The organism is Streptomyces sp. AK02-01A, assembly GCF_033795305.1.
Classification (GTDB): domain Bacteria; phylum Actinomycetota; class Actinomycetes; order Streptomycetales; family Streptomycetaceae; genus Streptomyces.
This window is the reverse complement of record NZ_JARBAE010000034.1, coordinates 1-57038: the sequence shown is the minus strand read 5'-3', so window position 1 is coordinate 57038 and position 57038 is coordinate 1. Positions and strand designations below refer to the sequence as shown.

Annotated in this window: 53 protein-coding genes, 3 tRNA genes and 2 pseudogenes (1 of these 58 running past the window's edge); 35 read left to right on the top strand and 23 right to left on the bottom strand. The window is 69.0% G+C overall.

Annotated elements, in window-relative coordinates; all coding sequences use genetic code 11:
- Both PV679_RS26540 and PV679_RS26535 read left to right on the top strand, forming a co-directional pair.
- Positions 1-455, top strand: partial view of a hypothetical protein gene (locus PV679_RS26540; RefSeq protein WP_319682918.1) — the end only. Its footprint begins 658 nt before the window's first position; only the last 455 of its 1113 coding nucleotides appear in the window; its start codon lies off the left edge, out of view; its stop codon occupies positions 453-455.
- A 172-nt stretch (positions 456-627) separates the two neighbouring features.
- On the top strand, positions 628-966 hold the full coding sequence (locus PV679_RS26535) for a hypothetical protein (protein WP_319682917.1): 339 nt from the start codon (positions 628-630) through the stop codon (positions 964-966).
- Between the two features lie 103 nt (positions 967-1069).
- Here PV679_RS26535 and PV679_RS26530 read toward each other — a convergent pair whose 3' ends face one another.
- A complete protein-coding gene (locus PV679_RS26530; protein ID WP_319682937.1) occupies positions 1070-2491 on the bottom strand; it encodes an oxygenase MpaB family protein in 1422 nt (473 codons plus the stop codon).
- A 122-nt stretch (positions 2492-2613) separates the two neighbouring features.
- Positions 2614-3279 (bottom strand): polyprenyl diphosphate synthase, encoded by a 666-nt coding sequence (gene uppS / locus PV679_RS26525; RefSeq protein ID WP_416069806.1) that lies wholly within the window; start codon positions 3277-3279, stop codon positions 2614-2616.
- 558 nt (positions 3280-3837) lie between these two features.
- Here uppS and PV679_RS26520 point away from each other — a divergent pair.
- From PV679_RS26520 to PV679_RS26480, 9 genes are all read left to right on the top strand, one after another.
- Complete coding sequence (locus PV679_RS26520; RefSeq protein WP_319682915.1) at positions 3838-5106, top strand: hypothetical protein; 1269 nt, start codon at positions 3838-3840, stop codon at positions 5104-5106.
- A 157-nt stretch (positions 5107-5263) separates the two neighbouring features.
- Positions 5264-5932 (top strand): TNT domain-containing protein, encoded by a 669-nt coding sequence (locus PV679_RS26515; RefSeq protein WP_319682914.1) that lies wholly within the window; start codon positions 5264-5266, stop codon positions 5930-5932.
- A gap of 21 nt (positions 5933-5953) precedes the next feature.
- Entirely contained in the window at positions 5954-6184 is a 231-nt protein-coding gene (locus PV679_RS26510; protein WP_319682913.1) for a hypothetical protein, read from the top strand.
- 665 nt (positions 6185-6849) lie between these two features.
- Complete coding sequence (locus PV679_RS26505) at positions 6850-9681, top strand: ABC transporter substrate-binding protein (RefSeq protein ID WP_319682912.1); 2832 nt, start codon at positions 6850-6852, stop codon at positions 9679-9681.
- Positions 9682-10053: 372 nt separating this feature from the next.
- Positions 10054-11154 carry a mechanosensitive ion channel family protein gene (locus PV679_RS26500; RefSeq protein WP_319682911.1) on the top strand — a complete coding sequence of 367 codons (1101 nt, stop codon included), beginning with the start codon at positions 10054-10056 and terminating at the stop codon, positions 11152-11154.
- Between the two features lie 267 nt (positions 11155-11421).
- Positions 11422-12285: an isocitrate lyase/PEP mutase family protein gene (locus PV679_RS26495; protein ID WP_319682910.1), complete on the top strand. Its 864-nt coding sequence runs from the start codon at positions 11422-11424 to the stop codon at positions 12283-12285.
- Positions 12286-12367: 82 nt separating this feature from the next.
- On the top strand, positions 12368-12739 hold the full coding sequence (locus PV679_RS26490) for a hypothetical protein (protein WP_319682909.1): 372 nt from the start codon (positions 12368-12370) through the stop codon (positions 12737-12739).
- Between the two features lies 1 nt (position 12740).
- A complete protein-coding gene (locus PV679_RS26485; RefSeq protein WP_319682908.1) occupies positions 12741-13817 on the top strand; it encodes a bile acid:sodium symporter family protein in 1077 nt (358 codons plus the stop codon).
- A 368-nt stretch (positions 13818-14185) separates the two neighbouring features.
- The gene (locus PV679_RS26480; RefSeq protein ID WP_319682907.1) at positions 14186-14311 is read left to right on the top strand and encodes a hypothetical protein; all 126 of its coding nucleotides are present in this window, start codon (positions 14186-14188) and stop codon (positions 14309-14311) included.
- Between the two features lie 427 nt (positions 14312-14738).
- Here the strand turns inward: PV679_RS26480 and PV679_RS26475 are convergent, their stop codons facing one another.
- The 3 genes and pseudogenes from PV679_RS26475 to PV679_RS26465 all read right to left on the bottom strand — a co-directional run bounded on the left by PV679_RS26475 (position 14739) and on the right by PV679_RS26465 (position 18369).
- Positions 14739-15734, bottom strand: a complete 996-nt coding sequence (locus PV679_RS26475; protein WP_319682936.1) for an MASE1 domain-containing protein — start codon at positions 15732-15734, stop codon at positions 14739-14741.
- Positions 15735-15799: 65 nt separating this feature from the next.
- Positions 15800-16651 (bottom strand): PP2C family protein-serine/threonine phosphatase, encoded by an 852-nt coding sequence (locus PV679_RS26470; RefSeq protein ID WP_319682906.1) that lies wholly within the window; start codon positions 16649-16651, stop codon positions 15800-15802.
- Positions 16652-16903: 252 nt separating this feature from the next.
- Positions 16904-18369 (bottom strand): annotated as a pseudogene (locus tag PV679_RS26465) (MFS transporter).
- A gap of 125 nt (positions 18370-18494) precedes the next feature.
- On the opposite strand from PV679_RS26465, the gene PV679_RS26460 reads away from it, so the two are divergent.
- The gene (locus PV679_RS26460) at positions 18495-19049 is read left to right on the top strand and encodes a MarR family winged helix-turn-helix transcriptional regulator (RefSeq protein WP_319682905.1); all 555 of its coding nucleotides are present in this window, start codon (positions 18495-18497) and stop codon (positions 19047-19049) included.
- Between the two features lie 151 nt (positions 19050-19200).
- On the opposite strand, the gene PV679_RS26455 is transcribed toward PV679_RS26460, so the two are convergent.
- The 5 genes from PV679_RS26455 to PV679_RS36245 all read right to left on the bottom strand — a co-directional run bounded on the left by PV679_RS26455 (position 19201) and on the right by PV679_RS36245 (position 23860).
- A complete protein-coding gene (locus PV679_RS26455) occupies positions 19201-20355 on the bottom strand; it encodes an LLM class flavin-dependent oxidoreductase (protein WP_319682904.1) in 1155 nt (384 codons plus the stop codon).
- Between the two features lie 57 nt (positions 20356-20412).
- Positions 20413-21621, bottom strand: coding sequence for an SfnB family sulfur acquisition oxidoreductase (locus PV679_RS26450; protein ID WP_319682903.1), 1209 nt, complete (start codon positions 21619-21621; stop codon positions 20413-20415).
- A gap of 96 nt (positions 21622-21717) precedes the next feature.
- Complete coding sequence (ssuE, locus tag PV679_RS26445) at positions 21718-22272, bottom strand: NADPH-dependent FMN reductase (RefSeq protein ID WP_319682902.1); 555 nt, start codon at positions 22270-22272, stop codon at positions 21718-21720.
- A 90-nt stretch (positions 22273-22362) separates the two neighbouring features.
- Positions 22363-23490: a dimethylsulfone monooxygenase SfnG gene (gene sfnG / locus PV679_RS26440; RefSeq protein ID WP_319682901.1), complete on the bottom strand. Its 1128-nt coding sequence runs from the start codon at positions 23488-23490 to the stop codon at positions 22363-22365.
- A gap of 286 nt (positions 23491-23776) precedes the next feature.
- Positions 23777-23860, bottom strand: a complete 84-nt coding sequence (locus PV679_RS36245; RefSeq protein ID WP_360172550.1) for a putative leader peptide — start codon at positions 23858-23860, stop codon at positions 23777-23779.
- A gap of 139 nt (positions 23861-23999) precedes the next feature.
- On the opposite strand from PV679_RS36245, the gene PV679_RS26435 reads away from it, so the two are divergent.
- Positions 24000-24935 (top strand): LysR family transcriptional regulator, encoded by a 936-nt coding sequence (locus PV679_RS26435; RefSeq protein WP_319682900.1) that lies wholly within the window; start codon positions 24000-24002, stop codon positions 24933-24935.
- A gap of 90 nt (positions 24936-25025) precedes the next feature.
- Here PV679_RS26435 and PV679_RS26430 read toward each other — a convergent pair whose 3' ends face one another.
- Entirely contained in the window at positions 25026-27269 is a 2244-nt protein-coding gene (locus tag PV679_RS26430) for a family 2 encapsulin nanocompartment cargo protein terpene cyclase (protein WP_319682899.1), read from the bottom strand.
- Between the two features lie 222 nt (positions 27270-27491).
- Here PV679_RS26430 and PV679_RS26425 point away from each other — a divergent pair, with 222 nt between their 5' ends.
- The 4 genes from PV679_RS26425 (at position 27492) to PV679_RS26410 (ending at position 31259) form a co-directional block, all read left to right on the top strand.
- Complete coding sequence (locus PV679_RS26425; protein WP_319682898.1) at positions 27492-28097, top strand: HhH-GPD-type base excision DNA repair protein; 606 nt, start codon at positions 27492-27494, stop codon at positions 28095-28097.
- Between the two features lie 117 nt (positions 28098-28214).
- The gene (locus PV679_RS26420; RefSeq protein ID WP_319682897.1) at positions 28215-29756 is read left to right on the top strand and encodes a M28 family metallopeptidase; all 1542 of its coding nucleotides are present in this window, start codon (positions 28215-28217) and stop codon (positions 29754-29756) included.
- A gap of 407 nt (positions 29757-30163) precedes the next feature.
- Positions 30164-30466 carry a type II toxin-antitoxin system VapB family antitoxin gene (locus tag PV679_RS26415; protein ID WP_023540426.1) on the top strand — a complete coding sequence of 101 codons (303 nt, stop codon included), beginning with the start codon at positions 30164-30166 and terminating at the stop codon, positions 30464-30466.
- A gap of 112 nt (positions 30467-30578) precedes the next feature.
- Positions 30579-31259 (top strand): LytR C-terminal domain-containing protein, encoded by a 681-nt coding sequence (locus PV679_RS26410; protein WP_319682896.1) that lies wholly within the window; start codon positions 30579-30581, stop codon positions 31257-31259.
- Between the two features lie 132 nt (positions 31260-31391).
- On the opposite strand, the gene PV679_RS26405 is transcribed toward PV679_RS26410, so the two are convergent.
- The gene (locus PV679_RS26405) at positions 31392-31523 is read right to left on the bottom strand and encodes a hypothetical protein (protein ID WP_319682895.1); all 132 of its coding nucleotides are present in this window, start codon (positions 31521-31523) and stop codon (positions 31392-31394) included.
- Between the two features lie 184 nt (positions 31524-31707).
- On the opposite strand from PV679_RS26405, the gene PV679_RS26400 reads away from it, so the two are divergent.
- Entirely contained in the window at positions 31708-32493 is a 786-nt protein-coding gene (locus tag PV679_RS26400; protein ID WP_319682894.1) for an SDR family NAD(P)-dependent oxidoreductase, read from the top strand.
- A gap of 33 nt (positions 32494-32526) precedes the next feature.
- On the opposite strand, the gene upp is transcribed toward PV679_RS26400, so the two are convergent.
- Entirely contained in the window at positions 32527-33162 is a 636-nt protein-coding gene (gene upp, locus PV679_RS26395) for a uracil phosphoribosyltransferase (RefSeq protein ID WP_319682893.1), read from the bottom strand.
- A 144-nt stretch (positions 33163-33306) separates the two neighbouring features.
- On the opposite strand from upp, the gene PV679_RS26390 reads away from it, so the two are divergent.
- From PV679_RS26390 to PV679_RS26350, 9 genes are all read left to right on the top strand, one after another.
- Complete coding sequence (locus tag PV679_RS26390; protein ID WP_319682892.1) at positions 33307-33522, top strand: hypothetical protein; 216 nt, start codon at positions 33307-33309, stop codon at positions 33520-33522.
- A gap of 285 nt (positions 33523-33807) precedes the next feature.
- Positions 33808-34344 (top strand): hypothetical protein, encoded by a 537-nt coding sequence (locus PV679_RS26385; RefSeq protein WP_319682891.1) that lies wholly within the window; start codon positions 33808-33810, stop codon positions 34342-34344.
- Between the two features lie 121 nt (positions 34345-34465).
- The gene (gene tadA / locus PV679_RS26380; protein WP_319682890.1) at positions 34466-34894 is read left to right on the top strand and encodes a tRNA adenosine(34) deaminase TadA; all 429 of its coding nucleotides are present in this window, start codon (positions 34466-34468) and stop codon (positions 34892-34894) included.
- Positions 34895-35060: 166 nt separating this feature from the next.
- Positions 35061-35145, top strand: a tRNA-Ser gene (locus PV679_RS26375).
- 772 nt (positions 35146-35917) lie between these two features.
- Positions 35918-36166 carry a hypothetical protein gene (locus PV679_RS26370; RefSeq protein ID WP_319682889.1) on the top strand — a complete coding sequence of 83 codons (249 nt, stop codon included), beginning with the start codon at positions 35918-35920 and terminating at the stop codon, positions 36164-36166.
- Between the two features lie 313 nt (positions 36167-36479).
- A complete protein-coding gene (locus PV679_RS26365; RefSeq protein ID WP_319682888.1) occupies positions 36480-36644 on the top strand; it encodes a hypothetical protein in 165 nt (54 codons plus the stop codon).
- A gap of 44 nt (positions 36645-36688) precedes the next feature.
- Positions 36689-36982, top strand: a complete 294-nt coding sequence (locus PV679_RS26360; RefSeq protein ID WP_319682887.1) for a Dabb family protein — start codon at positions 36689-36691, stop codon at positions 36980-36982.
- Between the two features lie 177 nt (positions 36983-37159).
- Positions 37160-37990, top strand: coding sequence for an RNA polymerase sigma factor SigF (locus tag PV679_RS26355; RefSeq protein WP_319682886.1), 831 nt, complete (start codon positions 37160-37162; stop codon positions 37988-37990).
- Between the two features lie 235 nt (positions 37991-38225).
- Positions 38226-39101, top strand: a complete 876-nt coding sequence (locus PV679_RS26350) for an RNA polymerase sigma factor SigF (protein ID WP_319682885.1) — start codon at positions 38226-38228, stop codon at positions 39099-39101.
- 125 nt (positions 39102-39226) lie between these two features.
- Here PV679_RS26350 and PV679_RS26345 read toward each other — a convergent pair whose 3' ends face one another.
- Positions 39227-39433 carry a hypothetical protein gene (locus PV679_RS26345; protein WP_319682884.1) on the bottom strand — a complete coding sequence of 69 codons (207 nt, stop codon included), beginning with the start codon at positions 39431-39433 and terminating at the stop codon, positions 39227-39229.
- A 323-nt stretch (positions 39434-39756) separates the two neighbouring features.
- Between PV679_RS26345 and PV679_RS26340 the strand changes: the two genes are divergently transcribed.
- The 4 genes from PV679_RS26340 (at position 39757) to PV679_RS26325 (ending at position 44267) form a co-directional block, all read left to right on the top strand.
- Positions 39757-40239 (top strand): MarR family winged helix-turn-helix transcriptional regulator, encoded by a 483-nt coding sequence (locus tag PV679_RS26340; protein ID WP_319682883.1) that lies wholly within the window; start codon positions 39757-39759, stop codon positions 40237-40239.
- Positions 40240-40252: 13 nt separating this feature from the next.
- Positions 40253-42736, top strand: coding sequence for an MFS transporter (locus tag PV679_RS26335; RefSeq protein ID WP_319682882.1), 2484 nt, complete (start codon positions 40253-40255; stop codon positions 42734-42736).
- 134 nt (positions 42737-42870) lie between these two features.
- Positions 42871-43704, top strand: coding sequence for a YceI family protein (locus PV679_RS26330; RefSeq protein WP_319682881.1), 834 nt, complete (start codon positions 42871-42873; stop codon positions 43702-43704).
- Positions 43705-43796: 92 nt separating this feature from the next.
- A complete protein-coding gene (locus tag PV679_RS26325) occupies positions 43797-44267 on the top strand; it encodes a PPOX class F420-dependent oxidoreductase (protein WP_319682880.1) in 471 nt (156 codons plus the stop codon).
- 58 nt (positions 44268-44325) lie between these two features.
- On the opposite strand, the gene PV679_RS26320 is transcribed toward PV679_RS26325, so the two are convergent.
- From PV679_RS26320 to PV679_RS26300, 5 genes are all read right to left on the bottom strand, one after another.
- A complete protein-coding gene (locus tag PV679_RS26320; RefSeq protein WP_319682879.1) occupies positions 44326-45117 on the bottom strand; it encodes a TetR/AcrR family transcriptional regulator in 792 nt (263 codons plus the stop codon).
- Between the two features lie 471 nt (positions 45118-45588).
- Positions 45589-46344: a response regulator transcription factor gene (locus tag PV679_RS26315; protein ID WP_319682878.1), complete on the bottom strand. Its 756-nt coding sequence runs from the start codon at positions 46342-46344 to the stop codon at positions 45589-45591.
- A gap of 134 nt (positions 46345-46478) precedes the next feature.
- A complete protein-coding gene (locus PV679_RS26310) occupies positions 46479-47396 on the bottom strand; it encodes an amidohydrolase family protein (RefSeq protein WP_319682935.1) in 918 nt (305 codons plus the stop codon).
- Between the two features lie 94 nt (positions 47397-47490).
- Positions 47491-48369, bottom strand: a complete 879-nt coding sequence (locus tag PV679_RS26305) for a DUF2797 domain-containing protein (protein WP_319682877.1) — start codon at positions 48367-48369, stop codon at positions 47491-47493.
- A 48-nt stretch (positions 48370-48417) separates the two neighbouring features.
- Positions 48418-48843: a hypothetical protein gene (locus PV679_RS26300; RefSeq protein ID WP_319682876.1), complete on the bottom strand. Its 426-nt coding sequence runs from the start codon at positions 48841-48843 to the stop codon at positions 48418-48420.
- Between the two features lie 607 nt (positions 48844-49450).
- On the opposite strand from PV679_RS26300, the gene PV679_RS26295 reads away from it, so the two are divergent.
- Positions 49451-50122, top strand: coding sequence for a hypothetical protein (locus tag PV679_RS26295; protein WP_319682875.1), 672 nt, complete (start codon positions 49451-49453; stop codon positions 50120-50122).
- Positions 50123-50846: 724 nt separating this feature from the next.
- Here PV679_RS26295 and PV679_RS26290 read toward each other — a convergent pair.
- Both PV679_RS26290 and PV679_RS26285 read right to left on the bottom strand, forming a co-directional pair.
- Positions 50847-51317: an NUDIX domain-containing protein gene (locus PV679_RS26290; protein ID WP_319682874.1), complete on the bottom strand. Its 471-nt coding sequence runs from the start codon at positions 51315-51317 to the stop codon at positions 50847-50849.
- Between the two features lie 2 nt (positions 51318-51319).
- Positions 51320-52063: pseudogene (locus PV679_RS26285) on the bottom strand (XRE family transcriptional regulator).
- Positions 52064-52260: 197 nt separating this feature from the next.
- Between PV679_RS26285 and PV679_RS26280 the strand changes: the two are divergent.
- The gene (locus PV679_RS26280; protein WP_319682934.1) at positions 52261-53025 is read left to right on the top strand and encodes a protein kinase domain-containing protein; all 765 of its coding nucleotides are present in this window, start codon (positions 52261-52263) and stop codon (positions 53023-53025) included.
- 179 nt (positions 53026-53204) lie between these two features.
- On the opposite strand, the gene PV679_RS26275 is transcribed toward PV679_RS26280, so the two are convergent.
- A tRNA-Arg gene (locus tag PV679_RS26275) sits at positions 53205-53277 on the bottom strand.
- 174 nt (positions 53278-53451) lie between these two features.
- Positions 53452-53542 (bottom strand) — tRNA-Ser (locus tag PV679_RS26270).
- Positions 53543-53734: 192 nt separating this feature from the next.
- On the opposite strand from PV679_RS26270, the gene PV679_RS26265 reads away from it, so the two are divergent.
- Together PV679_RS26265 and PV679_RS26260 are read left to right on the top strand one after the other, a co-directional pair.
- Positions 53735-54223, top strand: a complete 489-nt coding sequence (locus PV679_RS26265; RefSeq protein WP_319682873.1) for an SSI family serine proteinase inhibitor — start codon at positions 53735-53737, stop codon at positions 54221-54223.
- A 225-nt stretch (positions 54224-54448) separates the two neighbouring features.
- On the top strand, positions 54449-57038 hold a 2590-nt coding region (locus PV679_RS26260), incomplete at its 3' end, for a PAS domain-containing protein (protein ID WP_319682872.1).

Sequence of the window (57038 nt, the reverse complement as noted above, 5' to 3'; positions counted from 1 at the left end):
CGTACCACTACGAGGCACACTTCAGCGCGCTCCAGTACTGGTGTGCCAAATGGCGTGGTTCGGAGCAACTGGCCCATGACTTCGCGGAGCGGGCGGCGGCCGGTGCGCCGCTCGGCAGCCTCCTCACCGCCCTCCCGCTCATCGCCTGGTTCGAGCACCACGACGACGACGCGACGGAGGAGGACTACCGCACCCCCGGACTGATCGCTCTGGTCGACGCCGCCCTCGCGGACACGGCGGCCGCGCCCGCCGATCACCCTCGGCTGGTGGAGGTGCGCCATCTCCTCGCGTATTTCCTGACCATGCAGGACAGGGACGAGGCATCGGTGGAGCAGTTCCTCCTGGTGGACGGCTATATAGGCGGCATGCCGTGGAGCCACCACGGGAGTCCCGCGAAGCGGTACTGCTGGCTGCGTGACCTCACAGTCAAGAACGCGGCGGCGCTGACCGGCTGAGAATCGACAGGACAGGACCGCCGGGGCGCGTACGGCTGGTATCAAGCAGCCACGGCCGGCCTCATCGCCACCTGCCCGATCAGCGAGCTGGAGTGCTCGCCCGCCATTCGCTTCGATATCAGCGACAGCGACCTCGGGCACACGGGATCATGAGCGGATGGATCTCATAGGCATGAGCGAGCGCGAGTACTGGGCCAACGTGGCGAAGCGACCCGGCATGTTTCTCGGTCAGGTCACGCTCGCACGCCTGGAAGCATATGTGGACGGGTACGCCGCCCACGCTCAGCGTCATGGCGGCCCAGGGCTCGATGACTGGCGTCAGTGGCTGGTGGCCCGACGAGGCCGCGAGTGCAGTCACGCATGGCACATCCAGGTCCGCCACCTGGCTCTCCCCGAAGGATCGGACTTCTGGGACCTGTCGGCCGACCAGGAGCAGCACATCATCAAGGTGCTCTTCGCACTACTCGACGAGTTCCTCGCCGAACGGGCAACGGGAGCCCCCACGGTTTGACTTCTCCATGGGAAGCTTCTCGGCCCGCCCTGAGTGCTCCGTCCGGACCGGAGCAAGGAGTACCTGTCCTCGTGGCGGCCCCGGTCGAGCAGTCCTGGCCCTTCTACGCCTCGGCGAGCAGCGGGTCGTACGCGCTTGAGCGCCGGCGGCCCGACATGAACGACAGGAAGTCCTTTACGAACGCGCTGCGTGAGTACCGTTCGTCGGTGCCTGCCACGGTGCGCCGGAACCCGGTCCGGAACAGCGCTCGGTACTCGTCCGCGTCGATGAACTGGTTGCCGTCCGCGTCGGTGACCTCGAAGAGCACCTCGGCGACCCTGATCAGCGCGGGCCCGGCCAACGACGGAACAGCGGCGGCGTATTCCTCCTTGCTGATCCGGCCGTCGCCGTCGGTGTCGAGGGCCGACTGGAGCTCCCTCCACCACTCGGCGTACGCGTGGTAGAGCCTGGTCTCCTCCGGTTCGTCCATATCCAGGCGGGAGGACAACTCCCGTGCCATGGCGGCAAGATCGGGCCAGTCCAGGTAACCGTTCCCGGTCTGGTCCAGCACCGCGTCGAAGAACTCCTCGGCGCTCCGCCGCGGCCCGGTTCCCTCGGCGGGACCAGGCTCCGGATCAGGCCCTACGGGAAAGGGCGTGACCAGCCTGAGCAGCGCGCCGGCTCGCTTCATCCGGCCGCGCAGCGCTGTGATCGTCGCGGCTCGTGGGTCATCGCTGTCGGGAGACAGGTAGAGCAGGCTGGTGAGGCTCTCCGCCTGGATCCAGCCGTCGGGCAGGAAGCGCGCCAGGCCGGTGGCCACGTAGACACTTTGCATCAGCGTCTGAGCACCGGGGATTTCGGGCAGACCCGCCCGCCGACGGAAAGGTTCCGGAAGAGACGCCACGGTGATCGTGCCGATGACCGGGCCGGCAAGCGCGCGGCCGGCCGCCCACACGGTCGGCAGACCGTCCAGCAGAGGCGGCGCCGGGAGATGGTCGAAGAGTTTGTAGAGGATGATGCTCAGCGCCTGCGTGTTCTCCAACTCCGACTGGACCATGTGGTCGTAGTACTGCCAGAACTCCTGGAGCGTGGGCGGCAGGTGGCCGGCTTGATCTCCCAGGACCGCGAGGAATGCCTGGAATTCGGCGTACAGCTCTTCCATCGCGCTCTGCTCAAGCGGCTGTCCGCTCAGTCGGCACATGGTGACGGCGCTCTCGAACAGCGTCGCGACCACCCAGGCACGGACGTGCGGGTCCATCGCGTCATAGGGCCGATTCCGTGCGTCGCTGCCGTTCAGCCGCGCGTGCAGGCGATTGAGCCGCGCCGCCTCCCTCTGCCGCACGTCGTCGTCGGCGCCGAACATGCGCTGCATGCTCAGGAAGGTATTGCGCAGCCGCCGCCAGGGATGTGCCACAAACGTCGAGTTGTCGATCAGGGCCGCGCCGATCTGTGGGTGAGCGGCCTCCAGTACGGTGGCCCGGACCATGGCCAGTGCCCAGCGCGGGTCGTTGAAGAACCGGTGGAACTGCGAGTTCGGGCCGAACAGAGATCCGGGCCGCGCTTCGGGAGTTGGCTGTGCGGCGGCGTCGTCGCGATCAGTGGCACTGGAGGCGGTGCGCCTGGAGTGGCTGCTGCCGGTGTCGGTCACTGGTGAGGTTCTCCGTTCGCCTACGGCGTCACGCCGCCGAAGCGGCGATCGCGTTGCTGGTACGTGTGCAGGCACTCCAGGAAGTGCGGCGCGCGGAAGTCGGGCCAGAGCACCGGTGGGAAAGTCCATTCGGCGTAGGCCACTTGCCAGAGCATGAAGTTGGAGATGCGCTGTTCGCCGGAGGTCCGGATGACGAGATCCACATCGGGTGTGTCGGGAAAGGGCAGATGAGCGGCGAAGTGCCGCTCATCGACGGCATCGGCCGACACACCGCTGCGGATGAGGGACCGGGCCGCCTCGACGATGTCCCTGCGTCCGCCGTGATCGAACGCCACGGTCAGCGTCATGCCTCGGTTCATGCCGGTCAGCGTCATCAGGTCGGCGAAGTCCCGGGCCAGCGCCGCGGGGATCCTCGGGTCGGCCACGCCGAGAAACCGGCAGCGGATGCCGCGTGCGAGCAGCAGCGGTGCGTGTTTGCGTACGACGCGGCGCACCAGTCGCATGAGGAAGTCCACCTCGTTGCCCGGCCGCCGCCAGTTCTCGGTGGAGAACGCGTACAGGCTGAGCCATTCCACGCCCGCCGTCCGCGCCGCCTCGATGACATCGATCACCGTTGCCTCCGCCGCCCGGTGACCCGACGTACGCGGTAACGACCGCCGTGCCGCCCACCGGCCGTTCCCGTCCATCACGCAGGCGACGTGACGCGGCACGCTCCTCTGCCGGCCCTCGGCGGCCTGGCGACGCGCACGCGTATGGGCCTCCGACGAGGCGGAAGCGCCGATAACTCGTTCAACCGTCACACGTGCCCCCCGGCTGTCACCAACAGTCCCCCTCCGCCTCGCGCCCACCGCTCGACCTGGCCCCGCGCCCGCCGGACACCGCCGCGGCGAACCCGGTCGGAAAGCTGTCGAGCCTGCCGGCGAGTGCCGTCCCGCGAACGACGGACCGGCCCGCGTCGCGGCGGATCCGTGCCTCGCCGGCCGCCACGCGGAGGGCCCCTCAGCAGAGTGCCGGTACTTCTTTCCGGGCGCATCGCGATCTCCGCACATTCACCCGCAGTACGTCCGTCCGATTTCACGACCTGGCGCCGCACGGCTTGAGGTCGGGCCATACCGGAGAGATGGAAGGAAAGTGTCCTGTGAGTGAATTCCCGTACAACCGTTCAGCGCTCGCGCAGGTCTTCTCCCACGCGACCGCTCAGTTTCGGGCGAGCGGTTCGTACGCGCACTTCCTGGAGGGGCACCATGAGATCTGCATCAACGGCCCGCCCGCTGCGGCTCGCGGCCGTCGCGGCGTCCGTCGCCGGGCTGTCCTGGGCGCTGGCGGCGGCTCCCGCCGTCGCCGTCGGCCAGGCGGAGCCGGGTCCTGAGCTGGTGTTCGGACAGACCGCTCCGATCGGCGGAGTGCGGCCCGGTGACACGGCCAAGGTGTCGTTCTCGGTCAAGAACAACGGCGCCGGGCCCGCCTCCGGGGTCGCGCTGTTCCTCGACGGTTCGCAGGGGCTGTCCTTCGCCGAGAAGTACTCGAACTGCGTGTACGAGGAGACGCCGGCCCAGGACGAAGGACCCGCGCAGGTCAACGCCGTCTGCGACATCGAGCAGACCCTGGAGCCCGGCGTCGTCTACACGCCCGAGAAGCCTCTGGGCGTCACCCTCCTGGACCGTGCGCTGTACGAACACTTCAGTCTGACCGTCCAGCCGGACGCGCCGACCTTTCCCGACGGCACCCAGCACGGTGGCGGGACGGATCCGGTGCTGCGGCTCGTCCCACAGGACCCGCCGGCCGATCCCGGCGCCGTCTACGGCTACGAGCGGCTCGACGTCGGCATCACCGCGCGGAACACCGCGGACTTCGCGCTCTCCGGAGCGGACGTCCAAGGCAAGGCCGGCGACACCGTCAGCGCGGAGGTGACCTTCGCCAACAAGGGACCGGCCTGGGTCGCCAATGATGTCGGCTCGCCCATCGGTGTCTTCGATGTCGGGATCCCGGCCGGCACCACGGTCACCGCGGCCCCGGAATTCTGCCTTCCGGTCGGTTCCGACGGCAAGACCCTCCAGAAGGCGGCCGGCGCCTCCGTCTATCGCTGCACGACGCCGTACACCTACGCCGACGAGGACAGCCGGCGCTCCTATCCCTTCCGGCTGCGGATCGACAAGGCCGTCGCGAACGCCACCGGCAAGGTGGCGTTCGTCAAGGGCGATCACCGTTGGGGAACGCTGCCGTTCGACAAGAATCCGGCGAACAACACGGCGGCCATAGTCGTCAACGCGTCCGGCGAAGGTCCCGGCACGGACGGTGGTACGGAGTCTCCCGGCGGCGGCCCGGCCGGCGGCGCACAAGGCGGCACACAGAGCCCCGGTCCCGAGCGCCCCGGCACTCAGGACGGCGCGCTGGCCGACACCGGGACCGACAGCACGCTGCTCGTCGGAGGAACGGCCGCCGCGGCCCTCCTGGCGGCCGGCGCGGCCCTCCTCATGTCGCCGCGACGGCCGAGGCGGTCTTCGGCGCGCTGATCAACCGGCGCGCTGATCAACCGGCTCACGGGACACGCCGGCCCGCCGCACGACCCGGCGCGCGCTCACCGGCCACACCATCGGCACGGCGCGTGACTGAGCAACTACCCTGCGTCAGATATCCTGCTGGATCATCAGCACGTGAAGGGACAGCTCAGTGAAGCGAATTCGCATCATCCTCGCCGCGCTCGGTCTCACCGTCGGCTTGGCGACGGCCCCCACCGCGAACGCCGCCGCGCGGCAGGAGGAACGGCCGGCGGCGGCCCGGCACGCGCCCTGTACCGGGGAGTTCGACGGCGACGCGCGGCTCGGGCCCCAGTGGCTGCCGAGAGAGCGGCTGGCCCCGGTGGGTCCGCTGCTGAAGGGATACCAGCGGACCGGAAAGCTGTCGCCGGCCGCCTTCCTGAAGAAGTACTGGGAAGGACCAGCCGACTCGGGCGGCTGGAAGTACCCGCCCAATGACGGGTTCGGCGAGGTCAACGGCTCGGTGGACAAGGAGCCGACAAAGCTGCGCACCGGCGAGCGGCTGGACCGCTTCGGCTCCGAGTACGGCGGATATCTGGCTCCGGCCGGCGACGCGTACGCAGAGCGGGCGCTGCCGCCGCAGAATCTCAACACCCGTGACACGGCGACGCCTTGCGACTATCACGTCTATCAGGTGACCAAGCCGTTCTGGGTGTGGCAGGGCGGCATCGCTCCCTGGTTCGAGCAGCCCGGCAAAGGACGGCAGATCAAACTCGACCCGGTCTTCCTGGAGCCCGGCCAGGGGCAGCGGCTGAACGTGAAGTGGCTGCTGGAGCACGACTACCTCAAGTCCGTCGCGTAACGGCCGTCGCTCAGAGCACCCATGGACCGCCTCGAACTGCGTGCCGCGCTGATCGCGGCGGGAGTGGCCGACGGCTACTACCGCATCCAGGACGTCCACGAACCGGTCCCCACACCACCCGACTTCCTGTTTCTGCGAAGGACCCGGGGGGCGTGGGAGACCGGAGCGTACGAACGCGGCCTGTACCAGGTCATCGCCCGGCACACGAGCGAGTCCGCGGCCTGCGCGCATCTGCTGCGGCTGCTCACCTGAGGTCCACCGCCGCCTCGCGTCCGCTTCGTGGTGCGGCGACGGCGGCAGGATCAGCGCACGGTCACATCCGCAACCACCGGCCTCGACGCCGTGCGCGACGGCGTCTCCGGTGAGCGGTGCGGACGCCGTACGCAGCGGCTCCTCGATGCGGGCCGCGAGCCGCTCCGCCGGGACGGGACGGTGTCCGTGCACGGGATCGGGAATTCACCGTCTCCCGGGCCCTGTTCAGGCTGTCCACCGTCTCCGGAATGGAATCCGGTAATCGGAGTCGCCGGAAACGCGAGGCATTTCTTCGGCGATTCTCGAAAGGCCCCTCGCACTGCGGCTCGTGAGTGGTGAGGCACATGTCCCGGGCAGTTCCGGAACGGACGCTCGCGGTGGGACGAAGGCCGGAGACAACGGGAGGCCGGGCTTCCACTCGTACCCGCGGCGCCGGGGCTCGGACCGCAACTCCCCCGGCGCCGCGTGAAGTTCCTGGATCACGGAGACCGGAAGGCGTACGGCATATCCCGGCACGGTCACGGTTCCGCGAACATCTTCTGCACCACGGGGCGGTGCGGCAGACTCGGTATCACGTTCTCAGTGCGGAACTCAGGCCGGGGGAGGCTCACTTGGTGACGCGCGCGGATTTCGGAAGACGACGGCACCATGCGACCACACCGCACTTGATCGAAATGCTGGACGCGCTCTTCCAGGGATTCCGCAGACGAAATCCGATGGCGCTGCCCGAGTTCGTGCTGCACGCCGAGTCCGGCACGGTGACCGCGGACGACGATGTCGAAGGCATCCTCTTCGAGCTGGGCGAAGAGCTCAGAACACGAGGCGTGCCGTTCGCACTGGTGAAGTCCACACCTCAGGACAGCGATCTCAGACCCCGGGTCCGGGCTCTGCACATGGTGCAGGAACTCGGCGGCAAGAGGCCCGAGAACGGACGGGAACCGTGTATCGAAGCCGACCCGTGGAAGGGCGGCGGCCGCCAGTACGGCCACTACACGTTTCCGCGCAGCAAACTCCTCTCGACCATCGAGGATGTGGTCAAGGAGCAGAACGGCCAGGCCGATCCGGCGGAATCGCTGAGAGAGCTGAACAGCAGAGGCTGGCGTCCCACCGGCACCCACTGGGCCTCGCGTCTGCGCGACGCCGCCAAGGACGCGTCCAAGACACTGCCCGCGCTGCTGATCGCCGTCGTCGCCGTGCTGATCGCGGACCGGCCCTGGTACGTGACGCTCGGCGTGGTGGCGGCCGTGCTGGCCGCGGTGGTCACACTGAGCGTCCTGCCCGGCAAGGCACCGGTCTTCCTCGGTCTGCGCCGTGAGATCCGCTGGTTCCTCGGCACCACCTATCTCAACCAGGGCCCGAGGGCGGAACGGAGCGAAGGCCGTACCTGGCGGCTGCTCCATCTCTGGCCGCCCGGCTCAATCCGCCAGCGGCTCGGCGCCGTCATGCCCGACATCCGGGACAGCGGCCTGCTGGACAACGCGGAGCCGACCGCGGCGAACGAAGACGCCCAGCGCAGGCACCTTCAGCTCCGTGTGCACGCGCTGCGGGAGGATCTGCGCGACGCCCACTCCGCCTGGGCACCGGATCTGCGCGGCCGTAAACGCCCGACGCCGCCGGTGCTGATGCTGCCGGGAGCCGACACGGACAACGGCCGTGTCGAACTGATCAAGGCGATCAGCGACATACGGAGCATCCGCAGCGAACTCGATCCGTTGCTGGTGATCGCCGCGGTCCGGCAGGCGAATATCGGCGATCTCCATCGCAGCGTCACCGCCCGGCGATCAGCCGGTTCCTTTCCCCGGTCGGTCGCGGAGCTTCCCGACTGGTACGCCGACTGGAACCGGAGCCGGCGAGTGAACCAGTCGCCGAGCCTGGAGGGCAGCACTCTGCCCTGGGTACTGAGAGTGCCGCTGCCCGACGCGTTGCTGCGCCAACCGGACCTCGGAGTGGGCAGCCTGCGCCGGACGACACTCTCGCCGGGCAGACCGCGGTGGACCTGGCTCTGGTCCCTGCCGGCCCTGGTCCTGCTGCTCGTCGCCGCCGGGCTGGGCGCCGGGCTGCGTGACGCCGAACTGGGCAAGGAATACTGCGTGGGCGGCCTCGGCGGGACGAACCGCGACTCCGAGCGCGTGCCCGTCGGGGACAGCGCGGACACGGAGTGCGTGGGCGTCGCGACCGGCACGGTCACCTTCCCGGTGGCGCGGGAGGTCCAGGGACTCATCCGGCAGGCCAACGAGGCCATTGGCGACGCCGATTACGTGACGATCGTCTACGCGGGGCCGCTGTCCGGCCCGACCGGAGAACTCGTCAAAGGTGTCGAGGAATTGCGTGGCGCCTATCTCGCACAGGTCGCACGCAACGAGGAATCTCCGGTCAAGCTGCGGATACTGGTGGCCAACGGCGGCGCGGACATGTACAGCCAGCGCATCATGGCCCGGCATGTCGTCGACCTCGCGGGCAGGGACACGTCGATTGTCGGCGTGGTCGGACTGGGCCGGGACATGACCGACAGCGACAAGGTCCAGGAGATGTTCCGGGAGGCCGAACTTCCCGTGGTTTCCAGCACCAATTCCGGCACGTTCCTCGCCCAGTACCCCAATTTCTTCGGCCTGGCCGCGACCGACAAATGGCAGAATGATCAACTCGCGCTTGTCGCGCGGCAGTTGTCGGCGAAGCCGAGCGAGGAACGGGCCGTCGTCCTGGCCCGTGATCCCGGGAAGAGCCACGATCGCTACACCCGGGAGCAGAAGAAGTTCGGCCGGCGGATGCTGGAGGCCGCCCGCTACCAGGTGGAGGTTCTGCCGGACTACGACCTTGAGAACGGCAAACCCGTTCTCGACTCTCAGATCGCGGACATCTGCCGCGGCGGAGACGCACCGCTGGCCGTCTATTTCGCGGGCCGGTCCGAGGACGTCACACCGCTGATGAACGGCATCACCGCCACTCCCGGCTGCGACGACCAGCCGATCGCGGTGCTGGCCGGCGACGACCTGTCCAAAGCGGGCTTCGCCACCAAGCAGAGCCGTGTCGCGGGAAATGTCACGCTCTACCACCTCACCCTGACCGCGCTGAAACAGTCCGCGAATGGCTCGGTCTTCTACGACCGGCTGGCCAACGTCCCGGCGGAGGCGATCAAGGACTTCGGTCTGAGCCCCGACGAGACACATGAGTCCGAGAGGCTGGCCGACGGCCAGACGGCGCTCACGCACGACGCGGTGGAGGTGCTGTACCGGGCGGCCACGCTCGACGGAAAGCCGCGCGGCCGGGCGGAGGCATGGGCCAACCTCCGGCGGACGGACGTGACCGGGCTCGCCACCGGGCGGATCAACTTCACCGTGGCACACCTCGACGGGACCCGCGACGGCTACGCGGTCTCGCTGGTGAAGGTCGCGAATCCGGGCTCGGGAGACTACGAACGGACGGTGCTCTGCTCCCGGGCGTCGGGCGACACCAGGCGACTGACCGTGCGGGAGTGCCCCGTTGAGCCCATCGGCTGAGCGGTCGGGCCGCCTCCGCTGAGCTGTTCGCAACCGCCGCCGTCCTGGTCCGGGCGGCGGCCGGCCGATCCGGCGCCCACGCGGCGCGGCGCGCGCTCCGGCGGTTGGAACGCGCGCCGGAGCGAAGATCACATGTGCGGCAAGATGTCAGCGCACACCGGTCCACGACATGGCGGCGAACTCCTCCCTCTTCCGTTCCCGCTGGTGTGCCCGCACATCCCAGGAACGAACAGGTGATGAAGTGACGACCCAGCAGGCCCGCTTCCGGGCGCCGATCTACGCCTCCGGCGGACCGGAAGCCCACCGGCCGGAGCGCGCGACCCGGTCCGGCGCACCCTCCTCGGCGTGGACCCGTACGTGTGGAGACAGCCGGTGAACCGGGCACTCACCCTGCACGACCTGCTCATCGCCGGCGCCGCGGTGCTGGTCGGTCTCGCGGGCGGGCTGGTACTGAGAATCGCACTGCGGTGGCTGGGAGAACGCGCCACCCAGACGCGGTGGAGCGGCGACGACATCATCGTCACGGCCCTGCGCACGCTGGTCCCCTGGGCGGCGCTGGCCATCGGCGTCTCGGCGGCGGCCGCGGCACTGCCGCTGACCTCGACGGTCGGGCACAACGTCAATCAGGTCCTGATCGCGCTTCTCATACTCTCCGCCACCTTCTCCGCGGCCCGTACGGTCGCCGAGCTTGTGCGGTCCGTGACACTGTCCCGGGCGGCGGTGGCCGGATCGGCGACCATCTTCGTCAACATCACCCGTGTCACCGTGCTGGCGATCGGCATCCTGGTCCTCTTGCAGACCCTGGGCATATCGGTCGCCCCGCTGCTCACCGCACTGGGTGTGGGCGGACTGGCCGTCGCTCTGGCCCTGCAGGACACGCTGGCCAACCTGTTCGCCGGTGTGCACATCCTGGTGTCGAAGACCGTGCAGCCCGGCGACTACATACGGCTCAGCAGCGGCGAGGACGGCTATGTCGTCGACATCAACTGGCGCAACACCGTGGTGCGCCAGCTTTCCGACAATCTGGTGATCATCCCGAACTCCAAGCTCGCGAGCACCATCATGACCAACTACCACCGTCCGGAACAGCAGATGTCGCTGCTGATCCAGGTCTCGGTGGCCTACAGCAGCGACCTCGACCAGGTGGAGCGGGTGACGGCCGAGGTCGCGCAAAAGGTCATGGCCGAGGTGGAGGGCGGCGTGCCCGACCATGTACCGGCCGTCCGCTTCCACACATTCACGGAGTCCGGCGTCGGCTTCACGGTGATCCTGCGCGTGCTGGAGTTCGGCGACCAGTACCTGATCAAGCACAACTTCATCAAGCGCCTGCACGAGCGTTACCGGACCGAGGGAATCGAGATTCCCGTACCGGGACGGACCGTTGTCGTACGTCACCAGGACGAGGCACCGCTGCCGCGGCAGCGTACGGAGACGGCCGATCGCGCGCCCAGGCTGAGCGCGAAGATCGACTAAGGGCTGTCCGGTGTCGCGAGGGGCGGTGCGCGCACCGTCCCTCGCGGCGTTCGCGGCCTCGGCTCGACGCACGGCGGTCCGGAATTCGGTGGCATTAGTCGTACGATACGAATGTCACGCATATTGGCATGACCTCTAAACATTCCGCGCCAGGACCAGGACGCGGTGTGTTCGTTTTACTCATTCTTGGTTTTCTGTAAATGTGTTCCCGTCAACGCATCGCGTCTGGACTCGCGATCGGTGCGAGTTCTGCATTGAGGGAGAACCATGCACTACGGCAACGCCTTGCGAGAAGCGATTGAATCTCCTCGCACAACACCTCTCATCGGCATCTACGACATGTACTCGGCATCCATCGCGGCCCAGCACTACAACGGATTCTTCGTCTCCGGATTCGGCTTCGCCGCATCACATTACGGACTTCCCGACATCGGCTTCATCGCCTGGCCGGACATGGTCGCCTTTGCGGAGCGGCTGCGCCTCGCCTTCCCTCGGCATCACATGCTCGTGGACATCGACGACGGCTATGTGGATCCGGAGGTCGCGTGCCATGTCGTACAGCGGCTGGAGCGCGCCGGAGCCTCAGGCGTGATCCTGGAGGACCAGAAGCGACCGCGCCGCTGCGGTCATGCGGACGGCAAGCTGATCCTGCCGCTCGACGAGTACCTGGAGAAGCTCAACCTGGTGCTGAGCAGCAGGCGGGACATGGTCGTGGTGGCGCGTACGGACGCCACCGAGGAGGCGGAGATCGTACGGCGGGCCGCCGCACTGGCACAGACCGACGCGGATGTCGTCCTCGTCGACGGCGTGCGAAGCGTGGAATGGATTCGCAAGATCCGTTCGGTCATCGGCGACAAGCCGCTGCTGTTCAATCAGATCGCGGGCGGAAAGTCACCGAGACTTTCACTCTCCGAGCTCTCGGAGCTGGAAGTCGATATCGCCATCTACAGCACACCGTGCCTTTTCGCCGCACACGGAGCGATCGACGGCGCGCTGGCCGATCTGAAATTGGCCGACGGCCGGCTGCCGGATACGCGGCAGACCGGAGCCATTGGCGTAAAGGGATCGACGGAACTGCTGGAGAAAAACATCAGCAGACACCACCAAAGCCACCGGCCGGTCTCGGTGTGACCACGATTTCCCTATCGTGTCATCTCATCTCTTTCGGTCCGGAATGGGCCGGCATCGCCAGGTGAAAAAGGGATCCCGTTTTATGCGGGCGCCCACGACGGGCGTCGTCGTCGCGGCGGCGGGTCTGCTGTGCGGCGCGGGCGTCGCACAGGCCGCCGCGACGGCCACGTCCAGGAGCTCCCAGGACGACGAACCGGAGTCGTCGAAATCCACGGCCGGTCCGCATGTCGGCCTGCTGGTGATCGACAACTCCTCCGCCGACTCCTGGCTGGAAGTCGACCGCACGCTCAACACACTGGTCGGCGGCAAGGGCACGGCGGGCAGCGACCACGACGGAGGCGGCGGCGCCGTCGACGTACGGACCGGCGATGTCTCCGGTTCCGGGCCGGACGCCGCCGGCGGCTGGATCGGGCAGCTCGGCCACCCGCCGGAGCGGGCCGGAAACGGTGATTGACATGACGTCAGTGTCCTGGCCGACCTCCTGGCCGGGCCGCCTGAGGAGAGCGGTCGATCCCTATGTCGCCGCTCTCCTCGGCACGGTCGCGCTCGCGGCGCTCCTGCCCGCGACCGGCCGGGCGGCCGTGACCGTCGACAGCGCCGCCGACATCGCCATCGGTCTGCTCTTCTTCCTCTACGGAGCGCGGCTCTCCACCCGTGAGGCGGTGGACGGCCTGCGGCAGTGGAAACTCCACCTCGTGGTGGCGGCGAGTACCTTCGCGCTCTTCCCGCTGCTGGGCCTGGCGGCGGGCGGACTTGTGCCGTTCCTGCTCACCGACCAGCTCTACACCGGTCTTCTCTTTCTCTGTGTCGTCCCGTCCACCGTCCAGTCGTCGATCGCCCTCACCTCCACCGCCCGGGGCAATGTCCCGGCCGCCATCTGCGCCGGGACGTACTCCAGCCTGTTCGGTATGGTCGCGACTCCGCTGCTCGCGGCCTGGCTGATCGGCTCCACCGTCAGCTTCTCGACCGACGGAGTACTGGCCGTCGCAGGCCAGTTGCTACTTCCGTTCTTCGCCGGGCAGTCGCTGCGCCGCTGGATCGCGGGCCTCATCGGCCGGCACCGGAAGGCGGTCGGCGTCCTGGACCGGTTCTCCATCCTTCTCGTCGTCTACACGGCCTTCAGCGGAGGCATGACGGAAGGCGTCTGGCGGCAGGTCACTCCGGCACGGCTGCTCGCCCTGCTGGTCCTGGCCGGAGCGCTGCTGGCGCTGGCTCTCGGGACGACCTCGTTCGCGGCCCGGCGGCTCGGGTTCAGCCGTGCGGACCGCGTGGCCATCGTCTTCTGCGGCTCGAACAAGAGCCTCGCGACAGGGCTGCCCATGGCCGCGGTGCTGTTCGGCGAATCGGCCGGCCCGGTGATCCTTCCGCTGATGCTCTTCCATCAGACGCAGTTGATGGTGTGCGCGGTGATCGCGGCCCGGTGGGCCCGTGAGCCGCGGGAGGCCGCGCCCGCTCCCGGGCCACGCCTCCGGCGGCGCACAGAAGGCGAGTTGATCGCACGCGCCTCGCGTTCGGGTCCGGAGGTGTCGTAGAGCCCGCCGGGGCCCGCCCGCGTCAGCGCCGTACCCGATCCGCCGTCTCGGCGGCCGCTTCTCCGCAGGTCAGAAGGTCCGGACCGGTCGACGGTCCGGACCTTCACGCTCTCTCCGGGAGCGTCTCGCGCCGGGAATGCGCGGGTACGGGCGCCATCGCGCCTTCCAGACGAACGACTGTGCGATGTGCCGCAGGTGGCACACCATCTGGCGGTCCCTGGCGAACCCTGGCGAATGGTCCGACGCGGGCCGACGGCTCCCTGACGCGCGATAAGTTGCCAGGAAATCGGCTCCGTCCTGCCTGAGCGCCCTGCTCCCACAGCAGGGCCCCGACCCAGTCGGGTACGACAAGAGACAGGAGTCGACCAATGGTGCGACCGAAGGAACGAGGGCGACGTCGCCGGCGCCGCCCGCGACGGGACTGGGTGCAGTTGGCGGCCCTCGTCCTGCCTCTGGTCACCGCCATCGCGGGGTGTGTCCAGAAGCTGATCTGACGCACTGACGGCGAACCGGACGGCCTGGCCGGGCATGAGTGAGCCCGGCCGCCTGATAGTCGGCCGGGCTCACGCCGCCCCGCGCCCGAGCCCGGCTCCGGCCACCACCGGAGCCGGGCTTCGCGTGCTGCGCGGGCAGATCAGATGTGGCGCCCCGTCCACGTGACACGCGCGCTCCGCACGCCTCGATGGACGACACTCACTGTACTCATCACCTGTCCGGAGGACCCCTTGACCGCAGGTCAGAGAGGTAGCGCGGGACACTGGCGAACCATGGCGAGAGGTGGGCGATACGCCGCTGCGGCGCGCTTCCGCGCCGGTCAGAGCCCGGTGGGGGTGGCGAACGCTGGCGAATTCACACCATCCAGGTGACGCATGGACACCGCCTCCGCGATACCGCTCCGAGCAGGCCGCGGAGCGCCCGCGCTCAGCCCTCGGCCTGGCGCTTTCCTCCCTCGGGCGGCCAGCGGTTCACCGACACCTCGGGCGCGAGCTGGTCCACCACGCTCGCCAGCTCCTCGCACGCCTCCTCGACCTTTCTGCGGATGTTCTTCTGCTCGGTGACGACCGCGGCCAGCAGCAGCCCGGTCAGCGCCGAGCATCCGTTGAGCGCCTGGAGGCTGAACATGACCTCGAAGAGGCTGTGCTCGGCGAACGGCCCCACGCGATCGGTCGCCGCCACGATGGCCAGTACGGACACCAGCAGCACACACGGCGCGCTCCCCGCGAACTCGAAGCGCAGTGCGGCCCAGATGATCAGCGGGAAGACAAGGAACAGCAGCGAGACGGAACTCCTGGTCGCCACCAGGGTGATGGCGACGGACGAGACCGCCAGAGCCGCCGCCTCTCCCCAGCGGTGCAGGTCCCGTGGCAGCCGCGCCCGGCGCAGGACGAGCAGCAGCGGTGTGACCACGAGTACACCCATGGCGTCGCCCGTCCACCACGCCGCCCAGACCGGCCAGAATCCCTCCAGCCGCAACCGTCCGCTGACCACCATCATCCAGGTCCCGAGGGTCGAGCTGATCAGCATCCCGGCCAGGGCGCCGAGGAACACCAGCGCCAGACCGTCCCGCAGGCGGGCCAGGTCGGGCCGGAAGCCGACGCGGCGGAGCAGCCAGAGGGAGCACAGCGGAGCGAGGGTGTTTCCCGCGAGGATGCCGAGGTCGCCGAGGCGCAGCGGGCCGACCGTCGCGATGCTGAGGAGCGTGCCGAGGGTGATGCCCGGCCAGACGCCGACACCGAGCCACAGCAGGCAGCTCAGCGCGACACCCGTGGACGGCCACAGCGGTGTGACGACCGCACCCTCCAGCACGACTTCCCTGATCAGGCCGATCTGTCCGGTCGCGTAGTAGGCGACGGTGACAGCGAGGATCCGCAGAACGGCTACGGAGAGATGTCGTATTTTTTCCTCGGTGCGCACCACAGCAGCCATGAGACAACGTCATCCGGCCCGCGCGGGCCATGACACGCACTGCCGCCGCCGGTGCGTCACCCGTTCCCGTCCGGCAGGGCCGGCGCCGCCGCATGACACAGGACGAGCACGGCCGCGTCGTCCGAGTGTCCGGTCAGCTCGGCCACCTTCATCACCTCGGTGGCCAGCTCGCCCGGCCCGGTACCGGCGACGGCTCCGGCGCGGATCAGCCGCGCCACCCGCGCCAGTCCCTCCTCGATCGGGAAGGACGGCCCTTCGACCACACCGTCCGTGAGCAGGACGAACACTCCCGCCGTCGTCAGCCGGCGCCGGGTCACCGGATACGCCTCTCCCGGCAGGATGCCCAGCGGCAGGCCGCCGGGGACCTCGGCGATGCCGTACTGGCCGTCGGCCGTGGCCCAGACCGCGGCGACATGGCCGGCGCGGGCGATCTGCAGCTCCCAGGAGACCGGGTCGAAGCGGAGAAACGTACAGGTCGCGAAGAGCACGGAGTCCACCGACAGCAGCAGGTCATTGGCCCGGCCCAGCACCTCGCCCGGGTCGGCGGCGGGACTGGCCACCGCCCGCATGCCGATACGGATCTGTCCCATGAACGCGGCCGCCTCGGCGTCGTGCCCCTGCACATCACCTATGGAGAACCCGAGAGCGCCGTCGGGCAGCGGGAACCCGTCGTACCAGTCGCCGCCGATGGCCAGGCCGTGCTGCGCGGGAGAGTACCGGGCGGCGGCCCGCAGTCCCGGCACCGTCGGGAGCGCGGCGGGAAGCATCTCGCGCTGCAGCGCCACAGCCAGCTCCACCCGGGCCTGCTGCAGCTCGGCACCTTCCCGCGCTCGTGCGGTGAGCTGCCCGAGCGTACTCAGCAGATCGTCGGCACTCGCCGACTGTGCGGGACGACGACGTCGGGTCATGGACCACTCCGAAGTACGTCCATTCACGGACCACCGCGAGGGCGTCCTCGCGGCAGCATCGGTCGGGCGGTCCACCACACGCCACTGACCTGGCCGGAATCCCTTGTCGACCGGCTTCTCCGGCCCCGGCCGGTACGTGTTGGCGGACTGCCCGCCCATCCTATTTGCGGGTCAGGACTTCCGCTGGGTGAGAAGGAAGCCTGTCCTCCGGCCGGACCGGTGAACAGGCTTCCGGTCAGAGCGCCCCGGTGATCAGTGGGATTCCGATCCGCTCACGGCCGCTTCTCCCACGCGCGGCTCGGCCGGGATCCGTGCGGACGGGCCGGACTTCGTCCGGGCGCCCGGGATGGCGAGCACCACCAGCGCGGCCAGCAGCGCCACGCCGGAGCCGATCATGAAGGTGGTACGGAAACCGGCCTCGGACGGGATCGTGACCGGGCCCAGGTCGGTGGTCATGTGCGCCAGCACCACACCCATGACCGCGCTCGCGGTGGAGGTGCCGATGGCGCGCATCAGGCTGTTGAGGCCATTGGCCGCCGCGCCTTCGGAGGCGGGAACCGCGCTCATGATCAGAGCCGGCATGGCGGCGTAGGCGAAGCCGACACCCGCGCTGATCACCGCCGCGAAGGCGAGCACTCCCCAGGCGCTGCCCATCAGGGCGAGCGCGACGCCGTAACCGACGGCGATGATCAGCGCGCCGACCAGCAGGGAAATCTTGGGACCGCGGGCCGCCGAGAGCTTGGCCGCGAAGGGCGAGACGGCCATCATCACCAGTCCGGCGGGAGCCATCCACAGGCCCGCCGAGAGCATGGACTGGCCGAGGCCGTATCCCGTGGCACTCGGCAGTTGCAGAAGCTGCGGAGCGACCAGCGACATCGCGTACATCGCGAAACCGATCACGACGGACGCGAGGTTGGTCATCAGGATGGGCCGCCGGGCGCTGGTGCGCAGGTCGACGAGCGGGGCCGGATGCCGTAGTTCCCAGCCGCCCCACAGCAGCAGGATCACGGCCGACACGGCGAACAGGCCCAGCGTGGTCCCGCTCGTCCAGCCCCAGTCGCTGCCCTTGGAGACGGGCAGCAGCAGCGAGATCAGTCCGGCGGAGAGAGCGAGCGCGCCGATCACATCGAAGCGGCCACCGGCGCTGACGTTGGATTCGGGCACGAATCGCATGATCAGCAGACCGACCACGAGTCCCAGCCCCGCCGAGCCCCAGAACAGCACATGCCAGTCGGCGCCCTGCGCCACGGCGGCCGATACGGGCAGGCCGAGCGCGCCGCCCACACCGAGCGAGGAACTCATGACGGCCATGGCCGAGCCGAGCCGCTCCGGCGGAAGGACGTCACGCATGATGCTGATACCGAGCGGGATCACTCCCATGCCGAAGCCCTGGAGGGCCCGGCCGGTCACCACGGGCGCCAGCGAGTCGGCGGGTGCGCACACCAGTGAGCCGATGACCAGCAGTGCGGTGCTGATCAGCAGCATGCGGCGCTTGCCGTAGAGATCGCCGAGCCGGCCGACGACCGGAGTGGCGACGGCGCCGCCCAGGAGGCATTGGACGCCGAGGTGTGCAGGAGCTGCGGCAGGTCCGGGATCAGCGGGACGACCAGCGTCTGCATCACGGAGACCGTGATGCCCGCGGCGGCCAGCACCGCGACGATGACACCGCTGACATTGCTGACACCGCTGCGTGACCCGGGAGAAGCGGCGGTGCTCATGTGGTCTCCAGTCGGCCTATGAGGTTATGCATCATGCACACAGTATGCATGGGGCACGAAATGTGCACCATGCATATCTGCCAGGTAGAATGTCAACGCGCCATATCGAAGAGGAGGCAGCGGTCATGGAGCGGGAAATCGCCGCGATCGAGCGCGAGCTGAGACTGGTGGGCCGCCACGCCACCATGGGTACCGACCACTTCCCTCCCGGGGACCGGCTGGAGCGCAGCGCACATCTGCTGCTCAGCCGGATCGAGATTGACGGGCCTCTGTCGATCGGACAGCTCGCCGACGCCTTCGGCCTCGACACCTCGACCGTCAACCGGCAGACCGCCGCGGTGCTGCGCGCGGACCTGGCCGAGCGGATCCCGGATCCGGACGGCGGAATGGCCAGAAAGATCCGCATCACCAAGGAGGGTCTGCGCCGGCTCCACGCCAACCGCGTCTGGGCCGTCAACGGCCTCGGCACCGTGCTGGCCGACTGGACGGCGGACGAGATCGCCACGCTCGCGCACGCGCTGCTGCGGTACAACACCACCATCGAGGCGATGGAGGGCCGGCCCTGGCCACGGCCCGGCGACGCCCTGGCTCCGCCCGAGGGCCCGGCTCCGCCCGAAGACCTGTGCGCACCGGAGCTGCACGGCGCACCGGAGCTGCACGAAGAGGAGCGCGGCCGGTAGCGCGAAAGCCCGGCTGTCCGTCCTCCAGGCCGAGCATGGCGGGCAGGTCGCGCACGGCGGGCGCGCGTCAGCTCGACGCGGACCGCGAGGAGGCAGGCGGCGAGGAGGCGCCACTCAGCGCTCAGCCCGAGCGTGCCTCCTCGCCCGTAGGTCAGCGGCGTACCTCCGCCGCGAACGGCACGGAGACCGGCGCGCTCGCCGCCGTGGCCGCCGGATGGGTCCACAGTCCCGCCTCGGACAACAGAGGCAGTACGCCCTCGCCGAACCAGTAGGCCTCCTCCACATGAGGATGACCGGACATGATGAACTCGTCGATCCCGAGCTGGTGGTATTCGGCTATACGTTCCGCCACTTCGGTATGGCTGCCCACCAGGGCAGTGCCCGCGCCTCCACGGACCAGACCGATACCGGCCCACAGATTCGGAGAGATCTCCAGGCCGTCGGTGGATCCGCCGTGCAGGGCCAGCATCCGCCGCTGTCCCTCGGACTCGCTGCGGGCCAGGCCCGTCTGTACGGCCCGGATCGCCTCCTCGGAGAAGCCGTCCAGCAGCCGGCGCGCCTCGGCCCACGCCTGGTCGGCGGTGTCTCGGGCGATCACATGCAGCCGGATGCCGAACCGTACGGTCCTGCCCTCCTTGGCCGCCAGCTCACGGATCCACTTGATCTTCTCGGCGACCTGGGCCGGAGGTTCGCCCCAGGTCAGATACACATCGCTGTACCGGGCGGCGACCTCGCCGGCGGCCGGCGAGGAGCCGCCGAAATACACCGGCGGCACCGGATCCGGGACCCTGGCCAGCCGCGCGTCCTCCACCCGCAGATGCTCGCCGTCCAGCGTCACCGACTCGCCACGCCACAGGTCACGGACGATGGAGAGGAACTCTCCGGTCCGCGCGTAGCGGGCGTCCTTGTCCAGGAAGTCGCCGTACGCGCGCTGCTCATGGCTCTCGCCGCCGGTGACCACATTGAGCAGCAGGCGCCCGGGTGCGTGGCGCTGGAAGGTGGCGGCCATCTGGGCCGCCAGCGTCGGCGACACGAAACCGGGCCGGAAGGCGACCAGGAACTTCAACCGCTCGGTCTCGCGCGCCAGCATGGCGGTGGTCAGCCAGGCGTCCTCGCACCAGGCGCCGGTGGGCGTGAGCGCGCCCTCGAAACCCAGTTGTTCGGCCGCGCGGCCGATCTGGGTGAGATAGCCGAGGTCGGCGGGACGCTGCCCACCGGCGGCACCGGCCGGCAGGCCATGACCGCCGCCGACGACATGGCGGCTGTCACCATAAGTAGGAAGGAACCAATGGAAGGTGAGGCTCACTGAACTCTCCAGGGGATGTGGCACAGGAGTGGCGGAAGTGGCTGGTGGGAGTGGCGGTCAGAGCAGACCGTGGCGCGGCGGGCGCGTACCGGTCAGCACATAGCGGCCGATGTGCTGCACCTTCCAGCGGACCGGGTCGTGCAGCGTGTGCGTCCGCGCGTCCCGCCAGTACCGGTGCAGATTGAGGCTGTCCAGGGCCGCGCGCGTACCCGCCACCTCGAACAGCGCACTGCTCGTCTCCACCGCCGCCGTCGCCGCCTGCACCTTCGCGGCGGCCACGGCGATCGAGGCTTCGGCGGCGGTGTCGTCGGTCAGTTCCGCCGCGGCCGTGTCCACGGCACGCGCGGCCGCGGCGAGCAGCGCGTCCGCCGCCCTGACCGCCAGCGAGAGCTCACCGAACCGCTGGATGAGCAGCGGATCCTCGGCCGCGGTGTCATAGCCGCTCTCGAACCAGGGACGGCTCTTCGTACGGACGAATTCGGCCGCCTCCGTGAGCGCCGCGGACGCGATCCCGGCGTCGATGGCCGCGTGCAGCAACTGGGCCAGCGCGCCGTGCAGTTGAGGTCCTTCGAAGGTGAGGTGGTGCGGTACGACACGGTCGGCGGGCACCTCGACATCGTCCAGCCGCACGGTCCCGCTGGCGGTGGTGCGCTGTCCCATGCCGTCCCAGTCGTCCACCACCGTCACGCCCGGCGCGTCCCTCGGTATGTACGCGACATGCAGCGCGTCCTCGGCGGCCCGGGCCAGGACGGGAATCCAGTCGGCGAACAGCGCTCCGGTGGAGTAGTGCTTCTCGCCGGTCAGCCGGTACGCGCCTGCCGGCGTCGGGCTCAGCCTGGTGCGGATGTCCTGTACATGCTTGGTGCCCTTCTCCGACTGCGCGTTTCCGAAGCGCCGCCCGGCCAGCACCTCGGCAAAGAAGAACTTCTGCTGCGCCGGTGTGCCCTGCCCGCGCAGCACATTCATATAGACGAAGTGGCTCTGCGGAATCTGGGCGAGGCTGGCGTCACCGGTGGCCAGCAGCCGGAAGACCTCGGCGAGCACCCGGGCCGGGACATCGGCGCCGCCATGGGCGCGGGGCACGGTGATACCGAGCAGGCCGGTGGCCGAGAGCCGGTCCAGTTCGGTACGCGGCAGGGCGCGCTCCGCGTCCCGCCGCGCGGCGCCCGCCCGGAAGACCTCGGCCAGTTCGGCGGCCACGGCGAGCGCTTCGGCCTCGTCGGCGATCACATGGGCCGGCGAAGCGGCGGATTCGGGTGCGGTCACGGTAGGGCCTCCGGGCAGGGAATCAACGGGAAGGAAAGGAATCAACAGCGGCCGGCGCCCGTCCGGCGCATGGCGCGTCAGACGGAGCGGAGAAGGTCAGGCGGCCACACTCGGCGCGTGGACCGGCAGCAGCGCCAGCGAAAACTGGTCGACCACATGATCGAGCGCCTCCTGTGAACCGGGTTCCACGGTCACTCCTCCCTCTTCCAGCACGGTGATGTGCCGGTCGAGGACAAACCAGCCCTGGACAATATGCGCCGCGCCCATGGAGGACAGCACCGGCCGTAGCGCGTAGTCGATCGCCAGCACATGTGCGGTGCTCCCACCGGTGGCCAGCGGCAGTACGGTCTTGCCTGCCAGGGCGTACTGCGGCAGCAGATCCAGCAGGGACTTCAGCAGACCGGAGTACGCGGCCTTGTAGACCGGAGTGCCGATGACGACGCCGTCGGCCTGCTCGAACAGCCGCCTGGCCTCGACGATCGCGGGATCGGCGAAATCGGCGCCGAGCAGGGCCTCGGCGGGCAGCGTCCGTACATCGAGAGGAATCACCCGATGGCCCTGGGCGGTGAGCCGGCCGTCAAGATGCCGGAGCAGCCGTGCCGTACGGGAGACAGGGGACGGGCTGCCGGAGACGGAAAGGATCGTGGCCATGCGGAATCACCTCGGGATCCGTTGGTACGAGTACGGGAGGACGAGCGACGGGAAGGCGAGCGGAAGAGACGGGAAGCACGACACCGGCGGTCAGGCCCGGGCCGCGGTCGCCTCGCTCTCCTGCGGAAGCCGCGCCTCCAGCTCGCGGACCAGCGGCAGCACCCGCTTGCCGAAGTACTCGACCTCCTCCAGGTAGTGCAGGAAACCGAGGAGGAACAGATCCACACCGAGCCGCTTGTACGCCACGATCCGCTCGGCGATCTGTTCCGGCGTACCGATCAGACCGGTCCGGAAGCCGTCGTTGTACTGGACGAGATCCTCGAACGACGAGTCCTGCCACATGCCCTTGCCGTCGGCCGCCGACCTGCCGGCCTGCCGCACCGCCGAGCCGAATCCGTGCACCGCCTCGGTGTCCGCCTTCGCCACGATCTCGCGCAGCACCTCGCGCGCCTCGGCCTCCGTGTCCCGGGCGATCAGAAAGCCGTTGAGTCCGAAGCGGACCCGCCGGCCGGCGTCGGCCGCGGCGGCCCGGACGTCTCCGATCTGCTCCGTCACACCGTCGAAGTCCTTGCCATTGCTGAAGTACCAGTCCGAGACCCGGCCGGCCATCGCACGGGCCGCGGTGGAATTGCCGCCCTGGAAGATCTCCGGATGCGGGCGTTCCGGCGTGTTGAGCGGCTTGGGCTTCAGCGAGAAATCCCTGATCCGGTAGAAGTCTCCGGCCAGTTCGGCGTGGTCCTCGGTCCAGATCGAGCGCAGTGCCCGGATGAACTCCTCCGAGCGCCGGTACCTCTCGTCGTGCTCCAGCCAGGGCTCGCCCAGCGCCGTGAACTCGGCCTTGAACCAGCCGCTCACGACGTTCACCGCGAACCGGCCCTTCGACAGCCGGTCGGCGGTGGCGCCCAGTTTGGCCAGCACGCCGGGGTGCCACAGCCCGGGATGGACGGCGGCGATGACCTTGAGCCGCTCGGTGGCGAGCAGCAGGGCCAGGCTGAAACTGGTCGACTCGTGCTGGTACTCGGCGCCGTAGCTCGCCATGTAGCGGACCTGGCTGAGCGCGTACTCGAAGCCGTTGTTCTCGGCGAGCACCGCCAGTTCACGGTTGTAGTCGTACTCCCAGTCGGTGCGCTGTTCGATCGTGCTGGTGACCAGGCCACCGCTGACGTTGGGGACCCAATAAGCGAAACGGAGCGGCTCCACGCGGAACGGGACGGACATCGGGAACTCCCGGTGGGTGAAAGGATGCGGGACCGTTGACACTGACGTCCGGCGTGCACGGCACGATAAACATGAAGAACTCGTTAAATCCGTGACGGCGGACGGAACAGAAATCAGAGGAGAGGAATCCCCGCGGAAGGCCCTGGATCATTCGATTCCACCGCTTCGCACAATGCCCGCGAAGCGGTCACCAACACGGTGAGCGCGGGCGCGGCGCGGTGCGATACGGATGGACGCCGCTGGTCAGAGGCGGTTCGGCGCGGCAGACGGCGGGGAATCGCGGTACTCAGCCCGAACGCCGACAGAGCGCGCTGGAGACGCGTACGAGATCGACATGACGGCGGCGGGTCAGCTCCCGAAGATCCTTCATCAGCACGTCACCACCTCGTCGCGTATTCGACAGCCCTATGGATCACGAGCGTACCGGCGGGCCCCCGTACCGGTCGATTCGGTATCCACGACGTGGTGATAGGGTTTCCCTTTCAGCATGGCCGAAAGGCGATATCGCCGTGCGAATAGAGCAGCTCGAATACATAGCGGCCGTCACGCGGCTCGGCTCCCTGCGCCGCGCGGCCGAGGCCCTGCATGTCTCCCAGCCAGCCCTGAGCGAGACCGTCCGCAATCTGGAGCGGGAGCTGGGCGTGGACATCCTGGACCGCCGTCGGTCCGGCGCCAAGATCAGCGCGGCGGGCCGCGAACTCCTGCCTCACATCATCGGTGTGCTCGACGCGGTCGACACACTGCGCCGAGCGGCCGACGACCAGCACCACACCAGCCGCATGATCCGGCTGGGCACGGTCAACGCGGCCACCGTGCCGCTGCTCGTCCCGACCATCCGCGAGTTCCGGGCGGCCCACCCGGAGACTCAGGTCGAGGTGATCGGAGCCCAGCAGGCCGACATCCAGCGCGAGTTGCTGGAGGGCGGCCTCGATCTGGGCCTGATCAACTACCTCCAGGGCGACGACAAACCGACCGGCTTCCACACCACCGAGCTGCTGCGGGGCCGCCCGGTGGTCTGTGTACGCTCCGACAGCCCTCTCGCGGCCCGGCGCACGGTGTCGGTCGCCGACCTCCTCGCCCAGCCGCTCATCGTGATGCGCTCCGGCTATGTGATGCACCGCTATGTGCACCGGCTCCTCGAAGGCCGGAGCCCGACCTTCTCGTACTCCACGGACGGCGCGGAGATGGGCAAACTGATGGTCGCCGAGGGCCTCGGCGCCACCGTCCTGCCGGACTTCAGCGTCCGCGGCGACCCTCTGGAACGCTCGGGACTGATCACCTACCGTCCTCTCGAAGCCGACAGCACCGCCGTCCTCTTGGTGATCCAGCGCCCGCTCTCCACCTCGGTCCCCACGGCGGCGGGCGCGCTCCACGCGATGTTCGTGAACAGCGCGGAGACCTACGCCCGCGACGCCGCCGCCCGGGATGCGCTCGGGGAGGCTTGACGAGGCTCAGCGGTCGCGTGGCGCACGAGCGCCGACCGGACAACGGCGGTCCGTGGCTGCCGGGCGCCACCGCGAATCGCGTCGTGGCCGTTACCGCGCCATATGGGGTACGGCGCCGACTCCCGGCAGCAGCAGTCGCGCCGCCGAGGTGCCGAGCCCGTGCGGAACGGGAGGCAGCCAGCGGGCGGCCTGGCTGTCCAGGAGCAGGTCGGACTCCTTGTAGCGATGGCAGCCCTGGTGCCAGTTCAGAATGCCGGAGAGCCAGTTCTCCAGCTCCTTCACATAGCCCTCCAGCACCCGGCGCGCCTCTTCGCCCAGGTCGAAGTCGTCGTACAGCACGGGCAGTTCATTCGCGACGACATGCTGGAACTGGCGCATGCGCGAATTCATCAGATCGTCGATGATCGCGAGTCCGGTCGGGTAGTCGCAGTTGAAGAAGTTCTGCACGACGAGCACACCGTTGTGGATCTCGCCCTCGAACTCGATCTCCTTCTGGTACGAGAAGACGTCGTTCAGCAGACAGGCGTAGTCCTGTGCCGCGTTCTCCAGGGACTTCATCGGGCCGCTGTGGTAGATCTCCGGCGGCACCTCGCGGCCGTGACTCAGCCGGGACAGACTCATGGTCATGTCCGAGCCGAAGGTCTGCCGGCGCATCTCGATGTAGTCGACGGGATCGGGAACGCGGTTCTGCGCCTGGTTGGCCAGCTCCCACAGCCAGCTCGCCGTCATGTCCTCGACGGCCTTGCGGAAGGTGCGGCGGGCGGGCGGCTCCATCGGGCCGGCCGTACGGACCCACAGATCGGCCAGGCCGCGTTCCAGCGCGTTGACCGGCACCGGCGTCTCGGAGATCTCGACCGGCATGAACAGCGAGAGCCGTTCGTTGCACGCCTTCGCGCCGGCCAGATCGCGGGCGTTGCCGTAGACGACCGGGAAATAGTCGTCGCCGTACGTCCCCCATGTCAGCCAGTCCGATGTCAGATCGAGCGCCTCCGGAGTGGCGTCCGGATGGATACCGGCGGAGCAGAGCGGGAGGTCGATGCGCCTGAGCCGGTCCTCGTCCCAGACGTCGGAGTGCGGCACACCCGGCTGCGCCTGGAGGATGCCCATGCGGTGGGCCCACTCGACGACATGCTCCCGCGAGGACTCCAGATGCGGACTCAGCTCCAGCTCGAACGGCATCCTGAACTCCGGCAGCAGTGAGGGCCCGACCCGCTGGAACGGGACATGGCCATGGCGCCGGGCCCGCGCGGGAGCGCCGGCGCCGATCGTCCTCGCGATGTCGGCGGCGGCCGTGCCGAGGCCGACGGGCGTCATGGAGAAGGACGCGGCCTCGGAATCACCACCACCGCCGTTCATATAGCGGCTGGAGCGCATGTGCCATTCATGGCCGCCGGACTGCCAGTCCTGGAGCCCCTTCACATAGGCGAGGGTGTCGGCGCAGGACCGCGGATCCAGGCCCTTCTCGGCGAAGAGCGGGCCCAGTTCGGTCAGAGCGGTGTTCTCGAACTGCTGGATGCGCGAGGTCAGCAGGTCGTTCACGGCGTCCGCCGCCTCCTGCGTGGAGCAGCCGAGGAAGTTCTCCAGGACGAGCACACCATTGCTCAGCTCGCCCTCCTCCTCGATCTCCCGCTGGTACGAGAACAGGTCGTTGCGCAGATGGACACCGTCGGAGAAGGCGTCCTTGAGGACCCGCAGCGGACGGGAACCGGCGATCGCCTCGGGGATCTCGGCGCCGGCGGCGTATTCGACGAGACCGGCCGACCATGGCGCGCCGCCGACCTTGCGGCGCATTTCGATGTACTCGACCGGGTTGGCGATCCGCTCCGCGTTGATGTTCGCGAGCTCCCAGTCGGACTCGTTGAGCAGATTCTCGGTGCTCTCCGCGAACCGCTCCCGCCAGGCCATGGACATGCTCGGGACCGTGCGCGCCCAGAGATCGGCGAGGCCCGCCTCGACCGGATTGGTGGGCTCCGGGAAACCCGCCGAGAGGTCCATCGGCATAAAGGCGGCCAGCCGGTCGAGATAGGCCTTGCCGCCCTCCCGGTCCTGAGGCCGCTTGAAGACCTCCAGGAAGTGGTCGTCGAAGAAGAAGACCCACACATACCAGTCGGTGACCAGTGACAGCGCCGGACCGTCACAGTCCGGATGGGTGTACGAGCAGAGCAGGGCGTAGTCGTGGGAATCGAGGTCGTGCTCCTCCCAGACCCCGGATCCCTCCAGCATTCCCATGTCCCTGGCCCACTTCTTGGAGTGCTCCCTGGCCTCCTCCAGGTGCGGATTGAGCCGGGCCGGATAGGCCATGTAGAAATCCGGCAGTTCAAAGGGCTGTGTCACTGGCGCGCGGCCTTTCCCGAAGGTCCCGGAAGATTTCTCCTGCGCCGGAATGCGCGGATCAGGAATGCCGACATCACGTACTGCCCCCCTGCCGTGTCACCCGGTCGGCTCAGCTCTACCCCTCGCCCCGGGCCGCCATCCACGCCACTTAACAGTCATATGAGCTTACGAATAGCGCGTGGTCTGCGTGCGATACGGCGAGGCCCGGGTGAACATCGTGGAATGAGCATCACCATCCGGCTCGCACAACAGCCCGAGGCCGACGAACTGCTCGGCCGCAGCCCGCTGGCCGCGCTGCTCGGCATGCTGCTGGACCAGCGAATTCCCATGGAGTGGGCGTTCTCGGGGCCGTACACCATCGCCGTACGCATGGGCGGTGACGATCTCGACGCACGGGAGATCGCCGCCTACGATCCCGAGGCATTCGTGGCACTGCTTTCGGCCAAGCCCGCCGTGCACCGTTATCCGGGCTCGATGGCCAAGCGGGTGCAACAGCTCTGCCAGTACCTGGTCGAGCACTACGACGGCGATCCCGGCGCGGTGTGGCGTGATGTCGCCACGGGCGCGGAGGTGCTGCGGCGGCTGAACGCGCTGCCGGGCTTCGGAAAACAGAAGTCGCAGATCTTCCTGGCGCTGCTGGGCAAGCAGTTCGGCGTACGGCCCACGGGCTGGCGCACGGCCGCCGGCGCGTACGGCGACGCGGGCTCGTACCGCTCGGCGGCGGACATCACCGGGCCCGAGTCACTGGCCCGGGTCCGGGCGTTCAAGCAGGAGACGAAACGCGCGGCGAAATCCGCGAAGGCGAACAACGCGGCACGCAAGGACTGAGCACGCCGTGGCGGAACGCGCCACGGCCTCTGGCGAAGCTGTTCACAGGCGGCACTCCGATCGCTAAGGGCCGGCCCGTAGCTTTCCCTCACATTCGTTCGCACCGGAAGGACCCCTGTGAACGCGACTCCCCGCGGATTCCTGGCTGTCGCGGCCGCCGCCGCTCTCGCCGCGCCCCTCCTGCTGTCCTCCTCACCCGCCTCCGCCCGCCCGCACACTCCGGCCGAGGACGCGGCGAAACTCTCCCGGAAGCTGGTGCGTGAGGCGTCGGCCGAGGACGCGTACCGGCATCTGAAGATGTTCCAGGCCATCGCGGACTCCGCCGACGGCAACAGAGCCGCCGGCTCGCTGGGACACGACGCCTCGGCCGCCTACGTCTACAGCCGGCTCAAGAAGGCCGGATACCAGGTCTCGTACGGGCCGTTCGACTTCACCTATGTCGAGACGCTCGCAGAGAAGCTCTCGGTCACCGCGCCGACGCCGCGCGACGTCGCGATCGTCGCCATGTCGTACACCGCGTCCAGCCCGAAGGGCGGGATCCGGGCCGCACTCGCCGCCGTACCGGTCGACGCGACCACCGGCTGCGAGCCCGCCGACTACGCCTCCGGCGACTTCACCGGCAAGATCGCGCTGATCCAGCGCGGCGGCTGCGACTTCGCGCTGAAGCAGAAGGAGGCGGCGGCCGCGGGCGCGGTCGCCGCGATCGTCTACAACAACACCGAGGGCGCGCTCAACGGCACCCTCGGCGCTCCGGGCGCCGGAGTGATCCCCACCGGCGGAATCACCCAGTCCGAGGGCCAGGCGCTGGCCGCCGAGGCCGCGAAGGGCACGGTGACGGTCGCCATGGAGGTCCGTCAGCTCCAGGAGCGGCGGACGACCCGCAATGTGATCGCCGAGACCAAGGGCGGCGACGCGGACCGCACCGTGATGCTCGGCGCCCACCTCGACTCGGTCACCGACGGCCCCGGCATCAACGACAACGGCTCGGGCTCAGCCGGTCTGCTGGACGTGGCGCTCGACCTCGCCGAGACCCGCGAGAAGCCCACCAACAAGGTGCGTTTCGCCTGGTGGTCGGCGGAGGAACTGGGACTGCTCGGCGCCGAGGCGTATGTCACCGGCCTGACCGCCGTACAGCGCGCGGACATCGCGCTGTACCTCAACTTCGACATGATCGGATCGCCGAACTCCGGACAGTTCGTCTACGACGGCGACAACTCCGACGGCGTGGGCGCGGGGCCGGGCCCCGAGGGCTCGGCGCAGTTGGAGAAGGGGATCAACGACTTCCTCGACAGCCGGAACGTCCCGCACGAGGGCACGGACTTCGACGGCCGCTCGGACTACGGGCCGTTCATCGACGCGGGCATCCCGTCCGGCGGCACCTTCACCGGCGCCGAGGGCATCAAGACCGCGGCCCAGGCCGGGAAGTTCGGCGGCGAGGCCGGTGTCGCGTACGACAAGTGCTACCACTCGGCCTGCGACAACCTCTCCCACATCAATATGAAGGCCCTCGACATCAATGTCGATGTGATCGCCCACGCCGTGGGCACCTACGCCCACGATCTGAGCTCGCTCTCGAAGCCGGCCGGCGCTCCGGCGCGGACCGCGAAGGACCACAGCGGCCGCACGCTCCACGCGCGTGGTCACGAGCCGGCCGCGTAACCGCGGAACACGCCCCGTGGTCCGCCGCGTCCGCGCCACCGCGCGTCCGCGGCGGACCGGGTCCATGACGGTGGCGGACCGCCGGCCAGGCCGTCCGCGTGAACATCCCGCCGCCCACTTTCGAGGGAATCGGCCCAGGCCCCGAGCCGTCGGCCAGGGACGCGCGCCACGCCGGCCGGCGGGCCCGGGACCGGCCGGACCGGCCGGACCGCCCGATGTCGGGTCACCCGTCCGAGCACGGGCCGTACGCACCTCTGGCCAACGGCGGTCCCGGCGAAGATCTCGGCCATGTGACCGGCGGACGGCGTGCTTCCGCTCATACTTCGCTCACCTTTGGTGCCGCATGCCGTCTTTGCACTCCGTCACCATGGCTGCGCCCGGAGCCGCTCGCCCGGTAGGCTTTCCGTGTGATCTTCAAGCGCATCGGTAACGGGCGGCCGTATCCCGACCACGGCCGGGAAAGCACCCGGCAGTGGGCGGATGTCGCGCCGCGCCCGGTCCGCCTCGATCAGCTCGTGACCACCAAGGGTCAACTGGACCTGGAAACGCTGCTCGCCGAGGACTCCACCTTCTACGGCGACCTGTTCGCGCATGTCGTGAAGTGGCAGGGCGATCTCTATCTGGAAGACGGGCTGCACCGCGCCGTGCGCGCCGCGCTCCAGCAACGCCAGGTGCTGCACGCGCGCGTGCTCGAACTCGACCTGGGCTGAGACCGGGCCGTACGGGTGAGAACTAAGCCGTTCGAGCCCTTTCCAAACCCGGACTGCCCAACCCATTGATCATTTAGTAGGAATCGCCAGCGGCTCCTACTACGCTGCGCTCATGAGCATGCTCACTCCCCCCGGGATGGGCGGAAAGTACCGCATCACGGGGGACAAATACCCACGTATGCGCCGCCCTCGTCATCGCCGCAGGATCGTGCTCGCGGCCGTCGCCGCCGTTGTTGCCCTCGGCCTGGCCGGCTGGGGGACTTTGCAGCTCATCGACGTCTTCACCGGCAAAGGCAAAAACACCACGGCCGGCCGGACGCCCGACTGCGATCCCTCCTCGGCGCCCGCCAAGGCGCTGCCCAAACCCGGCCAGATCACGGTCAATGTCTACAACGCGACGCCGCGAGGCGGTCTCGCCCAATCCACCGCCGACGAACTCAAGAAACGTGGCTTCGTCATCGGCAAGGTGGGCAACGCACCCGCCCCCTACGACAAGAAGGTGCCGGGCCCCGGGATACTGCTGGGCGCCACGACAGCCATGGACGGGCCCTTCTCCGTCCTCGGCACCCAGTTGACGGGCGCCACACCGAAGACCGACGCCCGTCAGACGCCGGATGTCGATCTGATCATCGGTATGGCCTTCCAGACGCTGACGGTGCAGAAGGACGCGGACCTGGCCCTGGCCACCCTGGCCCAGCCCGTATCGGATCCCGCCTGCGCGGAGACCGGTGCGCCGGAGACCGGTGCGCCAGTAGCCGGTACGCCGGAGACCGGTGCGCCGGAGAAGCACTGAACCCCGCTGTCGCGCCCCCCGGCGATCGAGCCGGAGGGGCGCCACGCGTTGACGTGAAACCCCGTATGGCGCGGGACGTGAACCCTCCCCAAACCGGCGATCCCGGATGAGACAACGGGAGAAAACGGTCTCTCACCAGGAGCGGGCCGCCGTGAGGAGTTGTTCCCGGACGGCGGTGACCGGCGCGCGGGAGGGTGCGCCTGCCCGCGCCACCAGAAATCCGGTGCACCGGATCCGCTGGTGGACGTACGGATGCTCGTCCACCGACCGGTGATCTTCGCCAACCTGGCGGGACTGCTGCTGGGCTTTGCGATGTTCTCCCAGTTCATCCTGGTCTCGGCCCTCGTCCAGACCCCGCCCGCAGCCGGCTACGGCTTCGGCGCGTCCGTCCTCCGGACCTCGCTGCACTATCTCCTGCCGTCCTCACTGGCCTCGCTAGGTGTACGACATGGCAACGATCCTCATCACCGGAGCCTCCGACGGACTCGGCCGCGCCCTCGCGGAGGACCTGGCCGCCGACGGCAAGCACACCCTGCTGCTGCACGGCCGCGACCAGGGCCGTCTGTCCGAGGTCGCCGCGGCCACCGGCGCGGGGACCAACCGGGCCGACCTGTCCTCGCTCGCCGAGGTCCGGCGGCTCGCCGCCGGCATCGCCGCCGCGCACGACCGCCTCGACGTGCTCGTCAACAACGCCGGAGTCGGCTTCCACGCCACCGGCACCAGCCGGCTGACCTCCTCGGACGGACACGAACTGCGCCTGGCCGTGAACTACCTGGCACCCGTCCTCCTGACCCGGGAACTGCTCCCGCTCCTGCGCCGGGCGAGGCCCTCCCGGGTCGTCAACGTCGCCTCGGTCGGGCAGCAGCCGATCGACTTCGACGACCCGCAACTCACCCGCGCCTACACCGAAGTCGCCGCCTACTGCCGCTCCAAGCTGGCCCTCATCAGCCACGGCCTGGACCTCGCCGAGGAACTGTCCGGCAGCGGCGTCACCGTCAACAGCCTCCACCCCGCGTCCTACATGCCGACGGCCATGTCCCGCGCGTCCGGCATGGACGTCGTCGGCTCCCTGGAGCAGGGAGTGGTGGCCACCCGGCGCCTGGTCGACGCTCCCGAACTGGCCGGCGTCACCGGGCGGTACTACGACGGCGAGAAGGAGGCGCGAGCAGCGGCCGAGGCCTACGACCCGGACTACCGCAAGCGCCTTGCCGCACTCACCGACTCGCTGCTCTGAGTCCCTCCGTGGTGGTGAGAGTCTGACGACCTCTCAGTCGACCGTGCCGTACATCCGGTCACCGGCGTCGCCGAGGCCCGGGACGATGTAGCCGTGGTCGTTGAGCCGCTCGTCGACCGCGGCGGTCACGACGGTCACCGGCGTCCCCGCCAGCTCCCGCTCCATCACCTCGACGCCCTCGGGCGCCGCGAGCAGCACGACCGCCGTCACATCGTCGGCACCGCGCTTGATCAGTTCCTGGATCGCCGCGACCAGCGTGCCGCCGGTCGCCAGCATCGGGTCCAGGACGTACACCTGCCGGCCCGAGAGGTCCTCGGGCATGCGGGTCGCGTACGTCGACGCCTGCAGCGTCTCCTCGTCGCGGATCATCCCGAGGAAGCCCACCTCGGCGGTGGGCAGCAGCCGCACCATTCCGTCCAGCATCCCGAGCCCGGCCCGCAGGATGGGGACCACGAGCGGGCGCGGATAGGAGAGCTTCACCCCCGTTGTCGCCGTCACAGGGGTCTCGATGTCGACCTGTTCCGTCCGCACATCGCGAGTGGCCTCGTACGCGAGCAGGGTGACCAGCTCGTCGGCGAGGCGCCGGAAGGTCGGGGAGTCGGTGCGCCGATCGCGCAGCGTGGTGAGTTTGTGCGCCACCAGCGGGTGGTCGACGACGTGAATCCGCATGGCGACCACAGTAACCGGGGGCCAAGGCCGCACGCGCTGCCATCAACCGGTCCGCATCAACTCCCGGTCCCGAGGGAAGGTGAGAGAGATCTCCCCGGTGAATCCGTGGAGCCAGGGACCCGGCCTTGGAGCGGTGAGGCGTCGATGGCGGACCAGGACCAGGATCAGCGAGGCCCGGCGTCCGCGGACCCCGGCAGGGACGACGCGGCCGAGGAGAGCGAGGCGGACCGCCGTCGGCGCCGCGCGCAGTTCCTGCGGGAGCTGAACGAGGCCAAGGCGCTGCGCGAGCGGGTGAAGCCCCGGCAGGCCCGCGCCGCCCGGATGCGCCAGCAGATGCGGATGCGTACCTTCCGCTGGTAGCCGCGCAGGCCCGTCCGGTGGGACCGTTCAGGTGGAAGCTTTGTGCGGGCCACGTGCGGACTGTGTGCGGGCCGTACGACCGGGCTCAGGCGGGTCTCCCGCCTCTGCCACGGCGAATGAGAGGCATCCGGCGCGTGGGGCCGAACAGGCGCCTAATAAAATGGCCCCACGACGCAACGGTGGAAGACCTCTCGTGAAGCGCTCGTTTCTGCCACGATTCCGAGTAGGCGGGGCAGAGCAGCGCACCGCCTGATCGTCACACCTCTGACCAGTGGGAGAGTCACGGTGTACTTCGCCGCACTGCTCGCGCGCACCGAAGACGGGTGGGAAGCGAGCGATACAGAGCTCGACGATGTGGAGACCCTGTCGGACCTGACCGATCTGGCCCGTGAGGCCTCGGTCGACGACGACACGGTGCTCGTGTTCATCGAGCAGGAGGATGCCTGGTTCGGCATTCTCCGCGTGGAGGGCGAGGAAGACCCTCGTATCTACGTCTCCGACGCGGCCGCGGCCGCACGCTCCTCGTACGGGGAGATCCTCATTGATGAACTGCTCGGCAGGGACGATGACGACCCGGCCGACGACTTGGACACGCTGGACCTCGACGGTACGGAGGACGGCGAACCGGACGAGAACGACGAGGAGGACGAGGACAGCCCTGTGATCGACGGGGAGACCGTGCCGGCGGGTGCCGTCGGCGACCGTGAGATTCTCGCCGACCTCGGCTTGTCCGAGGCGGATCTGCTGGCGCTCGACACCGACGCGATGGCCGAGATCGCGGAAGCCCTGGGCGCCGCCGAGGTACTGGAGACCGTCCGCTGAGGGCTGTCCCGTGTGACAGGGCCCAGGACGCGTCGCGAGTCCGGCACGATCCGAAAGAAAGGCACTGGTGATTCGGCACGACTCCGTGAGCGATCCGGTACGCGCTCCATGGCCTGGGCCCATGCGGCTCGCCCTGGACGAGGCGGCACTGGCGGCCCGGTCCGGCGATGTGCCGGTCGGCGCCGTCATGCTGTCTCCGGACGGCACGGTGCTCGCGACGGGCCACAACGAGCGCGAGGCGACCGGTGACCCGACGGCCCATGCGGAGATCCTGGCGATCCGCAGGGCGGCCGGGAAGCTCGGCGCCTGGCGGCTGACGGGCTGCACGCTGGTGGTGACCCTGGAACCGTGCACGATGTGCGCGGGCGCGATCGTGCAGTCCCGGGTCGACCGGGTGGTGTTCGGCGCGCTCGACGAGAAGGCCGGCGCGGCCGGCTCGCTCTGGGACGTCGTACGCGACCGGCGGCTCAACCACCGGCCCGAGGTGATCCACGGCGTGCTCGCGGATGAGTGCTCCGCGCTTCTGACGGCCTTCTTCCGGGACCGCTGACCGGTCTCCGGTCCGTCCCGACCGACTCCTGACCCAACTCCCGAACCGACTTCCGCCCTCCTCCGATCCCCGTCCGCCCTCGACCGAACCGCTTCCGCCGCCCTTCGCTCGCCGTACCGGAGTATCGATTTCAGAGCACGGCCCACCGTGGGCTAAGCTCTCTCCCGGTAGCGTGTCCGAGCGGCCGAAGGAGCTCGCCTCGAAAGCGAGTGTGGGGAAACTCACCGAGGGTTCAAATCCCTCCGCTACCGCTCTCACACCCTCCTGACTTGCGGAAACGCGATCAGGAGGGTGTTTTGCGTGCGGCACGTACTGCACGGCCGTGCGGCACGGGAGCCGACAGGAGCACAACTGGCCCGCGCGCCGGGCGCGTTGGGCCTTCCCACGGAGGGATCTGCCACCTGCAGTCCCTCCGAGATCCCCCACAGCCCGGCCATGTCGCCGACGATCCAGTCCACCATCCCGACGAGCCCGCTCAGACGCAGCCACACCTCCCGCGAGGGAACCCGGCACGGCAAGACCTCAGCCAGGTCACCAAAGCCCAACTCCCGTCAGTTCAGTAAGGTGATGGGACGGCCTCAATGCCAGCTCTGACAACGCGCGAGGGATCGACCACATTGTTCTTTCCGGTCGCGTATCGACAGAGCCTCGATCAACGTCTCGGGCCGCTGCCACTGAATAAAATCAGGGCTCCCCGCAGATAAAAGCCCAGGTCAGCCCAGGTCAACAAGTGTCGGCCCCGCGCCTGCGGGGGTGTTCCGGTGTGGCACAGGGCGGTGAGGGCGGGCGTGTCGTCGGCCCCGCGCCTGCGGGGGTGCTCCTTTGACTGATGCCCCGGAAGAATTCTTTCGTTGTCGACCCCGCGCCTGCGGGGGCGTTCCTTCGCCGTCGACCCGTCTGCTTTCCCGTACACAGTCGACCCCGCGCCTGCGGGGTGTTCCCCCGATGGGCCGTGAACAGGCTGCCGGACGGCCTGCACCCCGGCTGGACAGAAGTCCTACTTCTAGTGGGATAACGCTTGGTATGCCTATCGAGTACGCGCCTCTGGACGAGACCACCGTGAAGAAGTCCGTCACTATCCCCAGATCACTCGCCCGCGAGGTAGAAGCCCGCACCGGCGCCCGGGGTTTCTCACGCTTCGTCTCCGACGCCGTCGAACACGCACTCGACCTGACCAAAACCAGGGAGATCGTCGAGGCGTACGAGGACGAGCACGGCTCCTTCTCTCCCGAGGAGATCGAGGAGGCCCGCCGGACATGGCACGGCGAGTAGCCCCGGCGTTCCCCCGCGCACTCCTCGTCCTCGACGCACAGCCGCTGTCCGTGCTGGCCGACCAGGACCGCAGAATGGCCGGTGGAATCAGCAGGACGAAACAGGATGGTATGCCCCACTCTCGCGAGAAACCGCAGGTGAAACGGGTCACGCAAGCGGGTTCACATCCCTCCGCCACCGCTCTTGGAAGGACCCCGGCGCAGTGCGCCGGGGTCCTTCAGGCTTTACATACGAACAGCCTCCGAACACCGGCGTTCATACGGTTAGACTCTCGCGACCGCACTGGGGAGACGGCAGGGGAGGCAGCGGGACGATGGCACAAACGAGGAAGATCGTGGTCTACGCGGTCGCGGTCTTCGTCCTGTACACGATCATCACGTCCCCGGCCCGGGCCGCCGACCTCGTCCAGGTAGGGTTCGAGGGCATTTCGAGCGCCGCCCAGGGCGTCGGTGAGTTCATGTCGGAACTCATCCAGTAGCCCCGGGGCCATATCCAGCAGCCAGGACGTCTCCAAGGAGTGCCGTGATCCGCCACCTGGTCCTCTTCAAGCTCAATGAGGGCGTCTCGCGCGACGAGCCTCGGGTGACCGCCGGTGCGCGGGCCTTCCGGGAACTCGGCGGGCAGATCCCGGAACTGGAGTTCTGGGAGTGCGCCTGGAACATCAGCGACCGTCCCATCGCCTACGACTTCGCCATCAACGCCGCGGTCGCCGACCGCGACGCGCTCCAGCGGTACTTGGACCATCCGGCCCATCAGGCGGGCGTCGGGCAGTGGCGGGAGTTCGCCACCTGGGTGATCGCCGACTACGAGTTCTGAGCCTTCCGCTCCCCCTGCCCCACACCGTTCTAGTGTGGGGCTTTTGGGTTTATTGCCCCAACTTGCCGTCAACACGGGCTTTTCTGGTGCTTGCACACAGTGGACATGTCTTGTGATGCTATGACCGCTTTTGACGGATGAGTTGACCGTAGTCGACCGCAAAGGGGTGGCGTGACCGTGCCGGCCAGTACTACGCCTCAGGTGCCGCCCCAGATCGAGACCGAACCACGCTCCACGGCACAGAGCCGCGGCGCCGACACCAGAGCCCTGACGCAGGTGCTCTTCGCTCAGCTCAAGGAACTGGAACCCGGAAGCCGGGAACACACCCGGGTGCGTGGGGCGCTCATCGAGGCCAATCTGCCGCTGGTGCGCTATGCCGCCGCCCGGTTCCGCAGCCGCAACGAGCCGATGGAGGACGTGGTCCAGGTCGGCACGATCGGACTGATCAACGCCATCGACCGGTTCGATCCGGACCGCGGCGTCCAGTTCCCCACGTTCGCGATGCCGACCGTCGTCGGTGAGATCAAACGGTACTTCCGCGACAACGTACGGACGGTCCATGTGCCGCGCCGGCTCCATGAGCTGTGGGTGCAGGTGACCGGCGCGACGGAGGACCTGACGACGGCCCACGGCCGGTCCCCGACCACCGCCGAGATCGCCGAGCGGCTGAAGATCTCCGAAGAGGAAGTACTGGCCTGTATCGAGGCGGGCCGTTCGTACCACGCGACCTCGCTGGAGGCCGCCCAGGAGGGTGACGGGCTGCCGGGCCTGCTGGACCGGCTCGGTTACGAGGACCCGGCGCTGGCCGGCGTCGAACACCGCGATCTGGTCCGCCATCTACTCGTACAACTGCCCGAAAGAGAACAGCGGATTCTGATGCTGCGCTATTACAACAATCTGACGCAGTCACAGATCAGCCAGGAATTGGGCGTTTCCCAGATGCATGTGTCAAGGCTTCTGGCCAGAAGTTTCGCGCGACTGCGATCCGCAAATCGGATCGAGGCGTAACCCTCAGGGGTACAACCCACTTCGGTTCCCCTCGCCGGCCGAAAGGCCCCCACACCCCCTCTTTCCTGGGCGGATTCGGCTCCAACTTGTCGACATGTCACTACAGCGTGTTGCCGACATGTGACATTCTGCTGGAACCGCGTTTGCCGCAGCCCCTCCTCCGGTATTCAGGTGGAGGCTGCGTTCCTCCGACGGGAGCGGCCGACGCGACCGTCCGCGACCTCAAGGGGGTGGCATGTCCGCAGAACAGGGCAGCTCGAAGGTGCTCACGCTCACGAAGAGCGCTCCCGCGCCCGATGCTCTCGACCACGTGGCTCAGCCGCGCGTGTCCCAGCCGGAAGCCATCGACACCCGTACGCTGTCCCGCTCCCTGTTCCTGCGGCTCGCCGCGCTGGACACCGGAGAAGCGGACAGCCCGGAGCGCACCTATGTACGTGACACGCTCATCGAGCTGAATCTGCCGCTGGTGCGCTACGCGGCGGCCCGGTTCCGCAGCCGCAACGAGCCGATGGAGGACATCGTCCAGGTCGGCACGATCGGCCTGATCAAGGCGATCGACCGGTTCGACTGCGAACGCGGCGTGGAATTCCCGACGTTCGCGATGCCGACGGTCGTCGGTGAGATCAAGCGCTTCTTCCGGGACACCTCGTGGTCGGTGCGCGTGCCGCGCCGGCTCCAGGAGCTGCGTCTCGCGCTGACCAAGGCCAGCGACGAGCTGGCACAGAAGCTCGACCGCTCGCCGACCGTTCCCGAACTCGCCGCCGTACTGGGCGTGTCGGAGGAGGACGTGGTCGACGGCCTCGCGGTCGGCAACGCGTACACCGCCTCCTCGCTCGACTCGCCCTCGCCCGAGGACGACGGCGGCGAGGGCTCGCTCGCGGACCGGCTGGGTTACGAGGACACGGCTCTGGAGGGCGTCGAGTACCGCGAGTCGCTCAAGCCGCTGCTCGCCAAACTCCCGCCCCGTGAGCGGCAGATCATCATGCTCCGCTTCTTCGCGAACATGACCCAGTCGCAGATCGGTGAAGAGGTCGGCATCTCGCAGATGCATGTCTCGCGGCTGCTGACCCGTACGCTCGCGCAGCTACGGGAAGGGCTGATCTCGGACTGAAACAGCGGACCCCGCCCGTAATCCGTACTCCAGGGCGGGGTTCCACGTCCCCGAATCGACAAAGCGTCAGCCGTGTGCCGGCTCGGCCTCGGGGATCAGCGGACAGTGGATCAGCGGACAGTGGATCAGCCGAAGGCCAGCCAGGCCACCACGGCCAGGATCACCACGACCGCGACGACGCCGACGATCAGTCCGGCCTTCGGTCCGCTCTGCTGGGGCGCCTGTCGGCGCTCGGGCTCGCCGTCGTCGACAAACGCACGGAACATCTGGGTGCTGCCCGCGGGGTCGGGATTGCCCTCGGGGCCCTGCGGGGCATGGGGGTTGTGTGCCATGGGGCAGGACCCTAGCGAACTCACGGGTCACGCCCAACCCCGGGCCCACTACGAGCCGCACAAAATCCGTGCGCGGCCCGTCGCCGGCCGTCGGCATCCGGCCCGCGCGTCCCGCTGATCCCGGCCCGGCGGCCCCGGGCTCCCGGTCCGGCGTACCAGCGAGACAGGCACCGCGCGCTCCCCGTAAAGCCACCTCGCCAGGCATTGACCCGGGCCATGCGAAGCCTTTTGGGTTCCTTTACTCCAGTCAGCCCGATTTCGTTTGCCTGCAGCAACCAACGGCTTCTATGGTTGCCTCAAGCAACAAGGTGCCGGGAGGACCCATGGCCGCACAGAGTCAGTACGCGGAACTGGCCCGGCAGCTCAGCGCGATCGGCGCGGTCAAACGAGGTCTGGCGCGGATCCTGCCGGCGGAATGTCCGGCCGGCTCCGCCGCGGTGCTCGCTCTGCTGGAGCAGCACGGCGAGATGCGGATGAGCCGCCTCGCGGAGCTGCTCGCCGTCGACATGTCAGTGACAAGCAGACATGTCGCCCATGCCGCGGAGCGGGGCTGGATCGAGCGATCCCCCGACCCCGCCGACAAGCGTTCGCGCATCCTGCGGCTCACACCGGCGGGCCAGACCCTGCTGGACGAGCTCGCCCGGCGGACCACCGAGATGTTCGCGCGCACGCTCAGCGACTGGACCGACGACGAGGTCGGACAGCTCAACACCATGCTGGACCGGCTGCGCAGCAGCTTCGGAGACTGCCGGGACTGGCGCTACGAAGACTCGTACACCCGTACACCCATGCGGCAAGAGACGTAAGACAAGGAATCCAATGGCTACGACCACACCCACAGGTGTGCGGGGCGGCCACGCCAAGCGCGGAGGCGAACCCGCTCCCGTGCCCGGCACGCCGATGACACACCGCCAGATCATGGAAGCGCTCTCCGGACTGCTTCTGGGCATGTTCGTCGCGATCCTCTCCTCGACGATCGTCTCCAACGCCCTGCCCGAGATAATCTCCGACCTCGGCGGCGGACAGAGCGCCTACACCTGGGTGGTGACCGCGTCGCTGCTGGCGATGACGGCGACCACTCCGCTGTGGGGCAAGCTCTCCGACCTCTTCAGCAAGAAGCTCCTGGTCCAGATAGCCCTGATCATCTATGTCACGGGCTCGATCGTGGCCGGCCTCTCGCAGAACGCCGAGATGCTGATCGTCTGCCGGGTGTTCCAGGGCATCGGCGTCGGCGGGCTCTCCGCTCTCGCTCAGATAGTCATGGCCGCCATGATCTCGCCGCGCGAGCGGGGCCGGTACAGCGGCTACCTGGGCGCGACCTTCGCCGTCGCCACCGTCGGCGGCCCGCTGCTCGGCGGTGTCATCACCGACACCTCGTGGCTGGGCTGGCGCTGGTGCTTCTACGTCGGTGTCCCGTTCGCCGTCATCGCGCTGATCGTGCTCCAGAAGACCCTGAAGCTGCCGGTCGTCAAGCGTGAGGTCAAGGTCGACTGGTTCGGCGCCTTCTTCATCAGCGCGTCCGTCTCGCTGCTGCTGCTCTGGGTCACCTTCGCGGGCAACAAGTACGACTGGGTCTCGTGGCAGACCTACACGATGGTCGGCGGAGCGATCGTGCTCGGCGCGATCTTCGTTCTCATCGAGTCGAAGGCCAGAGAGCCGATCATCCCGCTGCGGCTCTTCCGTAACCGTACGATCACGCTGGCCTCGCTGGCCTCGCTCTTCGTCGGTATCGCGATGTTCGCCGGCACGGTCTTCTTCAGCCAGTACTTCCAGCTCGCGCGCGACAAGTCACCGACGATGTCCGGTGTCATGACCATCCCGATGATCGGTGGTCTGTTCATCTCGTCCACCGTCTCCGGACAGATCATCACCAAGACGGGCCGCTGGAAGGTCTGGCTGGTCAGCGGTGGTGTGCTGGTGACAGCGGGGCTCGGCCTGCTCGGCACCATCCGGGTGGACACGCCGTACTGGCACATGGCCATCTATATGGCGCTGCTGGGCCTCGGCATCGGCATGATGATGCAGAACCTGGTCCTCTGCACACAGAACCAGGTCTCTCCGCAGGATCTCGGCGCCGCCAGCTCCACCGTCACCTTCTTCCGCTCACTGGGTGGTGCGATCGGTGTCTCGGCGCTGGGCGCGGTGCTCGGCAACCGCGTCACCCACTATGTGAAGGACGGCCTGGCCGATCTCGGCCCGCAGGGCGCGGCCCTGGGCCACGGCGGTACCGGCGGCGGCGCCATCCCTGACCTGGACACGCTGCCCGCCCCGCTGCGAGGCGTCATGGAGATGGCGTACGGCCACGGTGTCGGCGATGTCTTCCTCTACTCGGCTCCGGCCGCGCTGGTCGCCCTGCTGCTGACGCTGTTCATCAAGGAGGTCGCGCTGAAGACGCGGGCCGCCGGTGACACGCCGGACGCCGTCGGCGCGCCGGAGACGGTGGCTCCGGCCGCCGCCGCGGCTGTCCGGGAGCCCGCCGCGGTCGCGGCGATACCCGCCCAGGCCGGCCCGGCGGAACCCGTCGCGGCGGCCGTACCCGGCATCGCCGTACGAGGTGTGGTGCTCGGCTCCGAGAGCGCCGCGGTGGCCGGCGCGGCCGTCACGCTGATCTCGCTGGGCGGACGCCAGTTGGCCCGCTCGGTCGCCCAGCCCGACGGCGGCTATGTCCTGGACGCGCCGGGCTCCGGCTCGTACGTCCTGATCGCCTCCGCCGACGGCTTCCAGCCGCAGGCCTCCACGGTCGTCGTCGGTGAGCAGCCGGTCACGTACGACATCCTGCTCTCCGGCACGAGCGGTCTCGCCGGAACCGTGCGCGGCGCGGACGACGGGCTGCCGATCGAGGGCGCGATGGTGATCGTGACCGATGTGCGCGGCGATGTGCTGGCCACCGGGAAGTCCGTCGAGCAGGGCGAGTTCGCCTTCGGTGAGCTGGTGCCGGGCTCGGTGACCGTCGCGGTGAACGCGGCCGGCTTCCGGCCGCTGGCCCTGCCGGTGGAGATCGGCGGCCACGGTGTGACCCGTATCGAGGCGGTGCTGCGGGCCGGTGCTCTGGTCCAGGGCATCGTCAGGGCCGGCGCCGACCGGCGTCCGGCGTCCGATGCCCGCGTGACGCTGATCGACGCGGCCGGGAACGTGGTCGCCACGGCGACGACCGGGGAGGACGGGGCGTATGCCTTCGCCGACCTGGACGCGGGCGACTACACGGTCATCGCGACCGGATATCCGCCGGTGGCCGGTGCGCTGAGCGTGGCCGGCCGTGGAGTCGACGGCCACGACATCGAACTCGCCCACCCCGGCAAGTAGGACGTGTTGGAGAAGTAGCGCCGTCCGCCCGCAGGGCACGGCAATGGGCCCCGGTGGCGGGAGTGGCGGGCGGCACGGCCGCCACTCCCGCCACCGGGGCCTCACTCTTGACTGAGATCAAGGAGAGAAACGGGATGGGACTTCGCGGACAGGTACGGACGCGGGACGGCTGGGCCGTCCAGCACGCGGTCGTGACCATGACCGATATGACCGGCGCACAGGTGCTGCGGGAGCCGGTGGACGAGAACGGCACGGTGCGGACCGATGCCGCGCTGGCGCCGGGTCCGTACACCGTGATCGTGACGGCCGTCGGATACGCCCCGGTCGCCTCCACGGCGCTGGTCACGGCGAGCGGCCGTGCCGAGGTGGGCACCGTGGTCCTGGCCCGGCAGGGCGGCGTCGAGCTGCCGCCGCCTGGCGTGTGGAGCCTGGATCCGGCGCACTCGTCGGTGAGCGCGGTGGCCCAGCATCTGGGGATCTCCAGTGTGCACGGGCGGTTCAAGGAGTTCGGCGGCCGGATCGAGATCTTCGAGGCCGCCGGAGCCGGAGGCCATGAGCGGTCCCGCGTCGACGCGGTCATCGGCGCGGCGAGCATCGACACGGGCAACGCGCTGCGGGACAAGCACCTCAAGTCGCCGGACTTCCTGGATGTGGAGCGCTTCCCGGAGATCACGTACCGCAGCACGGCGCTGACCCCGGTGGGCCCGGACCGCTGGACGGTGCACGGGCAGTTGTCGCTGCACGGCGTCGTACGGGACGTGGACCTGGATCTGAGCTATCTGGGCACCGGTCCCGACCCGTGGGGTGGTGTACGGGCGGCGTTCCGCGCGACCACCGAGCTGAGCCGCGAGGACTACGCGATGAACTACAACCAGGTGCTACAGGCCGGCATCTCGGCGATCGGAGCGACGCTTCGGGTGGAGCTGGACATCCAGGCGGTGCAGGGCGAGAACCTGCCAGCGGCGTAGACGGCGGCGTAGACGGCGGCGTAGACGGCGGTGGAACGAGTGGCGGGCCCTCCCGGGGGCCGGAGGAACCGGAAAGCCGTAGGCTGCGGATCATGGCACCGAATATCGCAACGAACACCGCCGTGGACCTCGACGGACTGCTGGAGTTCGTCCGCCCTCGTCACCGCGCGATCCTGCTGACCACCCGCTCCGACGGCCGTCCGCAGGGCTCGCCGCTGGCCTGTGGCGTCGACGACTCGGGCCGGATCGTCGTCTCCACCTATCCGGAGCGCGCCAAGACGCGCAACGCCAAGCGGGACGAGCGGGTGAGCGTAATCGTCCTGTCCGACGACTGGAGCGGTCCCTGGGTACAGATCGACGGCACGGCCGAGGTGATCGACTCTCCGGAGTCGGTCGAACCGCTCGTGGAGTACTACCGCAACATCGCCGGTGAGCACCCGGACTGGGACGAATACCGTGCGGCGATGGTGCGGCAGGGCAAGTCCCTCATCCGTGTCACTCCGACCCGCTGGGGCCCGCTGGCCACCGGCGGCTTCCCGGCGCACCTCGCTCCGACGGACTGAGGCCGGTCCTCGGTGGCGTGCGGGCGCGTCTCCGGCGGTCGCGGCGCGGACGGGACCTCTACGGCGCGCCCGCGTCCCGGGCGCGCATCGCCTCGATGCCCGCGATGAGGAGTTCGAGCGCGAACGTGAAGTCCCGTTCGCGCATCTCCTCCACCGTGTCGCCGCCGCGCGCCTCCATCAGCTCGCCGGCGTTCTCGAACGCCCGCTGGAACTGCGGCTGTTCGTTGATGGTCCCCATGGCCAGCCGGTAGTACTCGTCCTGGCTCAGCCCCGCGTCGGCGCAGCGCTGCACGTAGTGGCCCTCGATCGTGCCGAAGCCGTACACGAACTGGAAGACCGCGGAGATCGCGCCCTTCTGGCCGTGCGGCGCCAGTCCTGTCCCGCGCACGACCGCCTGCACGGCGGACGAGAAGAGCATCGAACGCGGCCCGATGTTCAGGTACTTGCCGATCAGCGGCGAGACCCAGTGGTGACGGACCAGCACCGCCCGGTAGCTGGAGGCCAGTTCGCGGAGCTGGTCGCGCCAGTCGGCGCCGTCGTCCGTCGGATCGGGCACCCGGACCTCGCCGAAGACGCGGTCCAGGGCGAGTTCCAGCAGGTCGTCCTTGGTGTCGACATACCAGTAGAGCGACATCGCGGTCACGCCCAACTCGGCGGCCAGCCGCCGCATGGAGAACCTCGCCGGGCCCTCCTCGTCCAGCAGCCGCACCGAGACGGCGGTGATCCGGTCGCGGTCGAGCACGGCCGGCTGGTCCGGCTTCTCACTCCTGCGGCCGCGGGCCGCCGGCTTGCCCTCAAGCCAGACGCTGGTCCTGGCCGGACGCTTGGCGGGATCGGCTTCCGACACCATGGGTGGGCCTCCTCGGTTCCTTCCGGCCGGGCGGACCGGACTTCTCCGGCCGGTCGGGGCCGGGGCTCGGTCACCTGTCCGGCTCCGGCCAGTGCCGGTTCCGGTGACTGGTGTCCGCGTGCCGAGGTCCGAGGTCTGCCCAGTCCTGATGCTATGCCGCCTCCATGGAAGAGTCTGCCCGCTCGGCGCGGTGCGACAGCAGGGCGGCCGGGAGCGGAACCGTCAGGACCGGCGCCCCGCCGACGAGTTGGCCCGCTGCCGGGTCCGAGGTGAAGGAGCCGGGGATCCGCGCCGCCCTCGGCCGCGGCGGGAGCGGCGGGCAACGACGCCGCTGCGAGGGCCGCCGGAACGAGCGCGGCGAAAAGGGAGTTGAGCGCCGCGTTGGTGAGCTTCAGCGGGTCCCGCGCCCGGGACTCCGCTCGGGCGGCCGCCCGGCGGCTCAGCCGGCCCCGCGGCCTTGGCGCCGGCCGCTCAGCGAGGCGCTGCGCCCGGCTCACCGGCTTTGATCAGATATCCCGCTCCGCGTCGGGTGTGGATCATCGGCGGCCGTCCGGCGTCGATCTTCCGGCGCAGATAGGAGATATACAGCTCGACGATATTGGCCTGGCCGCCGAAGTCGTACGACCACACCCGGTCGAGGATCTGCGCCTTGCTCAGCACACGGCGCGGGTTGCGCATCAGATAACGCAGCAGCTCGAACTCGGTCGCCGTGAGATGGATGGAATGTCCGTCGCGGGTGACATCGTGGCTGTCCTCGTCGAGCGTCAGATCCCCGACCACCAGCAGCGACTCACTGCGCACGGCCGCCGCGCCCGACCGCCTGATCAGCCCGCGCAGCCGCGCCACGACCTCCTCCAGGCTGAACGGCTTGGTGACATAGTCGTCGCCGCCCGCCGTGAGCCCGGCGATCCGCTCCTCCACCGGGTCCTTCGCGGTGAGGAAGAGCACCGGCACCCGCGGCAGATCGCGCCGCAGCCGGCCCAGCACCGCCAGGCCGTCCATATCGGGCAGCGTCACATCCAGTACCACCGCGTCGGGCCGGAAGTCCCGCGCCGAACGCACCGCGCCGGCGCCGTCAGCGGCGCCGCACACCTCCCAGCCCTCATACCGCAGGGCCATGGACAGCAGCTCGGTGAGCGAGGCATCGTCGTCCACGACGAGCACACGGACAGGGCTCCCGTCCGGCCTGAGTATTTCGGTGCGCCCCCGGGGCGAGGTGATGGTCATGTCTCCACCCTGAGGACGGCCCCTGAAAGCCTCCTTGCCGGAAACTGTGAATTGCCTGAGAAACGGTCCGGCGAGACGCGTCACGCGCGGTCGCCGTGTACGCGCGGTCGCCCTGTACGCGAGGCCGCCATCGGTTACGCGACGTAGCCATCGGATGCGGAAAGCCGCTCCCCGCCGTCCAGCCCGAACAGCCGGGCCCCGTTCCCGTAACAGACCGCCCGCAGCCAGTCGTCGCCCAGCCCGAGCCGCTCCAGGACCTCAAGCTGATGGACGTAGGGATACGGGATGTTAGGAAAGTCCGTCCCCAGCAGGATCCGGTCACCGAGATCCGCCAGCCGCTCCTTCGCCTCGGCCGGGAACGGCGCGAAGCCCTCGCTGAAGTCCGTGAACGCCATGGTCGTGTCCAGCCTGACCTCCGTATACCGCTCGGCGAGAGCCAGAAAGTCGGTGTACTCGGGCATGCCCATGTGCGCCACCACCAGCCGCAGCCGAGGATGCCGCGCCAGCAGCCGCTCCACCGGTTCGGGACCGGTGTACTCGCCGGGCGCGGGACCCGAACCGCAGTGCGTCACCACCGGCACGGCGGCCTCGGCGAGCAGACCCCAGACACCGTCCAACCGCTTGTCGTTGGGGTCGTACGCGCCCACCTGGAGATGCGACTTGAAGATCCGCGCGCCGCTCTCCACCGCCTCCCGCACATACGCCTCGACGCCGTCCTCCGGAAAGAGCGTGGCCGTCCGCAGACAGTCCGGCGTACGCGCGGCGAATCCGGCGGCCCAGCCGTTCAGCCACCGCGCCATCCCCGGCTTGTGCGGATAGAGCATCGAGGTGTACGCCCGCACACCGAACGCCCTGAGCAGAGCGACGCGTTCGGTCTCCTCGTGCCGGTAGGTGATGGGCCACTCCCGGCCGACGAGCGGCCCAGCGGCGTCGAAGTAGGCCCACACCTTCCTCAGCACGCGCTCCGGCATGAAGTGCGTATGTATGTCGACGAGCCCCGGCAGCCCCACCCGCTCCCGGAACCGCCGTACGGCATCCGCCTCGGCTCTCATATCGTGATCGTCCATAGCGCCCCACCTTCCGGCCGGTACGGATGCCGTGTCCACCGAACGGAGTCGCCGGCTCGCAAGAGCCCGTCCCCGGGGCTCAGAAGAGTCCGTCCTGCACATCACCGCCGCGTGTGTCCCGCACGGGAACCGTCACCGCCGGCCCGGCCTCCGTCACCTTCACACCGGCCAGCTCCCAACCGCTCAGAAGCCGGGTGTCGAAGACGACAAGCCCGCCGTCGGCCGTGGCGAGATGCAGATCAGGCCCGGCGGCCGCCACCAGCCGTCCCGCGACGCACCCGCCGTCGACCAGTTCCACCACCACGCCCGTGGCCGGAGCGAGGCCGTCCAACGCGAACGCCGCCGCATGATCGACCGCGGCGAACCCCGTGCGCTCCAGCGAGCGCGGCCACTCCTCCAGCGCGACCGCCCGCGCGTGCATCCGCTCGATCTCGGCCGCCCGCTCCGCCCGGGACGGCAACGCGGACCGCACGGCCCGCTTCTCCGCGTACGGAATACGGTCCGGCACTCCCAGCGCCGTCCGCAGCAGCTCCTCGGTCCGCCGCGCGGCCATCAGCGGCCCACGCCCCAGCCAACTGAACGCCACCGCGCCCTGCTCCAGCAGCCGCGCCGGGCCACGCTCCTCCGCGGTGATCCCGACCTTCACCATGCCCGGCCCGAACCACGCGAGATAGACGCGATACGTCCGGGGATCATCGGCGACGGTGTCGGCGGCCACGGAGTGCGCCCGGTCCAGCCGAGCGCACTCGGGACACTTCCCGCCGGTACTGCGACCGGCCACCCGCGCGCCGACAGGACAGACATTCCCCCGCGCTCCGGCGCACTCCCGCGCTCCGACGGCCCGGAATCCCAGCTCACGCCCGTACGCCAGCGGGCTCTCGCGGCCGGCCCCGCCGCGCCGCCACACCAGCACGGGCCCCGACTCCCGCCACCTGAGGCCCACACAGCGCCAGCCCATCACGAATCACCACGCGCGTCCCGGCGCCCGCCGCCTCGCCGGACCGGATCAGTCACCGGAAGCGCCCCAGAAGCAGATCTCCTCCGGCCGGCCCCTCTCGTCGTGCAGCACCGCACACCGCCCCTGCCATCTCTCGCTCGGGAAGACCCCGAACTCGGGCACATGGCTCCGAGTGAGCTCGCGGGTGCCGAGATACCGGAACGCCTCGTCGGCCGTCACCGGCTTCAGAGTGCCGTGCTCCGGTCTCTCACCGGGACCGATGAGAGCGAAGATGTCGAGGATCGAGTGTGTCCCCGACTCCTGGACGTCCTCCTCCTCCCACAGCTCCTCGACGGTGTCCGGCCACGGCCGGCCCTCGTCCTCCAGCACCCAGTAGTAGTCGCGCTCCTCGAAGACCTTCCGCCGCACGTCGGCGAACGCCGCGCCGAGGTCTTCGCTGTACGGCGTGTAGTACTCCCACCCCGACGCACCCATGAAGCCGCCCCTCTCCGCTTCCCGACCGATCGCCGGAAAGCTAACAGCCGGCACTGACAATCCCTCTCGACGATGATCACGGCCGAGGCCCGCTCGGGCGTGTCGCGGAACCTCCTCCGGCACTCGCGGCTCTCCCTGACCCCGGGCGCACGCCGGACGACCGGCGCGCGGACCGCGCGGACTCCTGACGGGGAATCAGCCACCCGGACCCGCCGGTCCTCCGCGACCCCGCATCCCGTGCTGTGACCAGTGACGTACGGTGAGTCGCCTCGAACGAGCGCATTCATCCCGTGCGTAATCCTGAAGTCACATAAAGTGTCGGGACTACTCCGCTTGTCCCTGGAGCCGTATGCGTCCCCTACCGCCGTTTGCCTCGGACACGCAGTGTCCGCCTCCTGGCCGTTACCCCATGACATGGGACGAGGTTGAGCTCTCGTCAGTCCGGGCAGCGGCGTTGCCGCGCCGGTAACGGCCGGCGCAGGGGCTATGTGGAGGTAGCACCATGAACACTCCTCACAGCTTGCCTGACGCCGCGGACAAGAAGGCTTTGCGTGCTTGGCTGGCGGCCAGACGGTCGGAGTCGTCGGAGAGGCCAGTGCCTCGGACCATGCCTGAGCTGAGATCAGCCCAACTCAGGCGAATCGCGCAGTCGCTTCACACCAAGGCCGGCACGGAAGCCTTCGCATCGTCCTACGGCATGGTCCTGGAAGGGACCGCGGACCCAGCGCAGGCTGAGCCAGCGGGTGTTGGCACCGAAGTCCTTCTGGACAGGGCGATCAACAGGATCTTCGACGTGGCTGACCGTGCCAGTTCTGGCGTTGGCGCTGAGGATGCCGTCCTGGATGCCGCATTGCCATTGGGACGTCGCGTCATCAAGCATCTGTCCGAACTGTCGGACGTACTTGCCTCGTCCGGCACGAACGTCACTCTCATCTGGGAGTCGAATGCGACCGCACGGCGGACTTCCTTCAGCTCGGAAAGTGCTGAACGGTGCCGCAGCGCGCTACGGGCCGCGCAGGTGGAAGACGCGAATGCCCGTCTGGAGGGCACGGTGGTCGGCGGCAGCAAGGTGCGCGGAGTGATCGAAATTGAGGTCGAGGACGGCGAAGTGGTGGTCGTCCCGGTCCCGAAGGACGATGTAACCGCGTTGATCGCCACGTACGCAGAGCGCCAGGTAGCAGCCGACGTGCACGTTCTCACAGCCCGGTCACCGGGTGGACGGGAACACCGCAGCTACACCTTGCTGGACCTGTTCCTCCGCGAAGCGGCGGACGAGTAATCCGTCTTGGTGGGACGTGCGGGGCGCTGGGCAGGCCAGCCGGAGACACGCGGTCCATCGACGGCGCCGCCTTCGCGAACGTCCGAACGTGCTGTCCCACACGATGGGCGGCACCGGCTGACACGGCAGCACTTCGCTGCTTTCTGATCCGTAGAATCGGGCAGCGCACTATGAAGACTGCCTGCGGTCATGTGCGCCTGTGTGCCGTCGTTGCCGTCAGGGCTGCCGTCACCTCCGAGCGATGGTGTAGCAGCGATTCGACCTGGCCGCGCGCATCAGGCGCGGACTCGCAGCGACTAGGACGAGTCGGACGCGGACTTCCGTCACACCAGACCAACCCGCGCTCCTGCCTCCGCCCCCGTCTTGCCGTCCCGAAGGTATGCAGAGCAGTCAACCGCTTGGCTCCAAGTTGGGAGCACGTCACAACCGGTCTGTTCCTACCGCTCAGACGGGCAGCACATTAGAACGCAAGTTCTTGTGATTGGTCGGGCCAAAGTGGTCAAAGTTACCGATATAGAGAAACGGGTTGTCTGTGACCAGAGACCAGCTCCATGATTAGCCTCGGGCTTTCATGAGTCGGGTTGTCCGAGGTTAGGCATCTACCAGGTCGGGTTGAGCAGAGTGGCTGCCGGGCTGAACAGCCGTCAAGGTGCCCTCCCAACGACTTGGAGGGTGAGTTGCGAGTCGCCTCCATCAGAGTTGCCGTTCACCACGGTCTACGAGGTCAGCCGAGGTAGGGCCGCTCACGGTCTTCCAGGAAGTGCCGGACCCGGAGCCGCTGCGTGTGGTGCATCGGCAGTTGATCAATCTCCTCCGCCTGGACAAACCGCAGCTCCGTTGACTCGTCCGAGATCGCGAGTTGACCCCCAAGCACGCGAGCGGTGAAGCAGACGTTGAACTGTCTGCGCACCTCACCGTCCGAGTAGGCGATGACGTGGCGAGGGTCGGTGTACGTGCCCACGAGCCCAGTGATCTCCACGTCCAGACCCGTTTCCTCCTTCACCTCGCGAACGGCCGTCCCTGGGAGTGAGTCGCCCATCTCCATGCCGCCGCCAGGCAGCGCCCAGAGATCGTTGTCCCGTCGGCGCTGAAGGAGAATGCGCCCCTCGTCGTCGGTAACCACGGCAGACGCGGCGACCACCAAGCTGTTCGGCTCGGGTGCCGAGGGATCGTCGTAGTACTCGGTCCGTGCCATGGTCACCCTTCACTTACCGGCCTCGCGGTCTCCCACACACCATCGAAGCTGCGGGTGTACGTGTCGAACATGCCGCCTTCTCCACTACGCCGAAGATGCCAGACAGGAGCGCCGTAGGCGTTCACACCCCAGACGTGGGCATTGATCATCGCCTGGTCATCCGCGCGGTAGATCGAGTTGTAGAGCGTGGTGGCATGGGTCCGCATCTCGATGCCGGATACCTCGGCCAGGGGGCGGTAGTGCATGAGGGCGAGGCGGCAACGGGACTCGATCCCGTGGCCGAACCTCTCTTCCGCGCCCCGCTGTCGCACGTTCGTACTGTCCGGGTCGCCAACCGCAATGCGGACCAGGCACCCTGCGGCAGCACGCTCCCGCAGCAGGTCGTTGAGCCGCGGGTACGACTCGTGCAAGAAGACGGCGGCGTACACCAGCACGTCAATGTGCTCACTGGCCTGGGCCAGCATGTCCGTGAGGGTGGACACCGGAACATCGGCCCGCTGGCCGTACAGAGCCACAAGTTACGGACTGACAGCGCGGGCGGGACGGGCCTGCCGCAGCGCCGGCCATAGAGCGTGCACGTCTTCTCCTAGCGTTTCCGCTGCCAGCATGACCGTGGCACGGCGCGGCGTACGTCCCAGATTGACCCATCGCTCAACGGACTTGGGGTCGACCTCGACCTTGTCCGCGAGGGCGGTGTACGTCCAGCCACCGGCCGCCATGGCAGCACGTAACCTCTCGTTCGGCATCCCAATGTCTCCTAACACCCGGGGACGGCACCAGGGACGTTCTATTCGACGCGGGACGTCCCAATGTGGGGTTTGTCGGTGGTTCCAACGTCCCGCTGCTCGGCATGATGCTCATCCGCATGGCCAGCAGCCAGCAGACCAGACCAGGCATCGGCGAACTGGCGAAGGACACCGTGAGGGGACGCATCGGCGTCGTCATGGGTGCGGTGGGCTCCATGGTCTGGAAGGTCGAAAGCCATCGAGGCCACTACGCCGTGAAAGTCGGCTATCCGATCGAGGCCACAGCCGACTGGCCCGCGCAGCCTTGGACCGCGCTCGCACCCGGGCGCGAGGGTGCCGTGTTGGATCGTCTCGGCTTCGATGACTTCGCCTATGGCGAGTGGGAGCGCGGGACGTGGAACTTCCAGCCGTGGCATGAAGGGCCGGACCTGTACGGGCTCTGGAATCCCTGCCGCGAGCCCGACTCGTCCGTCACACCGCACACCAGCGCGGTGGTCGGTTGTGTTGAGGCGTTGGCGGAACTCCACGCGAAGGGCTGGGCCCACGGTGATGTGCAGCCCGCCCACTTCATCGTCGGGCCGGAGCGAACGCACCTCATCGACCTGGCCCTTGCGCGCGGGGGGCAGGTGCCCGAGAGCTACGATTTCCCGTTCCTCGGCTGCCTCGTGCATTACGAGGCGCCGGAGATCGCGCGCAGCGTGCTCGCCACCGGCGAAGCCGAGCCGACGCAGAAAGCCGATATCTACGCACTCGGCGCGTCCCTGCTCATCTCCGCGACCGGCTGGCGGGCGGTCGAGTACCCGGACGACGCTCCGCGCCCCGTGCAGAGAGAGGCCGTGGCGAACGGTCGGCGTCGTCCCGTAAAGGTGCCCGGTGAGCTGGGCGACCTGATCGAAGCGATGCTCAGCCACACTCCCGAAGATCGGCCGACCATCTACGAGGTGGGTAAAGCCCTGAGCTGATCCCGAGACCCCGGTTCACCCGTCGCGGCTCGTCAGAAACGACCCGAACGATGACGACGGCGCGGCCGGTGCCCCAGTAGCCGTCTGATGCGCTCCCGAAGGCGGTTGCCGTCAAACACTGCCGTCAAGCTAAAAGCCGGAGGCCCTCAGGATCACTCCTGAGGGCCTCCGGCCTGCTGTGCACTCGGCAGGATTCGAACCTGCAACCTTCTGATCCGTAGTCAGATGCTCTATCCGTTAAGCTACGAGTGCTTGGCGTTCCGGGCTTTTCTTCCCGGTCGGCGTTGCGGGAACAACATTACATGACCTGCGGCGTCAGGTGAAATCCATTGACCAAACCTGACCTGACCTGCGGAAACGCCTCAGAATCCCCAAATGAACGACCGAAGCCCCGGCCGTCTGGCCGGGGCTTCGGTGATCAACGCGCGGAGGCGGAGGGATTTGAACCCTCGATGGGCTTTAAGACCCAAACCGCATTAGCAGTGCGGCGCCATAGACCGGACTAGGCGACGCCTCCAGCACACCCGCGCGAGCGCGGATGTCGCGTGCAGATGATGACACAGCCGGGTGGGGTGTCACCAATCGCTTCTCACGGTACTAGGCAGGCGGGGCGCAGAGCAAAGCATCTCCGGCCGCGCAACGCCGGGGCTTGACGCGCGTTAGAGATGCCGGGGCGCCGTCCCCGATCCGTAACCCTTCAGGAGCTTCCATGCCGCGTCGTCCCGTCTTCACCGCCGTCACCGCCCTCGCCGCGTGCGCCGCCGCGCTGAGCGGCATCGCGCCCGCCTCCGCCGCGCCCGGCCCTTCCGCCTCCGCCGACCCGCTCACGGGGCTCGCGGCGCTTCCGCTGCCTCTGCTGGAGAACGCTCCGGACGAGTTCACCGTCACCGTCGCGGACAGCGGGCTCAAGAACGTCGACGGGACCTACAAGCTGACGTGCGGACCGGCCGGCGGGACGCATCCGCAGGCGCGGGCCGCGTGCGACCGGCTGGCGACCCTCGCCCGCGACCGGCGCGACCCCTTCGCGCCGGTGCCCAGGAACACGCAGTGCACGCTGCAGTACGGCGGTCCCGCCACCGCGCGTGTCACCGGCACCTGGCAGGGCCGGAGCGTCGACGCCGCCTTCAGCCGGAAGGACGGTTGCGAGATCTCCCGCTGGCAGACCCTGGAGCCCGTACTGCCGAGCGCCAGGTCGTAGGCATGGCGTTACCTCGTTCACCAGCAGGTCACGGGAGGGACCACGGACCGGTGACGGGACGGCGGCACGAGCCGTTCGCACAGGTCCTCGACGAGGGCTCCCCCTCATCCGCCGTCGCGGCCACCTCCTCAGCCCTTAGACTCCCTTCAGTGACAGGCCGGGGCCCGGAGGGCAATATGGGACCGGTCGTCCGCAAGGTGCAGTAAGTCAGGGAGGAAGCGTCTCGTGAGCAGCAGGCCATCCCGAGGCGCTGCTCGCCTCGCGGCGATACTCGACGCACTCCCCGACGGCCTGGTGCTCGTCAACGCCAATGGCACCGTCGTCAACGCCAACACCATCGCGCTGGAGATGTTCGAGACGCCCGGCACGGCGCTGGTCGGTCGCGGGCTCCTCGATCTGCTGCCGGAGTTCGACTCCAAGCTGATCCCCGGCTCGATGCGCCGCCCGGACTCCGCCGACGCGCGCGGCCGGACCAAGCCGACGCGGATGATCGCCCGGCGGACCGACGGCGGTGAGTTCCCGGCCGAGGTCACCAGCGCCGCGCTGGAGGACGGCCGGGACGCGTACACCGACTCGCACAGCTACACCGGCGACGAGCTGCTCATGCTGGTCGTCCGGGATCTGTCCGGGACCATGGACACCGAGGCCGAGCTGGCCCGTTCGCAGCGGCAGACCGAGATGATCCTGCGGGCCGCGTCGGAAGGTGTCGTCGGTACGGACACCGAGGGCCGGGTCGTCCTGGTCAACCCCGCCGCCGCGCAGATCCTGGGCTTCCGCGCGAGCGATCTCGGCGGCCATCAGCTGCATCCGCTGATCCTGCACTCGCGCGCGGACGGCGAGCCGTTCCCGTACGAGGACTCGCCGCTCGCGGACACGCTCAGGTCCGGCCGCAAGCACCGGGTGCGCGGACAGGTGCTGTGGGCGAAGAACGGCAAGCGGGTGCCGGTCGATCTGACGACCGCGCCGGTACGGGACGGCGATCAGCTCGTCGGTGCCGTCATGACCTTCACCGACCGGCGTCCGTACGACGAGCTGATCGAGCAGCACACCGCGGAGCTGACCGACGCGAAGGAACGGCACGCGGCGGAACTGACGGAGACGACGGAACGCCTCAGCACCGCGCTGACGGAAACGACCGACCGCCTCACCACCGAGCTGGCGGAGGCGACCGAGCGGCACACGGCGGAGCTCGCCGACCGCAGCGACCGGTACGCGGCCGAGATCGAGGAGCTGACCGAGCGGTACGAGGAGACGACCGCCCGGCACTCCCAGTTGACCGCCGTACTGGGCGAATCGCTGCGCGGACCGCTGGAGGAGCTGCGCGGCGAACTGGCCACGCTCGCCGCCGACCCCGCCGGGCAGCTCTGGCCCGAGGCGAACCAGATCCTGCACCATCTCGCCGCCGGCTACGCCCGGATGACAACGCTCGTGGACAACGTCCTCGGTTATCAGCGGCTCGACGCCGGAGTGGAGCAGCTCGCCAAGACGAACACCCTGCTCGACGCGGTCGTGGCGGCTGGTGTCGAGGGCGCGATCGAGCTGATCGGTCCTGGCCGGGCACAGTTCGCGGTGCATGCCCCGCCGATCGAGGCCGAGGTGGACGCGGGCCGGCTGGCGACGGCGCTCGCGCATCTCGTCGCCGATGTGGCCGGCGTCGACTCGACGGGCCGGACCCGGCTGGCCCCGGGCGGCGGATACGTCGACTCGACGATCGTGGTGGCCGCGGCGCAGCGCGGCGATGTCGTACGGATCGAGGTGCGCGGGCCGTTCGCCGGTGGTGATCCGGTGCACGAGCCGATCGTCCGCGGGATCGTACGGGCGCACGGCGGAGTGCTCCAGACACATGAGATGCCGGGACTGGGCGGCAGCGCGTATGTGCTGGAGCTGCCGCTGGGTGAGGGAGCGGGGACGGTTCCGCCGCCCGCCGAGGTGCCTGCGCCCGCTCAGCCGGCGCTGCCCGCCGCGCAGCAGGGCCCTGGGACATCGGGCGGTGGCAGGCGACGCGCACGCCGGGCCTCCACGGACGCGTTTCTGGACGGGCCGGGAGAAGACGCCGGCGAGCCGACGGGCCGGCGCCGGGCGCGTGCGGCCGGGCCCGAAACCGGAACCGGTGCCGCCGGGCCGGACGGTCGTACGGACGGCAGGCAGGATCCGGTTGCGGCGCAGGACTCCGGCTCGGCCGGTGGCACGGGCCGCAGGCGCGGGCGGCCGAGTCCGGCGGAGGACGCCGCCGCCGCGGCGCCGAATCCCGGCTCCGCGCTCGCACTGCCGGCCGCCGCGCCCTCCGAGGGTTCGGTCGTGACGGCCGCCGAGGGCGCTCACCCGACGGGACGCGCGGCGCTCGGCGCTGCCGTACCGGCCCGGGGTGTGCCCGCCGACGCCGCAGCCGCGGAGACGGGCCGCCGCGCGCGGCACAGCGGGCAGAGGGCGCTTCCGGCGCTGCCCGCCGGTCCCACGGCGCCCGCCGCCGCTCCCGCTGAACCCGCCGCGCGGTCCGCCTTTCCCGCCGCGCCTTCCGGTTTCGCCGGGCAGCCTCCGGCACCAGCTCCCGCGCCCATGGCACCGCCGCAGTTCCAGCCTCCGGCTCCGATGCCTCCCGCGCAGTCGATTCCGGCGGGCGGCGCGGCTCAGGCGCAGCCGGCCGGCCGCCGGGCCAGGCGCGCGCTCGCACCCGCCCAGGAACGGCACCTGTCCTTTATCACCATCCCCGACCCCACGAACCAAGGGGCCAACGCGGTGGCCGCTCTCTTCTGGAAAAAAAAAAAGCAACGAGACACAGTGCACACTATCACAGTACAAGGGGGGGACGAGGAGA

Excerpts from the sequence above, each read along its gene's own strand:
- PV679_RS26535 (WP_319682917.1), top strand. The coding sequence starts at position 628 with ATGAGCGAGCGCGAGTACTGGGCCAACGTGGCGAAGCGACCCGGCATG.
- uppS (WP_416069806.1), bottom strand. The coding sequence starts at position 3,279 with ATGGACGGGAACGGCCGGTGGGCGGCACGGCGGTCGTTACCGCGTACG.
- PV679_RS26520 (WP_319682915.1), top strand. The coding sequence starts at position 3,838 with ATGAGATCTGCATCAACGGCCCGCCCGCTGCGGCTCGCGGCCGTCGCG.
- PV679_RS26510 (WP_319682913.1), top strand. The coding sequence starts at position 5,954 with ATGGACCGCCTCGAACTGCGTGCCGCGCTGATCGCGGCGGGAGTGGCC.
- PV679_RS26495 (WP_319682910.1), top strand. The coding sequence starts at position 11,422 with ATGCACTACGGCAACGCCTTGCGAGAAGCGATTGAATCTCCTCGCACA.
- PV679_RS26490 (WP_319682909.1), top strand. The coding sequence starts at position 12,368 with ATGCGGGCGCCCACGACGGGCGTCGTCGTCGCGGCGGCGGGTCTGCTG.
- PV679_RS26485 (WP_319682908.1), top strand. The coding sequence starts at position 12,741 with ATGACGTCAGTGTCCTGGCCGACCTCCTGGCCGGGCCGCCTGAGGAGA.
- PV679_RS26480 (WP_319682907.1), top strand. The coding sequence starts at position 14,186 with ATGGTGCGACCGAAGGAACGAGGGCGACGTCGCCGGCGCCGCCCGCGA.
- PV679_RS26470 (WP_319682906.1), bottom strand. The coding sequence starts at position 16,651 with ATGACCCGACGTCGTCGTCCCGCACAGTCGGCGAGTGCCGACGATCTG.
- PV679_RS26460 (WP_319682905.1), top strand. The coding sequence starts at position 18,495 with ATGGAGCGGGAAATCGCCGCGATCGAGCGCGAGCTGAGACTGGTGGGC.
- ssuE (WP_319682902.1), bottom strand. The coding sequence starts at position 22,272 with ATGGCCACGATCCTTTCCGTCTCCGGCAGCCCGTCCCCTGTCTCCCGT.
- sfnG (WP_319682901.1), bottom strand. The coding sequence starts at position 23,490 with ATGTCCGTCCCGTTCCGCGTGGAGCCGCTCCGTTTCGCTTATTGGGTC.
- PV679_RS36245 (WP_360172550.1), bottom strand. The coding sequence starts at position 23,860 with ATGAAGGATCTTCGGGAGCTGACCCGCCGCCGTCATGTCGATCTCGTA.
- PV679_RS26425 (WP_319682898.1), top strand. The coding sequence starts at position 27,492 with ATGAGCATCACCATCCGGCTCGCACAACAGCCCGAGGCCGACGAACTG.
- PV679_RS26410 (WP_319682896.1), top strand. The coding sequence starts at position 30,579 with ATGAGCATGCTCACTCCCCCCGGGATGGGCGGAAAGTACCGCATCACG.
- PV679_RS26400 (WP_319682894.1), top strand. The coding sequence starts at position 31,708 with ATGGCAACGATCCTCATCACCGGAGCCTCCGACGGACTCGGCCGCGCC.
- upp (WP_319682893.1), bottom strand. The coding sequence starts at position 33,162 with ATGCGGATTCACGTCGTCGACCACCCGCTGGTGGCGCACAAACTCACC.
- PV679_RS26390 (WP_319682892.1), top strand. The coding sequence starts at position 33,307 with ATGGCGGACCAGGACCAGGATCAGCGAGGCCCGGCGTCCGCGGACCCC.
- tadA (WP_319682890.1), top strand. The coding sequence starts at position 34,466 with ATGCGGCTCGCCCTGGACGAGGCGGCACTGGCGGCCCGGTCCGGCGAT.
- PV679_RS26370 (WP_319682889.1), top strand. The coding sequence starts at position 35,918 with ATGCCTATCGAGTACGCGCCTCTGGACGAGACCACCGTGAAGAAGTCC.
- PV679_RS26365 (WP_319682888.1), top strand. The coding sequence starts at position 36,480 with ATGGCACAAACGAGGAAGATCGTGGTCTACGCGGTCGCGGTCTTCGTC.
- PV679_RS26350 (WP_319682885.1), top strand. The coding sequence starts at position 38,226 with ATGTCCGCAGAACAGGGCAGCTCGAAGGTGCTCACGCTCACGAAGAGC.
- PV679_RS26345 (WP_319682884.1), bottom strand. The coding sequence starts at position 39,433 with ATGGCACACAACCCCCATGCCCCGCAGGGCCCCGAGGGCAATCCCGAC.
- PV679_RS26340 (WP_319682883.1), top strand. The coding sequence starts at position 39,757 with ATGGCCGCACAGAGTCAGTACGCGGAACTGGCCCGGCAGCTCAGCGCG.
- PV679_RS26335 (WP_319682882.1), top strand. The coding sequence starts at position 40,253 with ATGGCTACGACCACACCCACAGGTGTGCGGGGCGGCCACGCCAAGCGC.
- PV679_RS26330 (WP_319682881.1), top strand. The coding sequence starts at position 42,871 with ATGGGACTTCGCGGACAGGTACGGACGCGGGACGGCTGGGCCGTCCAG.
- PV679_RS26325 (WP_319682880.1), top strand. The coding sequence starts at position 43,797 with ATGGCACCGAATATCGCAACGAACACCGCCGTGGACCTCGACGGACTG.
- PV679_RS26320 (WP_319682879.1), bottom strand. The coding sequence starts at position 45,117 with ATGGTGTCGGAAGCCGATCCCGCCAAGCGTCCGGCCAGGACCAGCGTC.
- PV679_RS26315 (WP_319682878.1), bottom strand. The coding sequence starts at position 46,344 with ATGACCATCACCTCGCCCCGGGGGCGCACCGAAATACTCAGGCCGGAC.
- PV679_RS26310 (WP_319682935.1), bottom strand. The coding sequence starts at position 47,396 with ATGAGAGCCGAGGCGGATGCCGTACGGCGGTTCCGGGAGCGGGTGGGG.
- PV679_RS26305 (WP_319682877.1), bottom strand. The coding sequence starts at position 48,369 with ATGGGCTGGCGCTGTGTGGGCCTCAGGTGGCGGGAGTCGGGGCCCGTG.
- PV679_RS26300 (WP_319682876.1), bottom strand. The coding sequence starts at position 48,843 with ATGGGTGCGTCGGGGTGGGAGTACTACACGCCGTACAGCGAAGACCTC.
- PV679_RS26295 (WP_319682875.1), top strand. The coding sequence starts at position 49,451 with ATGCCTGAGCTGAGATCAGCCCAACTCAGGCGAATCGCGCAGTCGCTT.
- PV679_RS26290 (WP_319682874.1), bottom strand. The coding sequence starts at position 51,317 with ATGGCACGGACCGAGTACTACGACGATCCCTCGGCACCCGAGCCGAAC.
- PV679_RS26280 (WP_319682934.1), top strand. The coding sequence starts at position 52,261 with ATGGGTGCGGTGGGCTCCATGGTCTGGAAGGTCGAAAGCCATCGAGGC.
- PV679_RS26265 (WP_319682873.1), top strand. The coding sequence starts at position 53,735 with ATGCCGCGTCGTCCCGTCTTCACCGCCGTCACCGCCCTCGCCGCGTGC.